The organism is Streptomyces sp. NPDC058525, from assembly GCF_042719495.1.
Taxonomy (GTDB): Bacteria; Actinomycetota; Actinomycetes; order Streptomycetales; family Streptomycetaceae; genus Streptomyces.
This window is the reverse complement of sequence record NZ_JBHXNP010000038.1, coordinates 1-57,420: the sequence shown is the minus strand read 5'-3', so window position 1 is coordinate 57,420 and position 57,420 is coordinate 1. Positions and strand designations below refer to the sequence as shown.

The 57,420-nt window shown below is 67.8% G+C and carries 51 protein-coding genes and 1 pseudogene; 24 read left to right on the top strand and 28 right to left on the bottom strand.

The genetic code is table 11. From position 1 onward, the window contains the following. Positions 1 to 512: 512 nt before the first annotated feature. From ACFWP3_RS19255 to ACFWP3_RS19245, 3 genes are all read right to left on the bottom strand, one after another. On the bottom strand, positions 513 to 737 hold the full coding sequence (locus tag ACFWP3_RS19255; protein ID WP_384222368.1) for a hypothetical protein: 225 nt from the start codon (positions 735 to 737) through the stop codon (positions 513 to 515). Positions 738 to 1,086: 349 nt separating this feature from the next. Continuing rightward, complete coding sequence (locus ACFWP3_RS19250) at positions 1,087 to 1,785, bottom strand: hypothetical protein (protein ID WP_384222366.1); 699 nt, start codon at positions 1,783 to 1,785, stop codon at positions 1,087 to 1,089. 43 nt (positions 1,786 to 1,828) lie between these two features. Further along, positions 1,829 to 2,908: a M23 family metallopeptidase gene (locus ACFWP3_RS19245; protein ID WP_384222364.1), complete on the bottom strand. Its 1,080-nt coding sequence runs from the start codon at positions 2,906 to 2,908 to the stop codon at positions 1,829 to 1,831. Positions 2,909 to 3,266: 358 nt separating this feature from the next. Here ACFWP3_RS19245 and ACFWP3_RS19240 point away from each other — a divergent pair, with 358 nt between their 5' ends. The 8 genes from ACFWP3_RS19240 to ACFWP3_RS19205 all read left to right on the top strand — a co-directional run bounded on the left by ACFWP3_RS19240 (position 3,267) and on the right by ACFWP3_RS19205 (position 11,717). Continuing rightward, entirely contained in the window at positions 3,267 to 3,578 is a 312-nt protein-coding gene (locus ACFWP3_RS19240) for a hypothetical protein (protein ID WP_384222362.1), read from the top strand. After that, positions 3,578 to 4,372, top strand: a complete 795-nt coding sequence (locus ACFWP3_RS19235; protein ID WP_384222360.1) for a hypothetical protein — start codon at positions 3,578 to 3,580, stop codon at positions 4,370 to 4,372. The genes ACFWP3_RS19240 and ACFWP3_RS19235 overlap by 1 nt, the downstream gene beginning before the upstream one ends. Beyond that, complete coding sequence (locus ACFWP3_RS19230) at positions 4,350 to 4,778, top strand: hypothetical protein (protein WP_384222358.1); 429 nt, start codon at positions 4,350 to 4,352, stop codon at positions 4,776 to 4,778. Before ACFWP3_RS19235 ends, ACFWP3_RS19230 begins: the two co-directional genes overlap by 23 nt. Before the next feature lie 3 nt (positions 4,779 to 4,781). After that, the gene (locus ACFWP3_RS19225) at positions 4,782 to 6,065 is read left to right on the top strand and encodes a hypothetical protein (RefSeq protein WP_384222356.1); all 1,284 of its coding nucleotides are present in this window, start codon (positions 4,782 to 4,784) and stop codon (positions 6,063 to 6,065) included. Positions 6,066 to 6,107: 42 nt separating this feature from the next. After that, entirely contained in the window at positions 6,108 to 7,598 is a 1,491-nt protein-coding gene (locus ACFWP3_RS19220) for an SCO6880 family protein (RefSeq protein ID WP_384222355.1), read from the top strand. A 5-nt stretch (positions 7,599 to 7,603) separates the two neighbouring features. Beyond that, positions 7,604 to 8,962: an ATP/GTP-binding protein gene (locus ACFWP3_RS19215; RefSeq protein WP_384222353.1), complete on the top strand. Its 1,359-nt coding sequence runs from the start codon at positions 7,604 to 7,606 to the stop codon at positions 8,960 to 8,962. A 106-nt stretch (positions 8,963 to 9,068) separates the two neighbouring features. After that, positions 9,069 to 10,931, top strand: a complete 1,863-nt coding sequence (locus ACFWP3_RS19210) for a type IV secretory system conjugative DNA transfer family protein (protein ID WP_384222350.1) — start codon at positions 9,069 to 9,071, stop codon at positions 10,929 to 10,931. Positions 10,932 to 11,126: 195 nt separating this feature from the next. Next, a complete protein-coding gene (locus tag ACFWP3_RS19205; RefSeq protein WP_384222348.1) occupies positions 11,127 to 11,717 on the top strand; it encodes a hypothetical protein in 591 nt (196 codons plus the stop codon). Between the two features lie 88 nt (positions 11,718 to 11,805). Here the strand turns inward: ACFWP3_RS19205 and ACFWP3_RS19200 are convergent, their stop codons facing one another. From ACFWP3_RS19200 to ACFWP3_RS19185, 4 genes are all read right to left on the bottom strand, one after another. Continuing rightward, positions 11,806 to 12,927, bottom strand: coding sequence for an XRE family transcriptional regulator (locus ACFWP3_RS19200; protein ID WP_384222345.1), 1,122 nt, complete (start codon positions 12,925 to 12,927; stop codon positions 11,806 to 11,808). Between the two features lie 491 nt (positions 12,928 to 13,418). Further along, positions 13,419 to 14,552, bottom strand: a complete 1,134-nt coding sequence (locus ACFWP3_RS19195; RefSeq protein WP_384222343.1) for a helix-turn-helix domain-containing protein — start codon at positions 14,550 to 14,552, stop codon at positions 13,419 to 13,421. 378 nt (positions 14,553 to 14,930) lie between these two features. Further along, positions 14,931 to 15,800 (bottom strand): SAM-dependent methyltransferase, encoded by an 870-nt coding sequence (locus tag ACFWP3_RS19190; protein ID WP_384222340.1) that lies wholly within the window; start codon positions 15,798 to 15,800, stop codon positions 14,931 to 14,933. A gap of 53 nt (positions 15,801 to 15,853) precedes the next feature. Next, a complete protein-coding gene (locus tag ACFWP3_RS19185; RefSeq protein ID WP_384222338.1) occupies positions 15,854 to 16,681 on the bottom strand; it encodes a helix-turn-helix domain-containing protein in 828 nt (275 codons plus the stop codon). Between the two features lie 726 nt (positions 16,682 to 17,407). On the opposite strand from ACFWP3_RS19185, the gene ACFWP3_RS19180 reads away from it, so the two are divergent. After that, positions 17,408 to 18,655: a cytochrome P450 gene (locus tag ACFWP3_RS19180; RefSeq protein ID WP_384222336.1), complete on the top strand. Its 1,248-nt coding sequence runs from the start codon at positions 17,408 to 17,410 to the stop codon at positions 18,653 to 18,655. Positions 18,656 to 18,768: 113 nt separating this feature from the next. Here ACFWP3_RS19180 and ACFWP3_RS19175 read toward each other — a convergent pair whose 3' ends face one another. From ACFWP3_RS19175 to ACFWP3_RS19155, 5 genes are all read right to left on the bottom strand, one after another. After that, positions 18,769 to 20,112, bottom strand: coding sequence for a cytochrome P450 (locus ACFWP3_RS19175; protein ID WP_384222406.1), 1,344 nt, complete (start codon positions 20,110 to 20,112; stop codon positions 18,769 to 18,771). A 21-nt stretch (positions 20,113 to 20,133) separates the two neighbouring features. Next, on the bottom strand, positions 20,134 to 21,255 hold the full coding sequence (locus tag ACFWP3_RS19170; RefSeq protein ID WP_384222334.1) for a selina-4(15),7(11)-diene synthase: 1,122 nt from the start codon (positions 21,253 to 21,255) through the stop codon (positions 20,134 to 20,136). Between the two features lie 344 nt (positions 21,256 to 21,599). After that, positions 21,600 to 23,009 carry a cytochrome P450 gene (locus ACFWP3_RS19165; RefSeq protein WP_384222403.1) on the bottom strand — a complete coding sequence of 470 codons (1,410 nt, stop codon included), beginning with the start codon at positions 23,007 to 23,009 and terminating at the stop codon, positions 21,600 to 21,602. A gap of 269 nt (positions 23,010 to 23,278) precedes the next feature. Beyond that, the gene (locus ACFWP3_RS19160) at positions 23,279 to 23,776 is read right to left on the bottom strand and encodes a hypothetical protein (RefSeq protein WP_384222332.1); all 498 of its coding nucleotides are present in this window, start codon (positions 23,774 to 23,776) and stop codon (positions 23,279 to 23,281) included. A 132-nt stretch (positions 23,777 to 23,908) separates the two neighbouring features. Continuing rightward, complete coding sequence (locus tag ACFWP3_RS19155; protein ID WP_384222409.1) at positions 23,909 to 25,081, bottom strand: hypothetical protein; 1,173 nt, start codon at positions 25,079 to 25,081, stop codon at positions 23,909 to 23,911. Here ACFWP3_RS19155 and ACFWP3_RS19150 point away from each other — a divergent pair. From ACFWP3_RS19150 to ACFWP3_RS19135, 4 genes and pseudogenes are all read left to right on the top strand, one after another. After that, positions 25,035 to 25,214, top strand: a pseudogene (locus ACFWP3_RS19150) (pentapeptide repeat-containing protein); the annotation flags it as partial. The gene ACFWP3_RS19155 and the pseudogene ACFWP3_RS19150 sit on opposite strands and share 47 nt — an antisense overlap. 645 nt (positions 25,215 to 25,859) lie before the next feature. Further along, positions 25,860 to 26,462, top strand: a complete 603-nt coding sequence (locus tag ACFWP3_RS19145; protein WP_384222330.1) for a phosphotransferase — start codon at positions 25,860 to 25,862, stop codon at positions 26,460 to 26,462. Between the two features lie 387 nt (positions 26,463 to 26,849). After that, positions 26,850 to 27,839 (top strand): hypothetical protein, encoded by a 990-nt coding sequence (locus ACFWP3_RS19140; protein WP_384222327.1) that lies wholly within the window; start codon positions 26,850 to 26,852, stop codon positions 27,837 to 27,839. 541 nt (positions 27,840 to 28,380) lie between these two features. Further along, complete coding sequence (locus tag ACFWP3_RS19135) at positions 28,381 to 29,862, top strand: hypothetical protein (RefSeq protein WP_384222325.1); 1,482 nt, start codon at positions 28,381 to 28,383, stop codon at positions 29,860 to 29,862. 14 nt (positions 29,863 to 29,876) lie between these two features. On the opposite strand, the gene ACFWP3_RS19130 is transcribed toward ACFWP3_RS19135, so the two are convergent. The 4 genes from ACFWP3_RS19130 to ACFWP3_RS19115 all read right to left on the bottom strand — a co-directional run bounded on the left by ACFWP3_RS19130 (position 29,877) and on the right by ACFWP3_RS19115 (position 33,879). Next, positions 29,877 to 30,224, bottom strand: coding sequence for a hypothetical protein (locus tag ACFWP3_RS19130; RefSeq protein ID WP_384222322.1), 348 nt, complete (start codon positions 30,222 to 30,224; stop codon positions 29,877 to 29,879). A 94-nt stretch (positions 30,225 to 30,318) separates the two neighbouring features. Continuing rightward, complete coding sequence (locus tag ACFWP3_RS19125; protein WP_384222320.1) at positions 30,319 to 30,675, bottom strand: hypothetical protein; 357 nt, start codon at positions 30,673 to 30,675, stop codon at positions 30,319 to 30,321. 262 nt (positions 30,676 to 30,937) lie between these two features. Then, entirely contained in the window at positions 30,938 to 33,445 is a 2,508-nt protein-coding gene (locus tag ACFWP3_RS19120) for a DEAD/DEAH box helicase (protein ID WP_384222317.1), read from the bottom strand. A gap of 227 nt (positions 33,446 to 33,672) precedes the next feature. Next, positions 33,673 to 33,879 (bottom strand): DUF6233 domain-containing protein, encoded by a 207-nt coding sequence (locus ACFWP3_RS19115; protein ID WP_384222402.1) that lies wholly within the window; start codon positions 33,877 to 33,879, stop codon positions 33,673 to 33,675. A 565-nt stretch (positions 33,880 to 34,444) separates the two neighbouring features. Between ACFWP3_RS19115 and ACFWP3_RS19110 the strand changes: the two genes are divergently transcribed. The 3 genes from ACFWP3_RS19110 (at position 34,445) to ACFWP3_RS19100 (ending at position 36,432) form a co-directional block, all read left to right on the top strand. Continuing rightward, positions 34,445 to 34,897: a DUF6228 family protein gene (locus tag ACFWP3_RS19110; protein WP_384222315.1), complete on the top strand. Its 453-nt coding sequence runs from the start codon at positions 34,445 to 34,447 to the stop codon at positions 34,895 to 34,897. Positions 34,898 to 35,088: 191 nt separating this feature from the next. Continuing rightward, entirely contained in the window at positions 35,089 to 35,739 is a 651-nt protein-coding gene (locus ACFWP3_RS19105) for an SMI1/KNR4 family protein (protein ID WP_384222313.1), read from the top strand. A 123-nt stretch (positions 35,740 to 35,862) separates the two neighbouring features. Continuing rightward, the gene (locus ACFWP3_RS19100; RefSeq protein WP_384222310.1) at positions 35,863 to 36,432 is read left to right on the top strand and encodes a hypothetical protein; all 570 of its coding nucleotides are present in this window, start codon (positions 35,863 to 35,865) and stop codon (positions 36,430 to 36,432) included. Between the two features lie 10 nt (positions 36,433 to 36,442). On the opposite strand, the gene ACFWP3_RS19095 is transcribed toward ACFWP3_RS19100, so the two are convergent. From ACFWP3_RS19095 to ACFWP3_RS19085, 3 genes are read right to left on the bottom strand one after another with little or no spacing between them, the layout of a single operon-like run. Continuing rightward, positions 36,443 to 37,978: a TniQ family protein gene (locus ACFWP3_RS19095; protein ID WP_384222307.1), complete on the bottom strand. Its 1,536-nt coding sequence runs from the start codon at positions 37,976 to 37,978 to the stop codon at positions 36,443 to 36,445. After that, positions 37,975 to 39,258, bottom strand: coding sequence for a TniB family NTP-binding protein (locus ACFWP3_RS19090; protein WP_384222305.1), 1,284 nt, complete (start codon positions 39,256 to 39,258; stop codon positions 37,975 to 37,977). Before ACFWP3_RS19090 ends, ACFWP3_RS19095 begins: the two co-directional genes overlap by 4 nt. After that, on the bottom strand, positions 39,255 to 40,304 hold the full coding sequence (locus tag ACFWP3_RS19085) for a hypothetical protein (RefSeq protein ID WP_384222302.1): 1,050 nt from the start codon (positions 40,302 to 40,304) through the stop codon (positions 39,255 to 39,257). Before ACFWP3_RS19085 ends, ACFWP3_RS19090 begins: the two co-directional genes overlap by 4 nt. A gap of 26 nt (positions 40,305 to 40,330) precedes the next feature. Between ACFWP3_RS19085 and ACFWP3_RS19080 the strand changes: the two genes are divergently transcribed. From ACFWP3_RS19080 to ACFWP3_RS19065, 4 genes are all read left to right on the top strand, one after another. After that, a complete protein-coding gene (locus ACFWP3_RS19080; RefSeq protein ID WP_384222300.1) occupies positions 40,331 to 40,600 on the top strand; it encodes a DUF5372 family protein in 270 nt (89 codons plus the stop codon). A gap of 175 nt (positions 40,601 to 40,775) precedes the next feature. Then, entirely contained in the window at positions 40,776 to 41,264 is a 489-nt protein-coding gene (locus tag ACFWP3_RS19075; protein ID WP_384222297.1) for a helix-turn-helix domain-containing protein, read from the top strand. 76 nt (positions 41,265 to 41,340) lie between these two features. Further along, the gene (locus tag ACFWP3_RS19070; RefSeq protein WP_384222295.1) at positions 41,341 to 41,508 is read left to right on the top strand and encodes a hypothetical protein; all 168 of its coding nucleotides are present in this window, start codon (positions 41,341 to 41,343) and stop codon (positions 41,506 to 41,508) included. Positions 41,509 to 41,538: 30 nt separating this feature from the next. Next, on the top strand, positions 41,539 to 43,638 hold the full coding sequence (locus ACFWP3_RS19065) for a recombinase family protein (RefSeq protein WP_384222293.1): 2,100 nt from the start codon (positions 41,539 to 41,541) through the stop codon (positions 43,636 to 43,638). Here ACFWP3_RS19065 and ACFWP3_RS19060 read toward each other — a convergent pair. From ACFWP3_RS19060 to ACFWP3_RS19045, 4 genes are all read right to left on the bottom strand, one after another. Further along, positions 43,615 to 44,892: a hypothetical protein gene (locus tag ACFWP3_RS19060; RefSeq protein WP_384222291.1), complete on the bottom strand. Its 1,278-nt coding sequence runs from the start codon at positions 44,890 to 44,892 to the stop codon at positions 43,615 to 43,617. The two genes, ACFWP3_RS19065 and ACFWP3_RS19060, sit on opposite strands and share 24 nt — an antisense overlap. Before the next feature lie 17 nt (positions 44,893 to 44,909). After that, positions 44,910 to 45,731: a TnsA-like heteromeric transposase endonuclease subunit gene (locus tag ACFWP3_RS19055; protein ID WP_384222288.1), complete on the bottom strand. Its 822-nt coding sequence runs from the start codon at positions 45,729 to 45,731 to the stop codon at positions 44,910 to 44,912. Positions 45,732 to 45,870: 139 nt separating this feature from the next. After that, a complete protein-coding gene (locus ACFWP3_RS19050; RefSeq protein ID WP_384222286.1) occupies positions 45,871 to 46,536 on the bottom strand; it encodes a hypothetical protein in 666 nt (221 codons plus the stop codon). After that, on the bottom strand, positions 46,533 to 47,540 hold the full coding sequence (locus ACFWP3_RS19045; RefSeq protein WP_384222284.1) for a hypothetical protein: 1,008 nt from the start codon (positions 47,538 to 47,540) through the stop codon (positions 46,533 to 46,535). The genes ACFWP3_RS19050 and ACFWP3_RS19045 overlap by 4 nt, the downstream gene beginning before the upstream one ends. Positions 47,541 to 47,811: 271 nt before the next feature. On the opposite strand from ACFWP3_RS19045, the gene ACFWP3_RS19040 reads away from it, so the two are divergent. Continuing rightward, complete coding sequence (locus ACFWP3_RS19040; RefSeq protein ID WP_384222282.1) at positions 47,812 to 48,831, top strand: hypothetical protein; 1,020 nt, start codon at positions 47,812 to 47,814, stop codon at positions 48,829 to 48,831. 634 nt (positions 48,832 to 49,465) lie between these two features. On the opposite strand, the gene ACFWP3_RS19035 is transcribed toward ACFWP3_RS19040, so the two are convergent. The 4 genes from ACFWP3_RS19035 to ACFWP3_RS19020 form a co-directional block, all read right to left on the bottom strand. Continuing rightward, the gene (locus ACFWP3_RS19035) at positions 49,466 to 49,843 is read right to left on the bottom strand and encodes a fic family toxin-antitoxin system, toxin component (RefSeq protein WP_384222280.1); all 378 of its coding nucleotides are present in this window, start codon (positions 49,841 to 49,843) and stop codon (positions 49,466 to 49,468) included. Continuing rightward, positions 49,840 to 50,145: a hypothetical protein gene (locus tag ACFWP3_RS19030; RefSeq protein WP_384222278.1), complete on the bottom strand. Its 306-nt coding sequence runs from the start codon at positions 50,143 to 50,145 to the stop codon at positions 49,840 to 49,842. Before ACFWP3_RS19030 ends, ACFWP3_RS19035 begins: the two co-directional genes overlap by 4 nt. Before the next feature lie 331 nt (positions 50,146 to 50,476). Next, positions 50,477 to 51,172, bottom strand: a complete 696-nt coding sequence (locus tag ACFWP3_RS19025) for a hypothetical protein (protein WP_384222275.1) — start codon at positions 51,170 to 51,172, stop codon at positions 50,477 to 50,479. Between the two features lie 407 nt (positions 51,173 to 51,579). After that, positions 51,580 to 52,461, bottom strand: a complete 882-nt coding sequence (locus tag ACFWP3_RS19020) for a hypothetical protein (RefSeq protein ID WP_384222273.1) — start codon at positions 52,459 to 52,461, stop codon at positions 51,580 to 51,582. Positions 52,462 to 54,963: 2,502 nt separating this feature from the next. Here ACFWP3_RS19020 and ACFWP3_RS19015 point away from each other — a divergent pair. After that, positions 54,964 to 55,596, top strand: coding sequence for a hypothetical protein (locus ACFWP3_RS19015; protein ID WP_384222271.1), 633 nt, complete (start codon positions 54,964 to 54,966; stop codon positions 55,594 to 55,596). Between the two features lie 249 nt (positions 55,597 to 55,845). Then, entirely contained in the window at positions 55,846 to 56,475 is a 630-nt protein-coding gene (locus ACFWP3_RS19010; protein WP_384222269.1) for an NUDIX hydrolase, read from the top strand. Between the two features lie 7 nt (positions 56,476 to 56,482). On the opposite strand, the gene ACFWP3_RS19005 is transcribed toward ACFWP3_RS19010, so the two are convergent. Continuing rightward, a complete protein-coding gene (locus ACFWP3_RS19005) occupies positions 56,483 to 56,689 on the bottom strand; it encodes a hypothetical protein (protein ID WP_384222267.1) in 207 nt (68 codons plus the stop codon). A gap of 480 nt (positions 56,690 to 57,169) precedes the next feature. Here ACFWP3_RS19005 and ACFWP3_RS19000 point away from each other — a divergent pair, with 480 nt between their 5' ends. Beyond that, positions 57,170 to 57,298 carry a hypothetical protein gene (locus tag ACFWP3_RS19000; RefSeq protein WP_384222265.1) on the top strand — a complete coding sequence of 43 codons (129 nt, stop codon included), beginning with the start codon at positions 57,170 to 57,172 and terminating at the stop codon, positions 57,296 to 57,298. Positions 57,299 to 57,420: the final 122 nt, after the last annotated feature.

Genomic DNA, 57,420 nt, shown 5'->3' with positions numbered 1-57,420 from the left:
GGCTCGGCCATGTCTGCTCCGTTCGCCGGCGGTAGGGGACTCCTTGAGGCTGCGGACTGAAGAGCGGTGTATCAAGCGAACGCGAGCGTGCGGTCCAAGGGGTGAGCGAAAGCCGCTCAGAAATCTCGCGGCTCGTCCCGGCTGACGGGATCAGGGGGTGGGTCGCCCGACGTTGCGCAGGCGGGGGTGGGCTACTGAGATGGGCTGTCGGCTTCAGAGGTTGACCGCAGGCCAGATCTGTGTGCTTAACTATTGGTGAGACCAATCATCTCCCAGGTCCAGCCGACGAGCTGGGCATTGAAATCCTGTGCCCTCGGGTACGGGTATGGCTGGTCTTTCTTCATTTCCGCAGGCTGGAGCTGCGGCATCGGCACGCCTGGCTGCGCCGGGCGGGATCTGTTCCTGGCGGGACCGTTCACATGTCTGCCGCGGGAACAGCCGCGGCCCGTTCCCGGACGGCGCCGTCGGGGAGCCCTTGTGCTGCTGTGGTGGCTGACGGCTCTATGCGCAGGTCAGCGGCGAGACCAGCGAGTCCAGCGGCCGGTCATGAGACGTTCGGTGATGAAGAGGAGTGCCAGGCAGCCGAGAAGTAGACCGAGCGCCTGGGCTAGCTCGGTGGACATGCCAGGGTGCTTGTAGGCCAGGAAGGCGCTCGTCAGCGCGAGCACGATGAACGCGAGGACGAGCACGACCTGCAGGAGCACCACCAGGGACCGCAGACCGTGATCCTTCAGCATGGCACCGCTCCTCCTGCTCCTCCTGTGGTCAACGCCCGTGCGGATCCGGCTGCGCGGTCGCATCGTTGGCGACTGTAGCAGCGGGAGTCGCGAGCTTGATCCGTTGGATGCAACCCCCTGGCCCCCGCCACGGCCGGATGCCCGGCCGGGCGCTGGGGAATGCACAGCGCCCGGCCGTTCAGTCCGGAAGGCTGGTCAGCGTGATCGGCCTGTCAGGCCAGGGCGCTTGGTGTTGGCAGTTCACGCGCCGACGGATGGTCGGCGCCGAAGCGGTGAACAGGTTGCTGCGGCTGATCACCGGTGCCCGGTGGAGTCAGAAGGGCCTGGATGTTGGCACCCGGCCCAACACCTATGCGGTGACCTGCCGGAGCCGGGTTTCGATCTGTGCGCGAATCGTCTGGGTTCGGTCAGGCGTTGTCACTTCGTTGAGCATGCTGAGCAGGTCGGGGGCTGACATCGTGGCCTCGGCCGGCGGCAGCTGCATCCACGACCAGGCGGCGTTGCCAGCAGCAACCTGTGTGAGGTGCTTGCCGGGGCCGAGGGTGTCGTACCAGGTCAGCGCGAGCCAGGTCCACGAAGCAGTTGCGTGCGGGTAGTCGCCCTCGAGAACGGCCAGGTCGGCGCGGAACTGAGCGGCCTTCAGAGTCCTGGGCGCGGTGTCGCCGAGCTCAGCGGCGAGATCTTGCAGGATGGCGTCTGCGGCAGGGATGGCAGTGTCGAAGTCATGTGCTCGACCGGCCTCATGCGCAGCTGCCAGGCGCAGTGCGAGGTCATCCGAGGTAGATGAAGCCGGTGCCTCGGCTGCGGTGGGGGTGCTGGGGGGCCGGGTCGTTCCGTCGGGCATGACCTCGAAGTCGAAGTCGGAGCCGTTCCGATCGTCGTGGACGTGCACCAGGAGCGGGGCCCCGCTCCCGGCCGCTTCGATGTACAGGACTTGCAGGACGACCTGGGAGGGGTCGACTCCGTCGGGGGTGACCGTGGGCTCGTCGTTGATGTGGAGCTGGCCGTTGCGCGCGATGTGGACCTCGTAGGACGGGCTGGTGTTCATGGGTGGTTGCCACCCGGGTGAGGGTGGCTTCCTCCTTCCTTGGTTAGAGCGAGAGGCCGTGGCCGCGCAGGTAGTCGACAGGGCTGATGTCGGATCCGTATGCGGGTCCGGTGCGGGTTTCGAAGTGCAGGTGGGGGCCGGTGACGTTGCCGGTCGCTCCGGATACGCCTATCTGCTGGCGTGCGGTAACGGCTTGTCCTTGGGTCACGGCTATGGAGGAGAGGTGGGCGTATTGGGTGTATTTGCCGTCCGACATCTTGATGACGACCTCGTTGCCGTACGCGCCGCCCCATCCGGCCTTCACGACGGTTCCCGTGCCTACGGCCTGGATGCGGGTGCCTGTGGGCACCGAGAAGTCGACTCCGGTGTGACTCCCTGAGGACCACATGCCGCCGCCGGCCTTGTAGGGCGTGGTGATGCGGGAGTTCTCGACGGGGAGGGCCCAGGCGCCGGTGCCTTTGCCGACCGCGTTCTGGGCAGGGTCGCAGCCCGACGTGGTGGTGAGTACGGCGTTGCCCCAGCTCTTGACGACGAGCTCCCCGGCGGACTGCTCCCACTTGGCGTAGGCGTCCGGAAACCCACTGCGCTGTACTGCCTGCGCGACTTTGGTCAGCGGCTTGGTCTGCCAGTCCTCGATCTTCTCAAGGCCCTTGTAGAAGGAGTTCGAGGCGTACACCGCATCGGTGACCTGCGCCGGCGTTCCCCATCCCTGCGATGGACGTTGCTGGAACAGGCCGAGGGAGTCACGGTCCCCGAAGTTGATGTTCTCCAGCGTGGATTCCTGCATGGCCGTGGCCACGCCGATGACGGCGGCGCGGGGCGGGAGCCCGCGGCTGCGGGCCACGTTGGTGATGATGCCCGCCCACCGCTGCTGGGAGGCGTTCCAGGAGGGGGTGTTCTGCTTCCCCTGAGGGTTGAGCGGAACGGTCACCTGCGCGCCGGGCGCAACGGGGGGAATCGTCTGTTTGTCCGCGGCGACCTCTATCGCGGTGTTGCCGGAGGAGCAGGCGTCGTCCCAGCCGCCTCCGTTGGGTTTGCCGGCGCCCAGCAGGAGTGGGATGCAAAGCGCCCCGGCGAACAGCGCGGCGAGGCCTCCCGCGCCGACGCGCATGCCTGTGCTCATTTTCGGTCCCCAGTCGTCGATGCGCGTCCCGCCACGAGGGACGGAAACCGCAATTCCCGTGCCATGGGGTGGACCCGATACGCCGGGCGTCCCAGGGCTGCGAATGCGCGACTGCGTAGCCGGTGAAGCGCGGCTAGCGTCTGCGCCGAGTGAAGGCAGCAGGGAATCGACAACTCGGTTGGAATTGTATGGCACTGGAAGGCGGATGCGTCAACGCATCTACCAGAGAGGCAGGCTGACAGCTTCTCAGTTCCAGAAACCCGTCTTCAATTCTCGCTCTTGATTCCTCGCTGTCGATGACTGGATGTCCAGGTCCTCACAGCGGACTCGGGCAGGCTTTCGCAGCCTGGGAGGATTCGTGCACGTAACGCAGCAGGTACTGGCCGCCGATATTGGCAGCCTCGTAGGTGGGATCAATCCCGACTGGGGTGTTTTCGGGGCCCTTGGGACCAAGGCCCGAATCATCATCGCCGCGATCATGGCGGGCGCCATTCTCTTCCTACTGGGAAGCGCGGTCGTCGGCGCCGTGCATATTCGCGTCGGAAATCAGCAGCACAACAGCATGGAGACCAAGAAGGGGCAGACCATGGTGGCCAGTTCCCTCCTCGGCCTCTTCACCGTCGCCTCCATGGCGACGCTCTTCACCATCGTCTACGGATTTGGAATCTGATGAACGGGAATCCGAGGAAGGCGGGTACGCGCAGCCTCACCCCGCAGACCACCCAGGGTCCGGGTTCGGACGGCCCCTCTCCCTGGCGCAGGGCGAAGATCGGCGCGATCGGCTTTGCCATCGTGCTCGTCATCGGCATTCTCTTGATGCTGACTGGCGGGGAAAAGGACAAGGAGTCCGTCGACACACCGGCTCCCAAGTCAACTGCGACCGGTCAGGCCGGCGGCTCAGGCCCTGGCGTTAAGGCCAAGTCCGTACAGGACGGAGTGCCGGTCGGCTACACGCAGACCAAGGAGGGTGCGGCCGCGGCCGCGGTCAACTACCAGACCGCACGCTCGAGCCCGACCTACTTCACTGACGAGGCGCTGCGCCACCAGGTGCTCAAGACGGTGATGACCTCGGCCGCTCTGCCGGTGCAGCAGCAGACGGACGATCAGACCGCCAAGGGCCTGATGGCTGCGCTCGGAGTGACAGCTCAGACGGCGCCCGAGATGGTCATGCGTGCCGCTCCGCTCGGCACCAGCGTGAGCGGTTTCTCCTCGGAGACGGCGACCGTCAAGGTCTGGATGACCGAGGTGGTCGGCGTGCCGAGGGAGAAGTCGGCCATGCCCGTGGCCGCGACCTGGTCCACGTACACCCTGATCCTGCAGTGGCAGAACGGGGATTGGAAGGTCGCCACGATCAGCCAGGCTGACGGCCCCACTCCCCTCGTGACCGGGGATTCGGCGCCGTCGGCGACGGCCGACATGCAACTGGCGAATAAGGAGTTCGATGCTCCGCGCTACGCAGGCTGACACGCTCCGCCGCCGGGCCGCACAGGCACTGGTCACCGCCATGCTGGCCGCCTCCGTCGTGGTCGCCGGCCCGGCCGTTCCGCAGGCTCGTGCCGTCGAAGTCCCGGGCTGGGTGAATCCGTGCAATGCCCCGGGCGGCAAGTACCTCTGCGATAAGGCCAAGAAGGGCGGCATATGGCTCTACGAGAACACCGGAGCCAAAGGCGTGGTCGACGGCGTGAGTTCCGCTGTCGACTTCGCCAGCGATCCCTTCGGCTATATCGAGGGAAAGGTCCGCAGCGGCACCAAGGGAATGTTCGACGCATTCGGTGAGGAACTCACCGGCAAGAAGCCATCCGCTCCGGCTGGCGGCAACAAGCCGAAGGACGGGAAGCCTAAGCCGGACGAGAAGGCCAAGGGGGACTAACTGATGATGGAAATCGACTGGGGAAACCCAGGCTTCCTGCGCCTCTACGGTCTCGTATTCGCGCTCTCTGCAGCATTCACCGCAGTGATGTGGCTGATATCGGTAGTGAAGCGGGCCGTGCGCGGCATACCGATCGGCCAGGCCATCATGGAGAACGTCGGCTACCTGCTGATGTCCGTGGTGGTTGCAGGCTTCTCGCCCCTGGTGGTGGCTCTCACAGTCGATTTCGTCGACACCGCAGCCGAAGAGATCCTCGGCGACTACATCGCTGAAGTGTTCGTCGGAGGGGCGGTCATCTTCACCGCCCTCGCTACAATCACGTTGCTGATGCCGGGCGTGGGTGTAGTCATCGCCCTTCCCATCGCAATATCGATCCTCTTGGCCGTGTTCGGCCTGTGGATCATGCTTGTGGTGCGAAATGCGCTGATCCTCATGGGCCTCATTTTCGGCCCGATCGTCTTCTCGGGCCTCGTCGACAGAGACCTTTGGGGCCACACAAAGAAGTACGTCGGAATTCTTGGCGGGATCATCGCCAGCAAGCTGGGCATATACCTCGCCCTAGCGCTGGCCGGGGCCCTGCTCGACGGCATGGCCGACAGCACGGACAGGATGACGATTCCGCAGGCCATCGGCACAAGCCTCACCTTCCTCGCCTTGCTCTTCATCGCCCTCTTCATGCCCTTCCAGATCTCCAAGTGGATCCCGTTCGTGGGCGATGAACTGCAGTCGATGCACCAGGTCAAGCAGGAAGCCGGGCAACGTGGCCGGGCTGCCCAGGCCAAGGGGAAGCAGAAGCAGAACGACATGGCTCAGCAGGCAAGCCAGAAGCAGGGCACGGCTGGAGCCGCCGCAGCAGGGCCGGCAGCGGCCGCGGTTGCGATCAAGCAGGCCGCAGACGACATGCGCGATCAGACCATGCAGGCCGCAAAGGACGGCGCCAACAACGCAGGAGGCGGCGGAGGCCAGTCGGGCGGTGGCAGCCCGTCCCCCGAAGGCGGCCAGAGCAACGCCCCCGGGCAAGGATCAGGCGGCGGCCAGGGAAGTGGTCGTGGCAGCAACAGCCGTGGCGGCAGCCGCGGCGGCGGCCAGGGAGGCGGCACCGGACGGCGGCAGGGCAGGGGTGGAGCTCCTTCCGGCGGCGTCCGTCCTCCCGCTCCCCCGCCTCCGCGGTCTGGCGGAGGCCGTCCCCCGTCACCGCCTCCGCCGCCCCCGCCTTCGTCGGGGGGCGGGCAGACACCGCCTCCACCGCCCTCTCCTGCCCCGCCCCCTCCCCCGCCGTCGGCGTAGCCGGCATCCCAACGCCCACAACGATTCACGGAAGGAGTCGCGATGGACCGCCTCTTCTCGTTCCCCCGACCGCGTCCACGCGGTCTGCTGGGGCGCCGCTTCGAGATGGACGAGCAGCTTGTTCTCCTCGGCGGGATCGCATTGTCGGTCGGGCTTCTGGCCGCACTGCCCGGCATCCCGCTGAAGATCATCGGAGCCCTGGGAGCCGGCGGAAGCTGCCTCTGGGCCACGATGGTGCCCTACAAGGGACGCACGTTCCTCAGATGGTTCGAAATCCGGCGCTCTTACCGGCGGCTGCTGCGCGACGGGAAGCTCCTGTACCGGTCGACCGCCCCGCTGGCGGGGCGGCGCCGGGACGGGACGCCCGAGCCCATTGCTCAGCCCGTCGGTGTCCCTGAGGCTCTTGAGTGGATCACGGCGAAGACGTCCTACGGGGACATCGCCGTCCTGCTCCAGCCCACCGAGTCGATGTTCGTGGCGTGCATCGAGGTAGAGGCCGCCAAGAACTTCGGCGGGCTGGACGGCGGGGACAAGGAAGCGCTGATCGGGGCGTACGAGTACCTCCTCAAGGAGACTGCCGAGTCCGGCGGCCGTATCCAGTACGTGCAGTGGCTGGCGCGGCTGCTGCCCACCGACCCCAACGCCCACGCCCACGACGCGGCCGCGCGAAGGGACCCCTCCGCCCCGGCCTGGCTGGACGACTCCTACAACCAACTCCTGGACGCGGTCGCGGTCTACGCCGAGGACCGCCGACTCTTCCTCGTCCTCGGCATCCCCTACACCCAGGAACTGGCAGCTGAGGCACTGCAGTACCGCACCCTGCACGACGGCTACGGCGAGGTACTGGGCAAGGAGGTCGACAACTTCATTCGCGGCCTGTCCGGCGCCCAGCTCCGGTGGGTGCGGAACATGGACGAGCCGGGACTTGCCTCCCTCATCCACCACAGCTACGCGCCCGACCACTGGATCAACGACACCCGCGGCATGGACCGGTCCAGCTGCTGGCCCGCCGAGATGGACGCCCAGGACCCCTCCCGGATGGCGGCCCGCAGCTGGGAGGGAGCCGACCCCTGGTACACCAGCACCGCCTGGGTCAAGCAATTCCCGGTACTGCCCGTCGGCGTGAACTTCCTCGCCCCCCTGCTGCTCTACGTCTCGGACGTGATCCTCACCGTGGGAATCACCATGCGGCTGGTTCCGGCAGACAAGGCCCTTGAGGACGCCATGGCCGACGTCACGAACGAGGCCGGCCAGGCCGACACGACCCCGGGAAAGATCACCGACCCCCGCGAGGAACGTGAGCTCGGCGCCTCGTCGGCGACCATGCACGACCTGGCCAACGGCGCAGCCGGCATCCGGCTCACCGGATGGGTCACGGTCACAGCTCCGGACCCTGAGCTGCTGGTCCAGCACCGCAACACCGTGCGGGCCGCCGCAGTGAAGTCCCAGCTGGCACTGGAGTGGTGCGACTCGGAGCAGCACCGTGCCTTCGCCAACACCCTGCCGCTGGTCACCGGACTGCTGAAGGACTGACACCCATGCTCGAGCTCATCCGTCCCCAGAGCCAGACCCGGCGCCGCGCTCTACGCACCACGACGGCCACCGCGTCCGGCCTGTATCCGGCCGTCGGCGCGCCCTCCTCCGACCCTCGCGGCGTGATCATCGGAAGGGAGATCTACTCCGGCAAGGCCTACATCTACGACCCGTTCGTCCTCTACGACCCCAGCGCGCGCGAGCGCCTGCCCAGCGGTCACGTGCTGGTGCTGGGCAAGTCCGGCTTCGGCAAGTCCAGCCTCGAAAAGTGCTACGTGCTGCGGCAGCTGCGCTTCCGGGACCGGTCCTTCTGCATCCTCGACGCCCAGGGCGAGGACGGCGTCGGCGAGTGGGACTCCATCGCGCGCGCCCTGGGCGTCACGCCGATCCGCCTGATCTACGGAGGCGAGGACGGAGAGGGCGTCCGTCTCAACCCCCTGGACCCGCGGATCCCCTCCCAGTACCAGTTCAAGATCCTCTGCTCGATGGTGGAGATCATCGGCGGACCCCTCACCTCCGAGAGCGAGTTCGCGCTCTCCATCGCCCACACCTCAGCCCAGGTCCGTGCCGGAAGCGAGAGCCGGGTGGCGGTGCTGTCGGACATCCACGACGCCCTGACGAACCCGGAACCCGCGATGCTCGGCAAGCGCCAGGTCGGCGTCGAGCAAATGGTGGCTTGGGGACAGCCGGCCAGCCTGGCCATGGACCAGCTGTGCAGCGAGACCCGCGACCTGGCGGGCCTGTTCAACGGCCCCACCACCCCGGGGATCGACCTGGACGCACGGCTGATCGTCTTCGACCTCACCCGCCTCCCCCGCGAGGGCGAGGCCATGCCCCTGCTGATGAGCGTCATCGGCCCCTGGCTGCGCTACGCCTGGATCAAGACCGGCGACAGCATCAAGCGCACCCTGATCGTCGAAGAGGCCTGGCACATCCTCAGCCACCGCCCAGTGGCCCGACTCTTCGAGGAATTCGTGCGGTACGGGCGCCGGCTGGGGTTGTCCTTCTGGGCCATCCTCCACCACCTCGGCGACCTGATGGTCGATGAGGCCCCAGAGGCCGCCGCCATCCTCAAACTCACCGCGACCCGCGTGCTCTACCACATGGACAAGGCCGAGGCGGATCTGACAGCCGACTACCTGCAGCTGCCCGACTGGGCCCGCGAAGCACTCATGGACGGCGCCAGCCGGTGCTCCCCCGGCCGTGCCGTCTGGCAGGTAGGCAACCGGATGCACCTCGTCGAGCACATCCGCAGCGCTACGGAAAGCTCCCTGACCAACACCAACCGGAAGATGACCGAGGTCGCCACGGACGCCCAGGCACCCGATGCGCCGCTCATGACCATGCGAAAGGGTGCCGCCTGATGCCTACAGCACTCCACCCGCACCCGGCCGTCCCTCCTCGGCATCGCGGACACCCGGGAACCATCGGGCCGGCGGCATGGCGTAACGTCCGCGGAGGTGTTCGCTAGTGGCCAAGGTCGTCACCCCTCACTCGGGCAGTCGCCTCCACGTCTACAAAGACGCCTGGTGGATCGCGCTGTGCATAGCCGCGGTCGCACTCACCGTGTGGGCATGGTTCGCGGCGGTCATCTCGGGGCTCCTCGCCCACCTCTCCCCGGCGCTGGTCTCCTGGAACGAGACCGCCGCAGCTATCCCGCACCTGCTCATGGCCCCCCACCGGCCCCAGGACGCCTTCCCGCAGGAAGCCGGTGTCGGCGGACCGTTCGCCTTCTACCCGCCGTTCCTTGTCACCGCGTTCGTCACCTGCTGGGGCGCCCGGGCCGGCTGGCGCCGGTGGCGCAGCATGCGCGACGAAGGCACCGATGGTCTGGCCACCGGCGCACAGCTGGAAGAAGCGATGGGCGAGGCCAAAGCCCTCTCTCGACTCGGAGCTCTACGCCCCAGCCTGACCACCCCCCGCCCGTCGCTGCAGAAAGGATCCGCCTCGCGAAGCCTGCTTCCCTGGAAGGGCGGCGCGGCCAAGCCTCAGGTCACTGACGTGCCTGTGAGTGAGGTCGCCGTCTTCTGCGGGACCTCGATCCCGACGGGCGTGAAGCTGTACATCCCTTTCGAGGAGACCGTCCTCATCGTGGCCCCGCCCCGAGAGGGCAAGACCTCGCAGCTCATCATGCCGTGGATCCTCGACTTCCCCGGCTCTGTGCTGGCCACGTCCTCCAAGACGGACGTCCTCTACGCAACGGCGAAGGCGCGGGAGAAGCACGGGCCCGTCATGGTCCTGGACCCCACGGGCCTCTCGAACTGGCCGTTGCAGCTCCAGTGGAGTCTCGTCGACGGCTGCGAGGACTTCACCGTCGCCCGGAAGCGCGCGGAAACCCTCACGGGCACCGCGAAGTCGGACGAGGGGACGAAGAACGGCGGCTACTTCGTGATGAACGCCCAGATGCTGATGACCTGCTGGCTTCACGCGGCCGCCGTGGAAGGACTCAGCGCCATGGACATCCTTCGGTGGGCCACCGCCCCCACGGAGCGGCAGCCGGTTGACATCCTGGCTCGCCACGGCCAGGAGAACCTCGCCCGCGCCCTGGCAGCCCAGCACGCGGCCGCGCCGGAGGAGCGCTCGGCGAGCTGGCGAACCGCCGAGCAGAGCATCCTGGCTCTGTACGACACCAAGGTCGCGGCCATCTTCGGCAAGTCGGCCCGCAACGAGAAGAACTTCAGCATCTCGAAATGGCTCACCGAGGGCGGCACCGTGTTCCTCATCGGTGAGGAGGACGAAGGCAGCTCCCTGGCGCCGATCCTGGCGGCCTTCTCCAGGGCCATTCTGGACACCGCCAAGGTGATTGCCGCGAGGATGCCGAACGGCCGGCTCGATCCCCCGCTGGGCGTACTCGGCGACGAGCTCGCCAACGTCGCACCGCTTCCCCAGATCCCGTCGTTGATGTCGGTCTCCGGGTCTCAGAACATCTTCATGGTGGCCGTGTTGCAGTCCTTGGCGCAGGCTCACGAGCGCTGGGGTGAGCTGGGCGTTCGCAAGATGTTCGCGGCCGCCACCATCAAGGTGATCCTCGGTGGCGTCTCCGACGAGCAGGAACTCAAGAACTACAGCACGTTGGCCGGCGAGTTCGAGGAGGACACCGAGTCGGTGTCCGACAGCGGCGACAGCACCTCCGTCAGCATCTCCACACGGCGCAGGGCGGTCCTGGAGCCGGGCGACATCCGGCAGATCAAGGAACGCGAGGGCCTGGTCGTGCACCGGCGCACCCCAGTAACCCGCGTGCGCTTCGAGCGCATCCACGAAGGTCCGCGCGCCAAGGAGATCGCCGAGGCGACGAAGGAAGCACTGAAGAAGGTGAACAGCCATGCGAGCTGAACCGGTCGTCGCGGCCACTGAATCGACACGGGGGCAGTTTCTCCCTCACTCCGGGGGCGCCTCGCCGCTACGAGCCGCTCTCAGCCCCAGCGGAGCTGGAGGCGGTCTTCGTACCTGTCCATCGCCCGCGACCGCACAGGCTGTCCCCGACGCTGCGCGCGGCCCGGTCGCGGCGCTCACGCAAGGAGGCTGCTGATGCCTGATCCGCTCGCGCCACTGTTCGAGGCGCTGGAGTCCATCAACAACGAGCTCACGACCTTCCATGCCCGGGTCGCGCGGCTCGAGGACTCAGGGTCTGTCCGCGGCGGGTCCAAGCAGGGCGGTGGTGACGGTGGGGGCACGGGTGAGGGCGACAGGGTTCCCGGTGCCCCGGTGGTGTGGCACCGGATCGAAGACGAGGAGGTGCGAGCTGCCCTGTGGGGGGAGTTCACCTCCTGGGTGATCCGGATGGCCGACACCTACGAGCTCACCACGGAGCAGCTGCCCCACGCCTGCTGGTGGCAGCACGGTTCCGTGGTCGCGGAGCTGACCGCGCTGTGGACGGGGTGGGAGTCCTCGTACGGCAATGAGGAGGACGCCGCGGCCCGGCCGTATCTGTGGCACGACGCCTGGTCCCGGGCGGTGGAACGGGTCAGCCGCATGTGGCTCGGTGAGTGCACCAACGGGTACCACCAGCAGAAGTCCCGGACCACGTGGGGCACGGACCCTGCGTACCGGAAGAAGATCCTGGAGGCGGGTGCGCCCGGCGGTGGTGGTGGATCGGCTCCGAAACCCGAGGCCGCCTAGGTCGGCGAGCAGCTCGTCACTACGTGGCTTCCGTGGTTCTGAGCGGGGGCTGGAGGGGGCGGCTCGAGCCCGCTGGGGAGGAGTCCTCCTAGACGAGCTCGCGCCAGGCGTATCGCAGTGCCGACTTTTCCCAGCACAGGCCATCCTTCGAGCCGTAGACGGTGATCGACCGGACCGCCGAAGTGAGGATGCCTCTGCGTTGGGTGTCGGTCATCGACCGGGTCCACTGGTGGAGAGCGTGCTTCCCGGTGACCGGAACGTTCAGGTTCATGTCGAAGCCGTCGGCGGTGAGCGATTCCTGCGCGGCGGCCAGCTGGCGGCACTCATCCGGTCCGAACGCGCGAGGAACTACTACCTCGGCGACGCGGGCTTCGAGGGCGCCGGCGGGAATGGGGGGAAGGCAGCCGGTGGCGCAGTGATAGGTCTCGGGCGCTCCGCCACCTGTCAGAAGAAGGCCACATATGCCACAGCTGAGCAGGTCTAGGAGCAGCGGCCCGTTCCAAGGCTGGCTGGGTTTGGCGTTCAGCAGTGGATGACCGGGCTGCGTGCCCCGAGGGATCAGGGTGACCTGCCTGAGGTCGGGTCGGCCGGTGGGTACGCTGATGAGGCAGGCTGTGGCCGGGAACGGGCCGGTTGCGGTGCGCCAGGTCAGCAGGTGGCCGCCCGAGTTTCCGTCGTGATGTGAATCGGAGCCGGAGGAGTGCTGACGAGCTGCTCGGAAAAGGTCATGGAGTTCTGGGTTGTCCAGGCCGGCGGCGAACTCGTCGCGGACCAGGTCTGTGACGACGTGAGCGACTTGGTGCCAGTTGCCAAGACGCTCTCGCGCCTCGTCGCTGTGGAGGATCCACCGCGGCATGCTCCAGCCGGGCCGGGCCGAGCCTGGGAGCAGACGCTGGGCATAGCAGTTGGCTTCGACGGTGCGCCACTCGCTGTCCACGATGAGGGCAGGGATGTCGTAGCCGTGCAGGATCTGACTGAGGTACAGGTCCAGGGGCGAGTCAGCCGGCCGTTGGTGCAGCCGATTGTCGTGGGGGATCTTCAGCACGTCGATGACGGCCTGTACTGCGGCGCTCCCCGGCCATGCGGTTCCGAGCTCCAGCGCGCGGTACTGTGCTTCGGTGATTCCCGCCATGGCGGCGACGCGGGCAGGGGCGAGCGCCAGGCGTGCTCGGTAGTCCGCGACGACCTCGCCGAGGGTAGCGATCACCATGCACGGCTCCTTGGCTCCGGTCTCACTTGCCTATTCGGCGCCGGACAGTGACCGGCTCCCCACCTCTGCTCCGACGTACGGTGTCAGGGTACGGATGCGTGCGGCTTGAAGCTACACGCGGTTTTGGCTTGAGTCCTATCTGTATTCCGCATGAAAGCCAAACAGGCAACCGAACAGGCGCTCGAACATCGCCCTCGAAAAGCCCTTGCGGCTGGCAAGAAGGTTAGCTTCGGCAAGCCCTGTTCGGGGCGCAACGCGGCAATCAACTGTGCGGCATGGAGAGTTCACCAGACCTGTCCGCCGGGTGCGACTTGCCCAACTGCAAACAAACGGCTGCCCGTATGGCAAGACTCATGCCGCGGCCAGATCTCTGCAGTACAGTGAGTGTCTGGAACTAGCCTCCGGGCTGGCCTGCCCACGGCCCGGGCCTAGCCCCTCCGTTCGCCGCCCTTGCCGAAGTGGCGCCCTACGTCTGACCGATCGGGCCGGTGCTACGCGGCGCGAAAGTGCTGGTGCTCCGCAGCCGCTTCCTCGTCGGCGTGCGTGAGGACCAGGGTGATCCGCGTGAGGCCGAGAGCCTGCAGCGGCCGGGGGGTCTCCTCGATGAAGCGGCAGCCCCGAAGCCCCAGGCCCGGGTCGGGATGCCGCAGCAGCAGGATGTTGTCTCCGTGATGGAGCAGGTCGGCCCCGGGCCCGTAGGTCCAGGCCGGCATGTCCTGGAGGTACATCTCCCTCAGTGCGGAGTCGAGGTAGACCTCGCGCCGCATCGCCTGGAGCACGGAGTCGTCGTCGTAGCGCTCGAGACTGGCTGCCAACTGCGCCAGCATCGACAGCTTCCACGCCACGTGCCCCTCGAAGATCCGGCACGCGTCCGGGTGGAATAGCCCGAAGCGGAGGAAGTTGTCGGCGGGCATGACACTCGGGTGCTGGTGCACGTCGCGGAAGAGCTCACGAAAGGCGCTGTTGGCCATCCGGACGTTCCACCGGTGGTCGATCAGGAAGGCGGGAAGGGACAGCGCATTGATCATCACGCTGTAGTCCTCAAGGAACGCCATGGTCGAGGCGTCCTGCTGTGGCTGCCGGACCGGGCTGCGAAGTTCGGGCTGGGGTGCCCGGTCCACGGCAAGCCAGAAGAGCCGCTCGGTCTGGAACGAAGTCATCTCCAGGGCTCCGGCCAGCAAGTAGAGCTTGTGGTCGGTCCACTCCTTAACAACACCTCGTTCCCAGTTTCCGTACGCGCGTGTACTCATCTCTAGGCGTGCAGCAACGGCTTCCTGACTCAGTTTGAGGAACTCGCGCCGACCCTGCACGAGCTTCTGCAGCTGCCGGGGACGGCTTGCCGCAGGGTCGTCCGCGGCTTCTGGCCGGTCCCTACTATCATTGTGCGGCCGGGCACCGGGGAGCCCCCCGCTCTCACGGAGCGTGCGCCTGGGCGAGCGGGAACTCTGTGCCTGCGCGGCGGGGACACCACCGCCCGAACCGACCCCCAAATCCCCTGTGAAGACCGGCACTCTACTCACTTTCCCCCCTGTACTGAAGGCGATCGGCTGCACGACGGCGGCGCAAAGAATGCCAACAGTCGCGCAACATGCCCCCTTAAAGGGGCATCTGTCCGCATGAGCCATGTGAGAGACATGGCGGTGAGCGCCCCCCACAAGGACCGCTCTCGGGTATGACCTCGAGAGGCTGCCGGAACACGCCAGAGGGCGTGTGCCAGCAGCAACGCAACAAAGACGAAGGCGATCGCATCGGTCATTGGCTACTCCTGCCAAGGGGTAGGGAGGGACTCGGCGCGGTAACGGACCCCTTCGTCACCCGACCCTCGGAGAGCGGCTGTCGTAGTCGGGCTGCTGAATGACATCGGCAACGGTCTCCGCCCGCGCCTCGTTGTAGGTTCGGCCTTGATGGCGAGAGGCTTTCGCGGATTACGCGGCGAGCAGCCTCCGAACGAGGGCGGCCGGGAGCGCGGGTCGACTCTTTTGACGATTTCCCCCGGTGGGGGATCACGGCTTCATGGCTACAAGGGCGTACTTCGAATCCTCGACGTCAGAAATCCGGGAAGAGTCGACCACCGGCATGGATCCGTCACCCAGATTCGGCACCATTACGTCAGGTCGCCATCGGTGACATAGCGTCAGTCCCGGCTCGACCAATTCCAGACCGTCCACGAACCGAAGAATGTCGTCACGACCGCGGAGTCGAAGAATTCCATCGTCGGAGTTCGCGTTGTATGTGCGTTCGATATCACCCATGTCCTGGAAGTCGGCCGTCGGATGGGTGAGTGTGACATAGCTGCCGGGGCAGAGCGCATCGATCAGCTCGGCAACCTTCTCGTGCGGGTTGGCACTGTCGGGGACGAAGCAGAGCATGTTGTTGAGGCACAGGCCGACAGGTTGCGAGAGGTCCAGCAGTTTCCGGAACTCCGGCGCGCCGAGGATCGAATCAGGTTGGGTCAGGTCGCCGTACACGTAGGCGGTCTGCTCCTGTGGTGAGCCGTGAAGACGTGCCTCGCAGTAGCGCAGGGCGATCGGATCGTTGTCGACCGAGAGTACTCTCGCGCCAGGCTGTGCATGCTGGGCGATTTGCGGCAGGTTGGGCTCGATGGGGGTACCGCAGCCGACGTCCAGGAACTGCTCGACTCCGCGCTCGGCGGCGAGCCACCAGGTGCTGCGATGCATGAAGTGACGAGCCGCCCACGTTGAAGCACGGGCGTCCAAGCCGGCTTGCCTGTACGTCTCAATGATGCCGTTGGCCACCTCCTCGTCGGCGGGGTACTTGGTCTTCCCGCCGAGGAGAGCTTGGTACACCCCAGAGGGGTGCTGAGGCCTCGCATCATTACCGTGCGCGGAAGAACCGCGATTATCCCTGTTCATATGCCTTACTCCGCCCCTCGTCTACTCTCAGTCCTAAGCTCGAACCCGACTGCTCATAAGGCCCACACGGTCGTACCGATATGACGTAGGAAGTCGGGGGTGTCCCGCAGGGCCGCAGCAAGGACGCTCATCCGGTCCAAACCTGCCAGGTAGGCGCTCGTTCCCTGGTAGAGGTATTCGTCGCCGTCGAGGTTGGCGCGGTGCACCACATCAGGCAGCTCCGGGGCTACAAAGCGGAAGAGCTGGAAGGGCTCGCCCATGCCCGGATACGGCCCAGCTTCGTGCGGCATGATCTGCAGCTGGATATGGGGCAGCTTCGCGGACTGGATGAGGTGCTCGATCTGGGGGCCCATGATGGCCGGCCCACCAACTGAGCGGCGAAGGGCTGTCTCGTCCAGGATCGTCCACAACGTGGCGGGTCCGGGTTTGGCAGCCAGGTAGTGCTCTTGCCGCTCGATGGTCAAGGCGACCCGACGCTCGATCTCCTCGTTGGACGCCTCGCCGTATCGGGCACGCAGCAGCGCCCGGGCGTAGTCCTCGGTCTGGAGCAAATCCGGAACCGACTGCGGCTCATACAACCTGAGCAGGCTCGCTGCCCCTTCAAGGCTTACGAAGAGTGCGAACGACTGGGGCAGTACATCGCGGAAGGCAGTCCACCATCCCGGTCGGTTTGCTGCCGCCACCTCGTCAAGGAACACTGCGATCTCGGCGTGGGGAACGCCGTAGAGGGTGAGGAGTTCCTTCACCAGAATCGGCTTGAGAGCGACCTCGAAGTTTTCCATGCGCCGGATCGCAGTGTCGTGCATGCCGAGCGCCTCGGCGGCCTGCTTGAACCCGACGCCTGCCCGCTCGCGCCTGGCCTTCAGCTTGTTGGCGAGCACGATCTGCGCTGCCGTGGCTTGCCTAGCTCCTGCCACAGTCCCTCCCCCCTTTGATCACTTAAGGCCGCAGTCTGCCACAGGAGGAACTGCGAATGCCAGAATGCGAATCGCATCGCGATACTTGCCGATCGCACTCGCCAGCGTAGATAGTTGATCTTCAGCCACTGCGCACGACGGAGATGGCTCAAATCCGCCCATGTGTCTGTCACTCAAGGGGAGTTGCACACTCAAGTCCGCGCTGCCCACACCACCTGATCCGAATGGAGCCATCGCCGTGTCAACTACGCCCGAGGGCACGCCAGGCCATCGCCCCGCACCCCTGCCGGGGAAGTGACCCCTCGCCACTGCCGCCCACGATGCGGGGTCTTGCCCAGCTCCTCGCCGAGACCGCCACGGAGCGGATCGTTTCCGGGCTTCGGGATGTATACCTGCGGGTGCCGGCACAGGAGCTGCTCTGGCGGCCGGATCCCATCGCGAAGTACCCCGAATCTCTTCCCGTGCTGTTCACCCCCGTCAGAGCCCCCATCACCGGGGATGTGGATATGCCCTGGCTTCCCGAACCCATCTTCACGACGCCGCCCCCGGCCGACCGCCGCGGCTGCAATCCCTAGCCCCAACAGGCACCGCGACCTCACCCACAGCGTCCAGGTGTACCCAGGTGACACGACCACCGGTTTGAGAACACAAACTGACGGCCCGATGGCCGTCCCACCTCAGGAGTTACTTATGAGCTTCAAGGACGCCCAGCTGTTCCCGCTCGACCCCCACACGCTCGACCTGGACGCCGAATCGGCCGAGCTACGCAAGCGGGGCCCCCTGGTGCCCATCGAGCTGCCCGGCGGTGTAGCCGCCTGGGTCACCACCGACTACGAGTCCGCCAGGACCGCCCTCAGCCACCCGCAACTGGGGAAGGCCATGACCCACTGGCGGGCCTGGATGGAAGGGGAGATCCCCAAGGACTGGCCCTTCTTGGGACTCGTCCGCGGCACGGGGATGCTGCACTCCGACGGTGACGACCACCGCCGGATACGCAAACTGGTGGCTCCCGCCTTTACCGGCGAGCGCATCGAAGCTCTGCAGCCGAAGATCGTCGGGGTAGCCGAGCGGCTCGTTGCAGACCTGGCTGCCACCGGCGCCGGTGAGATCGTCGACCTGCGCGAGCGCTTCGCCTACCCGCTCCCGATGCGAGTCATCTGCGAGTACATGGGCGTCGACGACAACAGCTCCGCGCGCCTGCGCCAGCCCTTCGACCGGCTGCTGATGGTCAGCACCCCCGAGGAAGCGGTCGCCGCGGAGGAGAGCATTCAGGTCGTCCTCCGCGAGCTCATCAGGTTCAAGCGTGCGAACCCGGGAACCGACCTGGGCACCGCTCTGATCCAGGCCCGCGACAACGATGACCGGCTCGATGAACAGGAGCTGGTGGACAATCTGCGCCTGGTCATCAGCGCCGGCCACGAGACCACAGTCAACCTGATCGCCTCCACCGTGAAGGCCCTGCTCGAAAACCCCGGCCAGCTCGCCCTCCTCCGGGACGGCACCTACCCCTGGTCCAGGGCCGTCGAGGAGGGTCTGCGGTACGCGGGCCCAGTGCGGTACGCCCTCATGCGCTACGCCGTCGAGGACACCACTATCGCGGGCGTCGTGATCCCCAAGGGGGACCCCGTGGTCGTCGCCCTGGCCGCCGCCGGCCGGGACCCGGGCAAGTGCCCGGCCGGGGAGGCGTCAATGGACAGCTTCGACATCACGCGGGCCCAGTCGCCGCACCTGGCTTTCGGCCACGGCGCCCATCACTGCCCCGGTACGGCTCTCGCCCGGGCCGAGGCTGAAGTGGCCCTGTCCACCCTGTTCGGGCGGTTCCCGGACCTGGCACTGGCCGATACCGACATTGCGCCGCTGCAGTCCATCGCACTTCAGGGCATCGGCAACCTGCCGGTCCACCTCAACGGCCGCCACGGCGGTTCCCCCACCGCGTAGGACTACGTTGCGGACCAGCACGGCCTTCGGGGCTGTCCAGTGGTCATCCACTGGACAGCCCCCGAGCACTGTGTACGATCAAGCGCCGTGGCCTTGGGCTTTGACCGGGAAGGTCAGCAGGTTCGGCAGCGGGAGACGACTTCCATCGGCACATGGTCCGGATGAGCCATGGCGGAGGCCGCTTCCCGAGGGGTGTGCCCCGGTACGGGCCGCAACTGCCAACGGGCCAGAACTGTCGCCAGGACGATCGTGGCCTCCGTCCAGGCGAAAGCGTCTCCGATGCATCGCCGGTTTCCAGAACCGAAGGGCACGAACGCGTCGCGAGGCAGGTCTGCGCGCCGCTCGGGCAGCCAGCGGTCCGGGTCGAACCGGCCGGGATTCTCGTACAGCGCCGGATCGCGATGCAGCGCGTACAGACTGAACGCGACCTCGGTTCCGGGGGGAATGGTGAATCCGCCGAGCTCTACCGGCTCGGTCGTCCGCCGCATCAGCAGCGTGACCCCGTGAAGGCGGATCACCTCGTCCAGCACCCGCCGGATTCCGGCCAGGCGAGGGACGTCCTCCATGGTCACGGGACGGGCTCCGACGACCTCGTCGACCTCGGCCATGAGCTGCTTCTCGACCTCGGGGTGGCTGGCGATCTCGTGAAAGGCCCAGGACAGCGTGGACGCTGTGGTTTCGGTGCCGGCGAAAAGGATCGTGACGAGCTCGTCCCGCACCTCGTCGTCGGTCAGCGCCTCACCCGTATCGGCGTCCCGCGCGGCCAGCAGCACGGACAGCAGGTCTGCCTGGTCAGGCTGCCCGGCCCGGCGGGTACTCGCGATGACGTCGTCGATGACCTGACGCATGCTCTGCGCGGCTGCGTCGAAGGCCCTGTTGGGAGGAATGGGCAGCCGGTCCAGCAGCTTGGGCGAGGCCGCCCGAAGCAGCATGTTCTTCAGGATTACAGGCAGGTCCCTGCGTACCGCTTCCACAGCCGGCCGGCCGATGTCGCTGGCGAACATCGTCTCGGCGACGATCTCGATGGCGAGTTCCCCCATCACCTGCTCTACGGCGATGCGCTGGCCGTGGTCCCAGGAGTCAGCAAGTGCGAGCGCGCGGCGGCTCATCGTGTCCGCGTAGCCGACGATGCGAGAGTGGTGAAAGTTCGGCTGAATCAGCCTGCGGTGCCTGCGGTGGACTTCGCCACCGGCCGTCGCCAGACCGTTGCCCACCAGGGTCCTTACCCGGTCGTACAGGCGGCCCTTCTCGAAGGCGCGAGCCTGCGTGACCGTGACATTGCGGACAAGGTCGGCGCTGGTAACGACATAGACCGGCAACGTGCCAAGGTCTACCCGGACCAGATCACCCACGTTCCGCAGCGACCGCAGGAACTCCAATGGCTGGCGCCCCAGCTTCCAGGCGTGCCCCAGCAGCGGCATCCCTCCAGGTGCGCGCGGGACAGCCTTCAACGGCAGTGACACGCCGAATCCTTTCTTCTACGCCGAGGTATGCGCGAACAGGGGGCGCATCGGGGTGAGGCGGTGCACGCTCGGGTGCGGGTCGGCGGGCAGCAGATCCCACCACCACGAGATGGCGGGGATGTCCAGAGGCTCAGGGCTGTCGTCACTCGGCGAGTCCACGAAGTATGTGGGCAGGCAGGCCGGATCCTCGGGGGTGGTGTAGCGCAGTGAGGAAATGCCCCAGTCCTGGGATCCGCGAATGAACGAGGCAAGGCTCTGCAGGTACTGCCGAAGCTGCGGGCTCGCCCCGTCCAGCAATGCATCCCACAGTCTCATGAAGGCGCACATCACCCGATCCCGCTGTGCGATCGCCACGGTCAGGGCACCGTCGGGGCTGATCCTGTACTCGCGTTCCAGTACGCGTAGGACGTTGAGGTAATAGCCGGTTGCCCGGCTCTCCTTGTGGTGGGAGACGATGTCGTTGTCCCAGGTGATGATGAATGAGGCCATCTCGGCGGCAGCCCGCACAGCTGGCTGGTCTCGCTCGTACGGCTGCAGTTCGTAGCCGTGCCCCATTTCCAGCAGGGGGAGCACCACCGTGGTCGCACCGTCGTAGAGACGCATCAGCGTGTAGTCGCTGAGCGAGGGAACGGTGCCCTCGCTTCGGTGGGATGCCTCCCACACCACGGAGAAGAAGTATTCCCTCAAGCTGTCGACCCAGCGCGTTGCCTGTCCCGCCGTGCCGTACCGCGAGACCCGGCGCCTAAGGTCGCGCAGGCCGCGGGCGAGGGGGTCATCGAGCAGCATCGGAGCTTCCGGGTTCTGTGCCACCCGCAGCAGCCGGTGCAGGACAGCGGTCAACTCTCCCGGTCTTCGCCCCAGTGAGCCTTCTTCGCAGAATCCGTCGTCCACTCCGAAAAGCCAGAAGACGAAGTCGGAGAGCAGGGCGACGACCTCTTCGTGGCCTGCGGGCAGGATCCGGGCCGAGAACGTGCCGATGTCGTGCATGACGAGCCTGCCCCGCAGTTCCTCGGAGCCGATCCCGAAAGCCTGAGCCCAGTCGACGGTCTGGGCGTCGATAGCCGCGTGACGCGGATGGATGGCCGGCGGAATGGGGGCATACGTTGGCGGAACTATGAGCTCGGGTCCTTGCCTCACTCTTGAGCACCTCTCAGCCGTCCAACCGAAACACCCCTGGCCCACACAAAGGCGGCGTGGAGTGTGCCTGAGGCACCGCACCACGCCTTGCAAGAGTGATCAACATCCCGGCGCATGCTACCCACCGGAATCGGCCCATCCAATAGGGCCTTTCCGTGGTACGCCGCGGCGGGGGCCGCACGACGATGCGGCGAGCCTCCCACGTGCAGCGAGACTCAAGGCCCGGCCCCGGCCGGACAGTTCATTCCGGGGTAAGCGGAGACAGCGACGGGTCCTCTCCTGCAGCCGTCTGCTGATCAGGAGAGGACCCGCTGGCCCTCACATGTCCGAGGGCGATGGGACGGCTAGCGCCACGGAAGCAGGGACTTCCACCAGGAGCGACGCACGGGCTGCTGTCCGCCCGCGACAGGCGACCCGTCGGGGGTGGCTGTGGCAGCGACGGGCGGCCGGACCTGGGACTGTGCGGCAGCGCTTTCGGATGCTGGTGCGCGCCGGGCCTGGAACGTGACGGGCAGCGTGTCGACACGCTGAGAGACCCAGGAGGTGCTTGAGCTGAGCTCTTCCTCAGGGACCCGGAGCGCCAGACCGGGCAGCTCCGTCAGGAGGGTGTCGATCGCCTCAGCCGCGATTGCCCGGCCGACGTCCTGGCCAGGGCATTCGTGAGGGCCGCTGCTGAATGCCAGATGGGACCGATTCCCGTGAACCGGGGCGGAGAGGTTGGGGCGAACCTCCTTGTCAACGTTGCCGGCCGCCACACCGAGTAGCAGCATGTCGCCCTTCTTGATCTCCTGGCCGCCGAGGGTCGTGTCGCCCGTGGCCCAGCGGCCGGGTACGACGGAGAGGGGCGGCGCGTCCCACAGAACCTGCTCCAGTGCGTCAGCCAGCGTCATGTGGCCGCCGGCCAAGTTCGCGCGGAATCGGGGGTCGGTCAGCACCATCCGGAGGGTGTTGGCGATCAGGTTGACCGTGGTCTCGTTCGAGGCGACCAGAACGAGCCGCAGGTGCTCCATGACCTCGTCGTCAGTCAGACCGGACTCGTGACTTATCAGCCAGCTGGCGAGGTCTCGGCCTGGTGCGGCCTTCTTGCGCTTGACCAGGTCGCGCAGCGTGTCGACAAGGAAGTCGTTGCTGGCGAGCGCGGTCTCGGTGCCCTTCATCAGGTCCAGGCACGCGCTCACAAGGCGAGGGCCGTTCTCCTCAGGCATTCCGAGGAGCTGTGTCATCACGAGCATGGGGAGCTGTTCGGCGTACTGCGGTATCAGGTCGGCCTCGCCGGATGCGGCGAACTCAGCCACCAGCTGCTTTGTGTGGCGAACCACGTAGCGGCGAACCCCGCGTCGGTCGAACTTTTCCAGGCTGTCGGTGACTGCGCCACGCAGTCGCGCGTGCTCTGCCCCGTCAGCAAACACGCAGAGCGGCTGCCACGCGAGTGTCGGGCCTAGCGGAGAGTCAGGGGCGACTCGCCCTTCCAGGAACATGTTCCATCGGCGCGAGTCGCGGGAGTAGAGCGAGGAGGTGCGCATCACGTCGAGGTTCTCACGGTGCCCCAGCACCAGCCACGCAGGAAGGTCCCCGTGCAGCAGCACTGGCGCCACAGGGCCGTGCTGCTCGCGAAGCCGCTCGTAGAGCGCCGCCGGGTTCTTCTCCGCCTCGGGTCCATAAAGGCGGTGTATGCCTGAAGCGCCCTGGCCATGTGCAGGACAGCCCGGGGGCGGCACGAGTCGGGCACCGTCGCTGGGGTGTTCTGGGCGCATGGTAGTCACAAGGCCTCCGAAGCCGTGGTCAACAAGAAAAGGGGCGCTAGAACGCAGCCAGATGGTCCGGCGGTCGTATATGCCCCTGAGCCGCACGCAGCATATCTCTGGAAAAAATCAGCCAGACAGGGGGATGGTTTGAGACGCGGCTCGTAACTGTGCTACCACGCTGGAGAGTTGTGACATCAGCGCCGCTTCTCCGCCTCCCCGCTGCGTCGGGACAGTGAGGGCCCGCCGCCAGCGGCCTGACCGTCACTTCCCGTCGCATGTCAGGCAGCTGGAGGTGAAGGAGGTGTCTGAGCAGCGGGGGAATGCAAGGCAGCCAGCTCTAGGAGGATGTCGCGCGCAGCATCATGGTCGCCAGGCTCTCCTCGCCGCAGCTGCGACAGAACCCGGGCCTGCCCTTCAGCGTCAACGCGTTGCACCGCGTTAAGAAACGCGGCCACCAGCTCAAAGACGACGTCGCCGCGGGAGGTGCCAGACGCTCGCCTTTGGGTCGGCGAAATGATTCGCTCGCGCATAGCTTCAAACTGGGCTGGCGTGAAGGCGGTGTCGGCCGTCACCCTTGCGAAGGCGTTTCGGGCATTGCTCCCAGCGTTCTCGACAATGTCCTCAGCCAGCAGGAACAGTACGTGGTCCGCGCCCAGGCTCCCCCATCGGGAGACGACGGTCCGATGAAACAGCTCTGCGACACGCCTATCGTTGCAGCCCACCATGTCCTGCACGACGGACTGAATCTTGGTGCGGTCGTACCAGCCGAGTTCCATCGGGAGGACCTCCTACCTCGGAGTTGGGGGGCCTGCGTCAACGCGGCCCGAGGCACGCGTGATCTGTTCGGTCAGATTACATTCCGGTACCTGCTCCGATGAGACGAGGTCGCGGCTCGGCTCCGTGGCCTGTCAGTGCTCAACCTCCCAGCCGAGGGCTTCTGCTACGACCTGGAAGCCGAGCCCCAGCGTGAAACAGACGCCGAGATGGTTGGAGGAAAGCCGACTGCCGATCTCTTCGAGATGGTCTCTCAGGGTTCCCGGTTCGAAACACTCGGGCACGCCACGCCAGGGCACGCGGTGCCCTGGGCGCTCTAGCCTCTGGGTCACGAACGTGACGGCATAAGCGATCACCGACACCCAAATTTCCTCGACGAAGTACTCATCGTCGGAGGCCACACCGAAGGGAGCGCCCGATTCCAGATCTGCCGCCAGTCGGGTGGCGTATGTCTCGCGCAGGTCGGGGTGAGCTCTTTCGACCGCCTGGACCACCGCGTGGAGGCTGGCTCCGGGACCGAGCTCCGCGAGTGCGGCCGGCCGCGAGTGCAGCGGCAGCCAGATCCAGAACTGTCCGGGATCTACCCAGCCCGCGGAGGGAGGGCGGGAGGCATCAACGTCTCCCAAGCGGGCGGCGAAGGCCTCACCCCCCGCGCACGCCAGTAGCGCTGCCACTGCTGTCCAGGCGGCTGGGGCCGACAGGTCCTCAACAAGAAGGCGGTCAATTCCGAAGGCCAGCTCGGCAGACTCCACCGGTGCGAAGAGTTCTTCTTCGAAGACGCAGGCCGGGCATACCTTCAACGCGTCGCAGTCGGTAGGCGCGAGGAGGTGCCGAGCTGGGTAGGAGTCGGCGCATAAGGCACACCGAGCGTCTCCCGGGGTCTCGGCCATCTTCCGTGCTCGTGCCGAGGCGAGGGCTGCGGCGGGCGCTTGAGTCTCTGCGTGGGGCACGGAGGGCGTCCCGGTCGTCTTGTCTGGCATCGTCTGACTGTGATCCGGGCGGGGGGTGGAGTTTCGATCGTACAAGGGTTTGCGGCCGGCCGTCCGCAACGATCTACCCCGCGAGCCCGACAGCGCATGCTGAGCGAGGGCACCGGCGCTCCACAGGGCTTCGCGGAGGTCGATGCCGAAGCCGGTGAGGGCGCTGGCGGTTGCGAGGGCCTCGTAGGCACTGGCCAGAAGGCGGGTGCGGCGGGCGAGGTCGTCGAGGCTGGTGTACGGGCGGCCGGTCACGACCTGCTGAGCGGTTTCGGTGGTGAGGAGGTTCACTAGCAAGCGGTTCGGCAAGGCCCTGAGTATCACGCTCAACTCGGTGGTGTTCCGCTCCAGCGGACAGGACCTGACCACCGCCGGCACCTACATCGAAATGACCTCCCGCCTCCTCGAACCCACCCTCCTTGCCCTGGCTGCCCTTGCCGTACGCGGACGCATCAAACGCTGACCACCCCTGGCAGGTGTTCAGCGAGTCGAACACACAACGGCTACTCGTTCGAACCGGCGATCCCCGAGGGCCCTCATGCCCAGATGACCCGACCGCGACAGCATGCACACGACGCCGACAGCATGAAGACGAAGCCTCACCCCGGAGAGCGAACGGAACCAGCCTCTTCGTACGCATCCTGGACGTCGCCGCCGTGCTCATCCTGAGTGTCCGGCAACACCCCTTATGCCAACCCGAGATCCCGCTCGGGCTGCCGAAGTGGCCCACCCCTGTACGTGGCCGTCCGCAGTGGAGGTACGTTCGACGGTGGGGGTGTGGTCCTGGCCACCAGAGGCCGCGACGGGGGCCGCACCCCTGCGCCCCGCCTCGGAGATCCTGCTGTCGGCTCCCTACTCGGCCCTTCCTGTCCCCGCAGGTCTGCAATGCTGATCCCATGGCGACTGCCCGCCTTCACTGGACTGATCTTCCGCAGCCCCTCCAGGCAGGGATCGAGGCGAGAACCGGCCCGATCCGGCGGGCCGACACCGTCGCGGGCGGCTTCAACAGCGAGATCGCCGTCCGGCTGGATCCGAGAGCGGATCCGTCTTTGTGAAGGGTCTGCGCGACGACCATCCCCGGGCTTGGACTCAAGCCCGTGAAGCAGCCGTGGCCCCGCACACCAGGTCACTCTCCCCAGCCCTTCTGTGGCGCCTGGAATCCGATGGTTGGGACCTCCTCGGTTTCGACTTCGTCGACGATGGGCGTCACGCGGACTACACGGCGGGCTCACCCGACCTGCCGCTGCTGGCCGACGCGCTCACCGTGCTCGCCGAGATCCCTGCGCCCGCGGTCAATTTGAAGCGCGCCGAGGACCGGTGGGCGGCCTACATCCCCGAACCCGCCCACCGTGCTGCCCTGGCCGGCGGGCAACTCGCGCACACGGACTTCAACCCGGAGAACGTGATCATCACGCCAGGTCGCAAGGCCGTGCTGGTCGACTGGGCCTGGAGCACCACCGCTGCCCCCTGGCTTGATCCGGCCCTGGGGTGCATCTGGTTAATCGCCACCGGCCGCCAGCACCCCGCTGAGGCCGAACAGTGGGCGTCGCGGATACCGTCATGGCTCACTGTACCCCCCGACGCGCTGACCGCGTTCGCGCGGGCCAATGCCCGGCTGTGGACCGAGATCGCGAAGAACAACCCCGGTAGCTGGTCGAACTCCCTGCGTGACGCGGCGAATCGGTACGCGGTGTTCCGCGGCGGCGTCTGATAGTGAGCGGCATGCACGGTCCCCCACCACCCCATACCGATCCCGATTCGGACCACCGGCTGTGCGGAATCTGACCCGCCCTACACTGCCCGCGCAATGGATTCGTCGTGTACGACCGGCCATGCCGCGAGGCTCCATTCGATCCACGCGACGGACACCGGTACGCCCTCGACGGGAAGCCGGCCTGCGTCCATGCGCACAAGATCGGCCTGCCGCCCGACCGAACCGCAGCCCTGCACGTGCCCGCGCCTGCCGACGCCACGCCGTCCCCTGGTCCCCGCTGGTGGCGGTGGTGGCGCTGATTGCCGCTGAGGGTGCTGGGCAGGTATGTCTCTCTCACGGGAATGGACAGCCTGACCAGCCGTACGGCCGCGCGAGGGAACACAGATGCGCGCCGCCACCGTCCCGTTCGCGCCGGGGAACGAGTTGGCTATGACACCCCTCACTCTGCCGCTCCCCCTGGCCCTGTGCAAGCCAGTCGATCACGTGCGCAGCTCGCCGAATCACGTCATGGAGCCGAAACTGGACGGGTGGCGCTGTCAGGTCCATGCTGGCGCCGGGCGTCTGTGGAGCCGGCACGGCACGGACCTCACAGACCGCTTCAGCGATATCGCTCGGGCTACACGTGAACTTCCCGACTGTGTCCTGGACGGCGAGCTCGTCGCGGTCTTGAAGACCGGTGAAGTCGACTTCACCCGCCTCCAGACACGTTCCTCCCGTGGCCCTCGCCCAGGCGCCGACTTCTCCGTCCACCTCGCGCTGTTCGACGCCCTGGCCATTGGCGACACCGATCTCCGCCCGCGCTCCTACCGCGAGCGACGCGCGCAGTTGCTGGACCTCCTGGAGGACGGGCCGCCATCGATCCGACCCGTGCCGGTCACCAGGGACGTAGATGCGGCCCTCGCCTGGGTCGGCGGCCCGCTCGCAGTTGAAGGCGTAGTGATGAAGCCCGACCGCGCCTACGCGGCTGGCCATGCCTCGGGGTGGGAGAAGTGGCGTCGAATGCACACGAGTGAGGCCGTCGTCCTCGGAGTCAGCGGCCGCACTCCCGGTACGCAGTGTCTGGTCCTCGGGCTCCCTGGCATCGGCGGGCGCCTGCGCGCGGTCGGGGTCAGCCTCCCCCTTGCCCAGAGCGTGCGCCGGGATCTCGTCGCGCAGTTGCACCCGACGGGCGAAGCGGAGACGCAGCTGCCCGGAACGGTCGGGGGCCTGCCCGGCGCGGATCCCGTCCGGTATCTCCCGGTGGTGGCTGACGTCGTGGTGGAGATCGAGGCGGATCAGCTCCGCCCCCGTGAGTACGGTCGCTTCCGGCACCGGCCGCGTGTTCTTCGCATAAGAGGTGACCTGGCGGTCGACGACCTACCGACCCCGCTGTAGGTCCTGCTGGCTGACAAGCTGGTGCACCGCGCAGGTCGCATGGGTGCGGGCAGGTCGGCGCCATCGAGGACCTGCGCCGCACCCCTATGGACCTGGCGACCGCCCAGGGCGACCGGGCGTGTTATGGACGACGTCACTGCCGCAGTCGTCCGACTCGAGGTTACGAGCCGGCTTCAACCATCCGGTTGTGCGCGGCGAGGACCGCCGCGTCGTCAAGGAGTAGCTCGCGCGCCGACCGCGCGGCGGAACCGCGGTCCGCCGGACCCCTTGCACCCGTTCCGCAGGGCGGGAGACCTTTGGGGGTTGCGCGACGGGTTCTCCCGCCAGGCGGGACCTCCGCCGCCTCGCAGTCCCGCGGAGGCTACGGCCGCGCGTAGATGGGATGGCCCCTCGCCGCCGATCCGTGTGGAGCCAGAACCGTGATCACACACCCAGCCCCGAACCGCTCCTCCCAAGGCAGCTCCGCCAACGGTGCCCAAGCCGACGAGCTGACCGTGGCTGAACCCGGCCCCAGCTCCCCGTGAAGGAGGCGGGCGCGTCCATGCGGCGCCATGAAGGTCTTCTCCTTGCCTACGACAGCGGCACCAACGCCATCGTGCGGATCACCGATCAGGAACCCGACTACTGGACCACACGGGCCTACAGCGGCACCCAGCAGATCATCTGCCTGCTGTGCGCCTACGGCTACGACATCCCCGAGCAGCTGAGAGTCCCGCTGGTCCACAAGGGCAAGATCGGCGGGCAAGTGCGGCGGCATTGGGCGCACCCGCCCGGCAGCGGGCCCGAGAGCGGGCACTCCCCGGAGTCGGTGTGGCACCTGCACGCCAAGCTCCTCGCCGCCCAGTGGGCAAGGACGCTGCCGAACGTTGCCGAGGCAGCGCTGGAGATACCCACCGCCGACAGGACCAGACGCAGCGATGTCCTGGTCACCCTCACCAGCGGCGCGCGCCTCGCTCTGGAGCCGCACTGCTATGAGCGAACCGACCGCGAGTGGCAGCAATGGCTCTCCGACCACGCGACCGCAGGGATCACGCCAGTGCTACTGCTGCACCCGGACCTGGCGCCGGCACACGTGCTCTGGGCCAAGGGACACGCCCAGGTATGGCAGCTGCACCTGATGATCACCGAGGCCGGAGACTTTGCGAAGCTCGCGGCGTTCATGGGCGGCGGGCACACGAGGACCGGCACATGGTGGGAGGGCTCTCTCGCTTCTTACGCGCCCCACTGGCCTCCGTGCCCGGGCGACACGGTGACCGTGACCGACGGGTTTCCGTTGTCCAGGTTGGGGCTGTACGAGGATGGCATCCGCTCCGCGGATCTGGACGGGCTGATCGCGCAGGGGCGGGCTCTCATCAAGGGAGAGGCCGCGGCCGTGCGCAGGCGTGTCGAGTCGGAGATCCGCGGTGAACGGCGTCAGCTGAAGCGCCTGGAGCGGAGGATCCGGCCGCTGCTGGCGGTTGAGGTGATGAGTAGGGTCCAGTACCAGCAGACTGTGGCCCTGGTCTGGGAGTGGCTCAGTGCGCACGGCCTGCCGGTGCGCAAGGAACCTCCGCGCTGGGCAGGGGATATGGCGCCGCTGTGCGAGCGGGCGTCTGGACATGTCGGCCAGCTCGGGCCGTTCAGCCAGCCGGTGGCGGAACAGGTGTGCCGTCACACGGCACGAGGCGGCCGGGCGCTGTCGGCTGATGCCTCGGACAGGCGGGTCCGTCTGGCGGCGACAGTCAACCTGCAGGCCGCTCTCACTGTCATCGCGCTCCACCAGGGTCTGGAACAGGTTGGCCAGCTTCAGGTGGCAGCGCCCGACGAGGCACATGCGCGTGCCCGCTCCGCGCCTGTTGTCGCGCCCGGGCCAGCAGGTGTGTGCGGATGCGGCGATCCGCGGCTGACCGCACGCATCGAGGAGCGGGAGTACCTGGCCATGCCCAGCGCACAGTTCGGCCCCGTATCAGCGCTGTACAGAGCGTGGTGCCGATCGTGCGGCGGTGCCTACAACCAGCCCTGGCGGCGTGTCCTCGGTGCTTAACCGGCCCCTGGACATCAGCCTCGGGGGCACAGTCGGCGGACCCGCCCGCTGCGGCGCAGGGCCGACGGCCGCCGCAGGCTGACGTGTCCGGTGGCGCAGCGAATGAGGTGCGGGGCGTGGACACCGAGCCAGCCGGACTCGAGGAGAACTGCGCCGGCGTTCGATAAGTGTTCCAGGAAGGCGGCCGACGAGGCGGCCGGGTCCTTGCGCGCGCTGGTTCGGCACAGGCCCTGCCCCTGCTGGATGTTGGACGGGCGTGGGGTGCACAGGTGACCGGCCGGGCAGCGGACACGGTGAGGGGTGGAGTTGCCGAGCCAGGGCCGGTTCGAGGAACTGCGCGCCAGCTTCGGCAAGACGGGCACGGAAGGCCGCTTCCGCGCGTAAGGAGTGGGCGGGGCTGTGGTGCACGGGGATCCCCCGGGGCGATCCTGCTGACGAGCAGATTCGAGACCTCGGTCATTTCACCGGAATCCGCACCCCGGCCGCCACTGCCGCCCGTCGGCATCCTGCCCGAACCCCGACCAACTCGGCCCTCACATCCGCACCGGTGGACGCGCCAACGGCCACGGTGGCCTGGACGGAGGCCTCGCGGAGCTCGTGGCGGGCGGTGTCGGCGTCGCCTGACAAACCGGTGCAGTCGGCAGCATCAGCAACGGCTTCCAAGAGCAGCGCGACCTCGCGCGGGCCGTGCGGCCGGTCGCGTACGTGCACGCCGAGAAGCCGGGGTGCCCACGCCGCCAGCTGGGCCCGGATGTCCTCACAGAGCCGGGCAACGCCGTCCGTGGACGCCGCCCAGACGACGACGTCGTCCATACCCACCATGGTGGCCGCCGCCACCGACAACGCGTGGTCCTCTGGGCGTCAACCGGCCGCGTCGCGCGCCAGTCACGGGATGCTGACGCAGATGTTTCGCCCGCCGGCTGCGGCCTGGGCAAGGCGGGGGCAGCGCGCCGGGTAAGCCCGTCAGTTCGAGGCGGGCCCCCGCCCCGTCGGAACGAGAATGCCCGACCCTCGTGAAGGGCCGGGCGTTGCCGTCTCGATACTTCAGGCCGCCGGAGCGCGCGAGACCGAGCCCTTACGGGCGGACGGGGTCTGCGGTCACCGCCTCCTTCACGTAAGAAGGCAGCACCAGGCTGGTGCGCAGGGCCTGCGCGACCACGGCGAGCAGATCCTCCCCCTCGACCCCGGCTGGTGCGGCGCCGCGGATCTGGGTCCAGGCCTGTGTCGCCCGCACGGCGAGCGCGAGGATCGTCTCCGGAGAGACGAGATAGAGGTGTGTTTCTGCGGCGGGGACCGCCAGGTCGGAGACGATGCCCTTCGGTGAGGCGATGACGCTGATGCTGTCGGTCGGCGGCTCATCGACATGCTGGTCCGCTGCAAGCTGCCGCAGATGGCTGTTGGTCTGCCGGATGTCGTTCAGGCTGATCCCGCCCTCGGACTTCTGCTCGCTCTTGGCCTCGACGGTCAGCCAACAGGAGGGCCACAGCCACGCCGCGTCCTCGCGGCCCTGGCCCGTCGGCTTGAACGAGCGAGCCCCCAGCAGTTCCCCAAGGGAGGCGAGGCCCTGCTCGTACTTGGTCGACTTCTGGTTGCCGAGGTTGGCCAGCATCTCGTTGGCGAAAGCATCGAACTTGGCGGCCGTCCTCAGCTTCGGTGACGACCGGTAGGCCTGGGCGACGGCGGCCACGGCCTCGCTGTCCAGGACGCCGAGCTCGGGCTCGGCGTCCGCGTGGCCCTCGATCTCCCGCAGCCACGTGGTACCGATGGCGGCCTTTCGGGCTCGTCCCAGCAGTTGCTCGGCGCGCGCGGGCGCCGCGGGCGCACCGGTGGCCAGTCGGGCCCACGCGGAGCCGAGGTAGGCCCACATCGCTTGGTAGGGGCGCAGTTCTTCGCCGGTCAGGAGGTTGAGGGCCTGTACCGCGCTCTGGGAGGCGGCATCCCAGTCCTCCAGCCAGGCGGCTTGCCAGGCCTTGACCTCGTGCTCGGCGCTGTCGGCCAGCTTGTCCACGTAGGCGGGGTCCTGTTTGGTGCACTCGGAGCGGCGCTCGACGATGTCCGGTTCGGCGTCCTCCTGCCAGATCTGGTCGCGGTTCAGGGCGCTGTGCGCCAGGGCGACGAGTTCCGACGGGGTGACCTGGCTGTTGTCACGGCCGAAGGCGATTTCGGCCTGGAGCTCGGGAGGGAGGCCTTCCCGGACGTCGAGGCGGGAGAGGAAGCGCTGGAGTTCGCGCCCGGTGACGATGACCAGGGCGAAGTCACGCGGTCCGCGGGTGCAGCGGCCAGCGCCCTGGATGATGCGGGTGCGGACCCGCTCCAGCGCGACACGGCCAGCGCGCAGCCGGGTCTGGAGGAACTGGTCTTGGAGGTGGAGGGCGTTGGGGAGGCCGTGCATCAGGATGACGCTGCACGACTCGTCGGGGAGGTCCATGCCGTCGAATCGGCTCGGGGCGAGCAGCATGCCGCGGTCGGCGTCCTTGAACGGCTGGAGCCCGTCCACGGTGTCCCCGGGCTGGAACCGCTCGGTGGGGGGAGCACCCAGGGTGTCGGCGATCATGGTGGCCGATTTCCTGTCAGGCGTCAGCACCACGCTCTTGCCACGCAGGCCGATCAGCCGGCCCACCAGGCCGCCCTTGGTCTCGGGGGCGGCGGGCGACTCGGCGGGAGCCGGCTGATCGGCGTCAGCGGCGTGCAGACCGGCGGGGCCGAAGGGGTCCTCGGTCGATTCGGCCAGGTCAGGGAAGACGAAGAAGCGGCGGCCGCTGCCGATGTTCTCCCACTCAGGGGGCGCCGGAATCCTGCTGATCTTCAGCCGGCCGAAGGCCCGCTCCAGTTCACCGCCTTCACCGAGGGTCGCTGAGAGGTAGATCCGCTGCTGGGGGCCGGTGAATGGGTCGTGGGCGAAGGTCGGGGGGATCATCGGCCGGATGTACCAGCCCTGCGGGCTGACGTAGAACAGGCAGGCGCGCAGGTGCGAGCGGATCATCTTGAACCGGTACGAGGCGTTGCCGGACAGGGTCGACAGGACCCTGTCCAGGTCGGAGGCGTGCTTGGCCACCGCCGTCGTCGGCACCAGCCGTACCTCCGTGCCGCTGTTCCGGTCGGTCAGCCGGGTCACCAGGTGGGGGTCGAGGTCGTCGCCGAAGACGTCCAGCAGCGAGGTGAACTGGTCAACCGTGGCAGGGATCTCCACCGCCCAGGCGTCTGCGACGTAGTTCTCGGCGGCGTGCGCGTCGTCGAACAGCAGGCTCTGTGCGTCGGGGAAGGCCGGGTTGGTGTTGAACACGTGGCTGTAGACGGTGACGGCCACCACGTCAGCGCCCTCGTAGCGGGCCAGGTCCTGGTCGGAGAAGTGGGAGCGCCCGCCGATGAACAGGGCGGCGGGTACGCCCTGGGCGCGGGCGGCCGTCCAGACCTGGTGGGCGAGCTGCTTGGTCGGGCAGGCGTACACCGAGCGGTGCTTGAAGTGGCGCCGCCTCCAGTCGGCGAGCAGCAGTCCGACCAGCGTCTTGCCCGAGCCGGTCGGGAGCTCCAGGGCGACGTCCGGCTTGTTCAGGACCTGGGGCGAGACGTAGGCGCGCAGCATGTCGGCCTGGTGAGACCACAGCGCGCCGTGGCTGGTTGTCGTCCGCGGGAGTGTACCGAACAGTGCCTCCGGTGTTGGCGGCGCTGTCACCTGCTTCGCCCGTTGCCGGAACCGGACTGGCTGCTTGCTGTCGTCCACGCTGACCCCCTCGGCGCCGGATGGCCGACGCGCACGTACTGCTCGACGCAGTGATCGTAGTCCCGTCTCTCTCGGCCGTCGGCGAAACATCAGATGACGGGAGTCTCGGGCAGCTCAGGGCTCAGTGACGCCGAGTTCTCGGGCGGCAGGCAGATCGAGCAGGCTTCGACCTGGGGCTGGCGGAGGGCGTCGAGCGCCTGCTCCTGGGTGGTGGGCCGCGTGCGGCCTGATGCGAGGCGGCAGTCCGCGGTGTGGAGGAGCATGCGCGACTGCCCTTTGCCGATGGGGTACTCCAGCTTCCACGTGAGCGGGGTGACGATCGGTCCCGTCCGGGCGGCTTCGGTGACGCGGTCCCGTCGCTCGATCTCCGCGATGCGGCCGCGGATCAGCTCCAGCAGTACCAGGCACCACCGCTCCAGCGTCCGCAGGCGCTCGACGTCGGGCGGGAGCAGCAGTTGAGGTCGCGGTCGGCGGACATGCTCTACGCCTCCCTGGGTGGCTGGAGGCGGCCTGCGGAGGTGCCGGTCGTCCTGGCCGACGGCTCCGTGCGGCCCGGCGGTGGGCGGCCGGGAGGGCAGGGCCGGGGCAGGGGTCGGTAGATCACCTCAGTATCGTACTGTGACCGAGGGCCATTGTTGGCGGATCATGCTCACCCTGGTGCAGGTCAGCGACATACGGAGGAAGCGGGTTGGCGGATCTTGAGGGCGATAGTTGGCGGATCATGCCACCGCAACCTCAGAGGACGAGCGCATCACCGCAGGTGGGTGCCTTGGCCGTCGACCGAGTATCAAGATCGGCCATCACTCCGCCGGCGATGAATCCGAGTGACGGCAAACGTGGTCCTGACCTAGCGTTCTGCCCATGACCTCTTTCGACGACGGCACTGACGTCAGGTCCCGCGTGACCATCCGCTGCCAGGACAGCGCGTCCATCGGCGTGACGTTCTGCGACCGGTTCAGCTTCGACGCAGACTCAGTTCACTATGCCGTCGAGCTGGAGGCCCCGGGTCTGACCGCACGTGTCAACGAGGTCGTCGCCTGGATCTGGGACAGGGATCTCGCCCCGTTCCTGGAAGGGCTCGCCGACGACTACCGAGGATGGGACGGCGAACGGAGCTGGCAGACCGACGACCGGGACTTAGCGGTGTCGGCCGTCTTCCGCTCCGGCGGGTACGTCGGACTAACCTGGACCCTGCGCCCCTGGCCGAAGGCCGCGGGCGGCTGGGGCGCATCAGTGACCACCTGGCTGGAGGCGGGCGAGCAGATGGCTTCCTTGGCTTCCGACATCCGGCAATTCCTCGCCGGAGAGCAGTAGTGACATCCGGCTCGGGGAACCGCATCAGCTGGACGCTGGGGAACACGGATGGGCCGACATCTGGTGGGCGACTCTCTGTACGAGCACGTATGTGAAGGCTCGCGGTGTTCTTGGTGGACATGAGTGTTGATCTTGGTGGGCAGTCTGAGTGGTCAGTGCTCGGGTCCCTCGTGGGGTGCGATGATCGGTCCGTGTCTGAGGAAATATCGCGCTGGTATCGGGGCCGTTTGGTCGTGGGGCCGTTCAGGTCGTTCGAAGTCGATGAGCTGGGGCGTCTCGAGCAGGAGGTTGGGTTGCCTCTGCCGGCGTCATATCGGTCGTTCCTGGAGGCCGCGGGCGGTAAGAGCCTCACCTATTCGGTCCGCCTGCCGGATTGTGAACCGGAGCCGTTGCAGCGTTTCGACGATCTCCACCAACTTGGCCGCGACCGCGATGGAGACTACGGCTGGGGCACGTTGCTCGGCGAATACCGCCGCAGTCGTGAAGGGTGGCTCGCCGATGAAGTCTCGCTCACGGGCCTTCTGCCGATTGCCCGCAACGGCGGTAGCGACACCCTGTTCCTGGACCTGAATCCCGCTACCCACGGTCAGCTTCACGCCTTCGTACATGGCATCTCTTGGCCCGGATACCTGTCGAAAGGCGTCTTCACCAAGGTTGCTGACGGCTTCGACGCCTACCTCGACAGTCTGGTCATCGATCCGGAGTTGGCGGCGGACGCGTGGGCTGATATCGCCGACAGCGACTCTACCGACCCGTGGCGGCGGACCGTCGAGGAGTGGCTGGACAAGGACTTGCCGGATTGGCGTGCCGAATTCGGGACCGCGGCCCCTCCAGGCATGTGAGGTCACCCGGACTTTAGGCCAGTGATCGGGCGATCCGAGCATGATCACCGGTCCATTTGCAGAGGGTCCGTCTGATCGTTGCAGGGGCCGGGCGGAGGTGAAGGTGCTGTCGGGGACTCGGACGTGCTGCTGGTGGAGCGGCAGCTCCGGCATGGCCGACATAGGCGTGGCCTCGCCGTCTTCATCGCAGAACGCGGGTTCGGGGACGTACAGCCGGAAACGCAACCGCTCAAGCTGCTTGGAGGTTCCGTGGGATCCAGAGACGCCGACATTGACTTCACCTTCACGCGACCGACCACCGTGCGCGCGCTTCTGGACGCCCTGATCGCAACGGGTTGGTCCGCCGTGGTACCGGTCGGCCACGTTGCATACATGCTCAACGACGGGGACGACTCGTACGAGTGGTACGACAGCAAACCCGAGCTCATCGACGAGGCGCTGGCGGTGCTCGACGCGACAGCCAACCTGCCGTACACCGTGGCCCTCAACGTCTACCACGCGGAGGCGAAGACGGGTGGCATGCTCATGTTCCACCCCGGTCGAACGGATGTCTCCTTCGTGCCCAGCATTGAACGTCGGCTCGTTCCCTCGGCACCGCAATTCACCGACCTTGCCTGGTACCTGCACGCGCTCGTCCCTGCCCTCATTACAGCGGGACTCAGGGGGTACGAGGCGCGCGAGGTGCGCTACTGAAGGTGTCGGCTCAGCCGGTGTCCGCAGTGGTGAGCCTCGTGGAGGAAGGCGCCTCGATTCCGGTTGCGGAGGCGGCGATCTCGGCGATGCGTTGAAGTGCGTCTTGGTACGCGGCCGCGTTGCCTGGCACCTTCTGCCAGGCGCGGATGGTGACGGTCGCGGACTGTAGGGCGCCGGGGCTGATGCCGAGGTAGCGGGCGGCTGCGGCGCGGGATCCGCCGCGGGCCATCTGGACGAGGCGGATCGCAGCGTCTCGGCGCAGTTGTCTTGCGGGCGCGTCCAGTTCGTCGAGTGGCCAGGCCCAGGCATACGGCATGATCTGCGGGATCTTCTTCGGGTCGAGCAGGCCATGGTGGGTCGGGGGCTGGGGGAAGAGCGAGGGCGGACCGACACCGGTTCCGTGGCGCAGGTGGCTACTCTCGCCAATGGCGGCGTTCATGCCTGGTGAGCAGTGTGGGGCGAGGCGTTTCAATCGTCGGTATCCGGCACGGCTGGAGGGAAGCCGAGACAGAACGTGGGCGAGGACTTTCTGGCCGCCCGGGTCGTCGAGGATCTGGACGACGAGGGCCATCAGGGCAGCCGCCCGCAACGGATCGCCAGGTGGATGGTCAACGGAGCGAGCCAGCCAGCCGTCCCCTTGAGGTCCGGCTCGCTCGGCAGGTGCTCGGTTCAGGGTCTCGGCGTGAGCGGCGACCGCATCCAAGTGTCCAGCACCGGTGAAGACTTCCGCTGTGGCCGGCCAGGTGCTGCAGATGGCGAGCGTCGTGGCACGGATGTCGTTGAGGAACCGCTGGGGTGAAGTAGGGCGGCCCAGGCTTTCGGCATCCTGGCCAGCCCCGGAGCGGGCGGCCGCGGCCAGCCGGTGTTGAGCGTGCACCATTGCCTCGGTCGGGCCTTCGCCGGTGGCGGATGGATGGTCGAGCCGGTGGGCGCATGCCGGGTCCCGCCCGGTCCCGGGACGATAGCGGCATTGCGCCGGGTGCAGGTGGCTGTGCGGTGACGGGATGAGTTGGGTGGGCCGCCATCTTCCGTCGGCGCGATAGCCGTTGGAGAAGGCGGGGGCCTGACAGGCCGGGCACCGCCAGTCGAGAAGGCGGTGGTGGCGTGTGCAGACGAAGGTGTGCGGGAGTCGCCACGAGCCTTGCCAGACCGAACCGCCAGGAAGATCGGCGGTGTCGGCGAGGCAGTCGGGGCAGTAGCGGCTGAAGGAGGTGAAAACCCAGCCGTCGTTGGCCATGTCGATATGGCTTTGGTGTCGCCCCAGGTATACGAGGTGCAGAGGGGGATAGCTGGGGGCCTGCGTCGCGAGTGTGAGCGCGTGGACCTCGGGCAGGCCGAGCCTGCAGACGGTGGCGGTTTGCTGGGCTCGGGTGTCGTCGACGCGGATGATGTGGCGGGTGGGGAACGTCGTCCCGGCGGTGAGTCCGCACCGATGCGCGAGGTCGAGCGGGGGGATGCCGATCCGGTGGGCGAGACGCAGAAGGTAGCCCGCCAGCAGTTCACCCGAGGCGGGATCCAAACTTCTGGGCAGCGGTGTGTTCGTCATCCGGTGTCCGAGGCTGCGGGGCCGTGGTCGTCGAAAACGGAGTTTCGTCGCCTTTTCACCTGTCGGGGCTTCTTGTCGACGGCTGGTGGGTCGATTGGGATCACGGGCTCGTCCGGCGGCTGCTCGGGCTCGTCACGACGGAGCACGATCTCGTCCAGCAGGCTCTCGTCGATCAGTTCTTTCCCGGACTCCATGGCCTCCTGGGTTCCGTCCTCGAGTAGGCGCCCCAAGAGACCGACGACGCCGCCGGTGCGACGCATCAAGTACTCCGGCATGGTGCCGCCGGTGAGCATGCCCTGCTTTGCGTTCAGCAGCCGCATGTGCTGCTCGATTCCTTCCAGGTGGTTGATGAAGGCCTGGATCTGCCGGGGTGTGGTGTAGCGGAAGCGGTCGATCTCGATGAGCTCGAAGCGGTGCTCTGTCTGTGTGATCTCCAGGCCGTGGATGCGGGTCGACTCCAGTGGTGGCATCTCCCATTGCCGGGTCTTCTTGTTCCACTTCGCCTCTCGCAGGAGCCCGATGCCGGGGATGTTGACGCCGGTCAGGATCAGGGTGACGTCCAGGCTCATGAAGGCCCGCATCAGGTCGAGGACGTCCTGGTCGTCGGCTCTGTGCATGCGCAGTCGGCTGATGTCGTCCAGGATCAGCGCTTTGACGCCGTGGTCGTGGAGGGAGTCGGAGACCTGGCGAACGAGTTCCGGCAGTGTGGCCGTCTTTCGGGTGGGGGCACGGAAGAAACCCAGGATCGACGCGCAAAGGCTCTTTGGCGTCGCTGTCACCGGGGTCGAGACATAGACGACCGGCGCGTGGAGATCGCGCGCGCCCGGCAGAGCCCCGGGGTTGAGGTAACTGTGCAGTTCCAGCCACTGGCTCTCGAAGACGGCCCCGGCTGAGCAGACAGATGCAGTCTTGCCGTAGTTGCCCCAGCCGCTGATCATGATGCCGGCGCGCGTTGGATCGTCCTGTTTCATCGTATTGCCGCGCATCCGGCGCCGGATCAGCTTGCCGACCTGGCCGTGCATGGGTGTGTTCTGCAGCGGGAGGTTTGCGTTCGTCAGCTGTCGGTAGAGGTCGTAGTCGGCCTTGCGGCTCTCGGGGATCATCGGCCACCGCTGCAGCGAGATCACCGGGCCGGGGACGAGCAGGCCGTAGTGGCTGCGGTAGTGCTGCCAGCCGACGTAGGTGTCGCGGGGCGGTTGGCCGCCCAGGATCAACTCGGCGATTCTGGCTCGTGAGGGCAGGCCCTCCAGCGGATCGTCGGGGGAGAGGACTTGGGTCATTCGTCGTCCTCCTGGACCCTCGTGTGGGCTTCTGAACCGTCACGAGGCGGCGGCAGGAACATGGGCCGCCGACTCAGGGCCTCGTGCAGTGTCGGCGGAGCGACGGGCCTGGTTCCGGCAAGTGCTTCTTCGCGTCGCCGGCGGCGGTCGGCGTCGACCGCGTGGTCGATCGTGCGGGCGTGCTCTGCCCAGGCCACAGGCATCTCGGCCGGAGTTGACTCGCCTGAGAGGGCCGGTGCGGCGGGGCGGTCGGCCGCCGCAGCCTGTGCGCGAGTGATCTCGCGGGCCTGGGCGACGCGCTGCTTCTTCCCGGCCTTCTTCTTGGTCTGGCTGGGCCATTGGTCGACGGGGGTGACCGAGCCGAGGATCTCCAGCAGATGTTCCAAGAGTTCGCTCTCGGTATGGATCCTGATGTTGTTCGCCTTCACGCGCGCCAGGAGAGCGTCGGCGGTCTTGTCCGAGAAAGCGGGGACCTCGCCCTCGGGCGGTAGCCCTCGCCAGCGCAGGGTGTGCCAGGTCTCGTGGTCGGCCGGGTCCTGGAAGAACACCTGCCGGCGGTCCCTGCGGTCGCTGCGGACCACCCACTGGCCCGCGTGCTTGCCGCCTCGAGAAGAGGGCTGGCCGAAGCGCGGCTCATCGAGGACCGCGTCGTGATACCAGAGCCCGAGGATCTTCACTCCACGTCGCGGATGGATTTTCACGTGGTGCTTGCGCAGGACCTTGTAGTAGAAGCTCGGTTCGGGAAAATCCAGGTCGAAGCCGCCCTGTTCCATCGCCGCGGCGAACAGGGTGTTGGGGCTATGGTCCTCGCCCGGCGCCCAGCTCGGGGCGTATTCGCCTAGTTTGCGGTTCTGCCAGATCTGGACGATCCAGGTCGCGATGACGTGTTCGGCCTGCGCGAGTGTCAGGCGCGCGTCGCGCTCGGGGTCGGCCCCGCGGTCCGCGACGTCGCCGCCGGTGAAGCCCAGCAGGTGCTCGAAGAGCATGGTCTGGATAGTGAGGAATTGGCGCTCGACCGCGAATTTGCCGCACGTCGTCAACTGCACCCGATCAGGACTCTCGGCCCGGGTTTGTGAAGGTCACGCATCGGTTCCACCCGTGGTTCGGGCGGGAGTTCGCGTTCGTTGACCGACGTCTGGCCTGGGACGAGGACAGGGTCTCGTTCATCGGCCCGGATGGGGATGTGGCCTCGCTGCCTGCGGCGTGGACCGACATCGACCCCATCGATCCGTTCGTGGTGATGGCGGCGGGCCGCTGCCCGTTCCGGATCGCGGATCTGCTGGCCGTCGCGGACCAGCTGGACGCCCTCAAGATCCGGGGTGTCGGCGGATCGGCGCCGTGAGCGTCGTGTGATCCACGCCGCCAGCGGTGCCGACGGGTGGTGAGGCGTGTGGGGGCGAGCCGACGGGAGTGCGTTTCACCTGCTGGTTTGCTCCCGCGCGCCCCCAGAGCGGCCTTGGCCGGAGCCGTCGTCGGCGCGAACCTGAGGACAAGGATTCCGGCAGGGAGGTGACCTGGTGGCGACAGCGATGGCGGACCCGAAGGTGGCGGCGCTGGTGGCGACCAGGTCGCTGAACCCGCACCCGGAGAAGGTCACCGACACCGTGTTCCTGGCCTCGCGGTTCTGCGACGCCAGGGACGTGGTGCAGGTCAAGTACGAGATGGTGCGCCGAGTACGGGTCGACGGGGTGCCCGTCACGCAGGCGGCCCGCGCGTTCGGCTACTGCCGCCAGGCGTTCTACGAGGTCGCCGCCGCTCTGGACGCTGGCGGGCCGAGCGCCCTGGCCGCGGGCAAGCCCGGCCCCAAGGGCCCGGTCAAGCTGACCGACCCGGTCATGGACCAGGTCGAGGGCTGGCTGGCCGCCGCCCCCGGCCTGCGGTCCCGCGACCTGGCCGCCCGGGTGCTGGAGGTGTTCGGGTTCCCGGTCCATCCCCGCTCGGTCGAACGCGCCCTGGCCCGTCGCCGCGAGGCCCGCGACCCCCAGGAGCCCATAGCCCGGCCCTGAACAGGGATCCGAGGCCGGTGTTGAGCATTACGAGCGCCTGCACCAAGGGGCCGACGGTCCGCAGCACGGCCTCGCGGTGCTGACCGCCAAGGGTCTGGTCGCGTTCCTGCGCGTGACCGCGGCTCTGGTCCCCGCCGCCCGGTGGCGGCCCCCGTCGCCGGCCGCGCCGCAGAGCCAGGCAGGGCCGGTGGACCCGGAGATCATTCGCGTCTGGTCCCGGATGGTCCTCGCCCATGCCCCTTGACCTGCACGAACCATCGACTGGGAGTAGGAGATGGACCAGCAGTTGTTCGGCCCCGCGCTCAAGGTGACCGCCGATCACCTCGCCCGCGACGCCTACCTCTATGTCAGGCAAAGTTCGATCAAGCAGGTTCTAAACAACACCGAGTCGACGGTGCGTCAGTACGGACTCCGCAGCAGAGCGGCCGCGCTGGGCTGGCCGGCCGACCGAATCATCGTCATCGACACCGACCAGGGGCAGTCCGGCGCGAGCGCCACCGACCGAGAGGGCTTCCAGCGTCTGGTCACCGAGGTCGGCATGGGCCGCGCAGGGATCGTGCTCGGCCTGGAGGTGTCCCGGCTGGCGCGCAACAACACCGACTGGCACAGACTCCTCGAAATCTGCGCGATGTCCGGCACCCTGATCCTGGACGAGGACGGTCTCTACGACCCCTGCGATTTCAATGATCGACTCCTCCTCGGGCTCAAAGGGACGATGTCGGAAGCGGAGTTGCACCTGCTCAAGGCCCGTCTTCGTGGCGGGCAGTTGTCCAAAGCGCGGCGCGGGGAACTGATCAGCCCGGTGCCGATCGGCCTGGTCTACGACCCGTCCGGGAAGGTCGTCCTGGACCCCGACGTCGCGATCGTGGCCGCCCTGCGCGCGGTCTTCGACCTGTTCGACACCGTCGGCTCGGCCACCGCGGTGGTCAAGGCGTTCAACCACGACGGCCTGCGACTACCCCGCCGACTGCCCCACGGCCCGGACAAGGGAAAGATCGTCTGGGCACCGGCCACGCACTCGCGCATCCTGCAGATGCTGCACAACCCTCGTTATGCCGGCGCGTTCTTCTACGGCCGTTTCCAGCACAAACCCACACCCGGCACCGGCAAGTCCGGGCCCAGGTTGCAGCCGCGCGAGCAGTGGATCGCGCTGTTCCCCGACCACCACCCCGGATACATCACCTTCGAGAAGTACGAGGCCAACCAGGTCAAACTCACCGCCAACGCGCGCGCCCACGGCAAGGACCGCCACGCCGGCCCACCACGCGAGGGCCCGGCGCTGCTGCAGGGCATCGCCGTCTGCGGGATCTGCGGCAAGCGCATGACCGTGCGCTACCACCAGCGCAAAGTCCGACTCGAGCCCGAGTACGTCTGCCAGGCGAAGGGCATCCAGCACGGCAACCCGATCTGCCAGCGCGTCCACGGCGCCGGCGTCGACGACGCCGTGGGACATCTGCTGGTCCAGGCCCTGACCCCGCTTGCCCTGGAGGCCGCCCTGGCCGTGGCCGAGGAACTGGCCACCCGCGCGGATGACGCCGACCGGCTGCGGGCCGCCGCCGTCGAGCGCGCCCGCTACCAGTCCGACCTGGCCCGACGCCGCTATCTCGCGGTCGACCCCGACAACCGCCTGGTCGCCACCAGCCTGGAAGCCGACTGGAACGCCTCCCTGCGCGAACTCGCCGAGGCCACCGACACCTACGAGAAGACGAAAGCCGAAGGCGCCGGCACCCTGAACGACACCCAACGCGCCCGGATCACCGCCCTGGCCAGCGACTTCCCGAGGTTGTGGAACGACCCTGCCACCCCGGTGCGCGAGCGCAAACGCCTGGTCAGGCTCCTGGTCGCCGACGTCACCATGCACCGTGCCGAACAGATCACCGCCCACGTCCGCCTGCGTGGCGGCCAGGAACACACCCTGGTCCTGCCGGTCCCGCTGGCCTCCTGGCAGATCCGTCAGACCCCCTCCGATGTCGTCGCCGCCATCGACGAGCTCCTTGAGGACCACACCGACGGCCAGATCGCCGCGATCCTCACCACACGTGGTCACGTCAGCGGCAGCGGCCGGCCCATCCACGCCCGGATCGTCCGCCAGATCCGCGACGCCTACCACCTGCGCAGCCACCCCCAGCGGCTGGCGGACCTCGGCATGGTCAGCCTGCGCGAGATCTCCCGCCGACTCGGCGTCAACCAGGTCACCGTCAAGCACTGGCGCGACCGCGGGCTGCTGACCGGACGCGTCGCCAACGACAAGGGCGAGTACTTCTACTACCCGCCCCCACCCGACTTCGTCAGGCCCCGACTCGGCCGACCGTCGCCCTACAGACTCGCTGACGACTCAACAACAACCGCATCAACCGAAAGAGGCGCAGTATGAAGCACGAGGTTTGTCGGTCTGCCGCAGCACCCGGGCGGGCAGGATCCGGCAGCCGATCTCCCGTTCGGCCTCCACAAGGTCGTGGTTCTTGTAGGGGCCGCCGTGGTCGGTGGTGACCGTCTCCGGGGCGAAGAACGGCAGAGCGGCGACCCGGTGCCCGCTGAACTCGGCGATCACGTCGGCCGGGACTCCGGCGTACGGCCACTCCATATCCTCGCCCCAGCCCTCCCGCATCGGAAGCGGCAGCATCACGTCCCGCAGCAGCATCGCGATGTCGACCGAGGTGTCGGACTGCAGCGTGAGCCGGAAAGCCGGCAGCCCGTGCGTGTAGAGATCGAGCGCGAGGGTCAGGGTCGCTGTGACCGCGTCGCCGAACACGGTCTCGCGCAGCTTCACCGGCATCGGAGTCGAGTCCAGCACCAGGACCTGGCCCGGCCGGTGGACCACCATCCGGCCCGAGACGCCGGCCTCCGCGGCGGCCTGGGCCGTCCGCCCGTAGCGTGGCCGAGCGCCACCTGGCCCGAACCACTCCTTCCAGACGTCCGCAAACGTCCAACGGGAAGGGATCTTCTCGGCCGGAAACGCCGGAAACCGCTCGCGGATGTATTGGTGCATCAACCGGTGCCTGGCGGCCAGACTCAGGCGGGCGCGTTCCCCGCATTCGGCCTTGACCGCGAAGATCGCCTCACGGACCTCCTCGGTGACGCTGCGATGGCCACTGCGTCGCCGGGTCCAGCGCCCGTCCGCGCAGGCCAGCAGGAGACTGTCGCCCGCGAGTCCCGACAGACGCTCCAAAGTCCGGAAGCTGAGGTGCTGCAGACCGAGCCGGACCGCCTCCGGACGGGGCATCGCCTTCATCTCCGCCGCCTTCGCGTTGCGTCGCTGGGTCAGCGTCGTGCGGTGCGGGTCGTAGCCCGGCCGGGGCTCACCCGGCAGTGCCCGAGCCGGGTGCCCCTCCCGGAACCCCGTCTCGGCTTCCAGCACATGCGCAGCCCGCAACCGGGCCCGCTCCACCTGGTCCTCGGTCAGGTCGGCCAGTGTCCTCGGCTGCCGTGAGACCGGTGCCGGGCGCCCCGGCACTTCGGCTACCGGCAGGAGCCGCAGGTCGGCGTGGTTGATGAGCCAGCGGAACGAGCGGGTCTCAGCATGGCCACCGCCATCCACGAGCACGAGCCGACCGAGCTGGCCATGGACATCCTCAACCGTCCACTCGACGCCGTTGAGCGCAACCCGCCTGCCCCGCGCGACCTGCAAAACCCCCCTCGCCGCCATCACACCCCCCAGATCAGCGAGCTGTCGCGCAAGGGACTGCCCAGATCAACGCCGAGCTCGCGCTGCCAGAGCAGCCGGACGATGTTGGCCCGGCCAACGGAAGGCACACTGGTCGCGTCCGCCAACATGGAGAACGTCATTACGCGCCCCTCCCGGCCGCCGATGATCGTCAGCAGCTGATCCCGCATGCCCAGCAGATCCCTCACCGGCCGACGACGCGACGACAGGTGGTCAAGCACGCTCCAGACATGCGGGCGCCAGCCCGCGACCACCGAGTACCGCCAGCCACAAGCCGCCGCCGTCTCCCTGGCCGCCGCGAACTTCAGCGCGTCCTCGTCCTTGACCAGCTCCATCGGGCGGACATCCATCAGCCACATCCCGCCACCGATCACCACCAAGTAGTCCGGGATGTGCCAGGACGACCCGCCCCCGTGCTCGAAGTCCAGGCGGAACGGCTGAGACAGCACCTCCGACGCCCCCACAAAGTCCAGCGCGACCAGCAGCCGCATCTCCTCCAGCGACTCGAAGCCGTGCCCTCTGCCCGTGGACGCCATCACCTCCAGGCCGGGACGATGCCGCTGCTTCGCCCGCCAAGTGAACCCCCGCACCGGCCGGGACGACAGCACCGGAACATGAGCCATGTCGCGAACCGGCCAGCAGCCCTCGCCGGCACCCACCCGCCACGTCGAACTCCAACGACATATCCAGCCATCCGTGAGATCGAGTTGATCCCGAAACGCGGCATCCCCGCTGTACGCCGCGACAAGCTCGTCGAGGCGACTCGTGTCCGACCGGATCCTCGCCCTGGCTATCTCGCTCACTCACTCACAGCATCACCACCCGCGTAGCGACAAGGCCCGATCTTCGGAACTGACCACAACTGTGACTTAGCGCTGTAAGTTGGCCCTTGTTGCAACCCGAACGCTCAGCGGCGGGACCGAGGGGCTCGGCCTTCGGGAGTCAGGTGCCGACCAGGCCCCATGCATCGAGCCCGCCGTAGATATGGGCCCTCAGGCAATGGGGGGCGCTGAAGCCTGAGGCTTCGCCGCGGTAGATGGCGATGAGCGAGTCCTTGCCCCGCCACCAGGTGTCAGCGAGTCCCTGGACTTCGGGTACCGGCTCGAATCCGTCGAGGTTGAGGTCCTCGACGGCGCTGCCTTTGATCTTCGTGATGGTCTCGGCCCAGTAGCCCGCGTGGCTGGCCAGCGCCAGGGCTTCCACCCATCCCTCTGTGCTGGCGTGCAGCGGCGTCCAGTGGTCAGCGTCGATCCCGAACTCACCTCCTGGCCCGATCATGAACCCGTGGGCCATGGAGACGCGACAGCCGCCGGCCGGGAACCGCCATCCGTTCGCGGCCGAGCCCTCGGGGGCATCGGCTTCCAGAACGCGCGGGCCGCCCTCGTATTCGGGGGCCGGGGGCAGGGCGAGGCCGCCCCAGAGCTCTTGAAAGGCGACAGCCCGGTCGATCTCGGCATCGGGAATCCCTTGCTTGAGCCATGCCTCCCGAAAGAGCTTGAGGTCGCGGTGTGGAACACGCAGCCCGTGTCCCTCGACGAAGTACCGAGCTCGCCGGCTCAAGCCTTCAGGCGCCTGAGGAGTCAGCGGCACTCGGGGGTCTGCCGTCACGGTTGCTGCCTCTCGTATGGAGAGGTTGGTACGGCCGGGTGCGGCGGTGCCGACGGCTGCGGAGCGCTGGACCAACGGACGGGGTCGCCGCCGGGGCCGCCGGTGAGCCAGGAACCGTCGCCCAGGGGCACCAGCTCGTACGGGTTGCTCGCCTCGACGGTGAACTCGCCGCTGAGGGTGCCCGTGCGTACGTCGACCAGGTGGTAACGGAACCACTCCTCCTCGTCCTGACTCTCACCGCCCAGGGTGACGATGGCCGTGTCCTCGGTCACGTAGCCGCCGCTCCATTCCACGAAGGACTCCTCCGGGTCGTACCCGAAGGCTTCGACGGGGAGGGTGAAGAGCACGTCCCCGTTGGGGTGGTCGTGGAAGCTGACGTCCGCCTGTCCGTGGTCCACGGTCATGAACTGGTGCCCGGACGGAGCCAGGTCGATCAGGCAACGGTCCTGCCACGGGTACGTCACGAACTCCGGCTCGCTGTCCGCCCCGCCCGTGCCCCGGAGAATGACGGAGCCGTCCTGGCCCTCACCGATGTCGATGTAGATGCTGCCGTCCACGGGATGCAGGTGGTGGAAGGCGCCGTGCCCGACCGTCTCCAGTTCCCGGCGGGCGACAACCACACCGCTGTCGGCGTCGTGCACGACCCACTGGTCCCCGCCCCCGCGTCCCGCCATCGCGTCCGGCCGGTAGACCCACACCGTCCGGCCGTCCAGAGACAGCGCACAGCCAGGCTGGTGGCCATGGCGTACGTCAGAGTGCGGTTCGAAGTCCGAGGCCCACATGAGGTCGCCGGCGCGCGTGAGGCAGACGACTCCGTTCAGCGTCGTGTACACGACCCGCTCCAAATCCTGCCGGACCACCGACGCTACGACCTCCTCGCCATCCCGCGGCTGGAAGACCGCTGCGGGCTCCAGCGTCCCGTAGACGCCGGCGCCCACGACGTAGGCGTGGATCCGCCCGTCGCGGAGACGCGTGATGACCTTCGGTGGCGGCTCAGGAATCATCCGCTGAGGCTAACGCCCAGCTCAGGAACCTCAAGAGCCGGGGCGGTGTGCGCCCGAGCTGGATAGGCACGGGCTAGCTGCAACGCTCAAGGGCCAACGAGAGCACTAAGTCTCAACAACACAGCGTTACGGAAGCAAGATCCGCCAAGTACTGCGCTCGTCCGCCAAGTAAAAATCTCGGTCACACGTACCTCTGTTCGAATCTCCCGTTCCGCTTCCCGGGTGCCTGTTCGAATATGTTCTCGATACGGTTGTTGTGGGAGGTGTCGCCGTGGACGACGAACAGACCGATCAGGTGGGCGTCGGCTCCCCGATCCTGCACCTGCGCTGCCCCATGGACGTGGACCCGGTTCTGTACCGGCTGCTTCTTGGCCTGGTGGCGGACGTGACACCGGTGGTGCAGGCCGTACCGCCGTCGGTCCTGGTGGCGGACGTGTCAGGCAGCGTCCGATTCTTCGACCGGGATCCTGCCGAGCTGGGCCGGATGGTACGGGCGCGGGCGATGGCGCTGTACGGGCTGCCGGTGGCGGTCGGCGTCGGGCCGACGTGGTCGGTGGCCGCGATGGCATCCCGGGACGCCGCGGGGCGCGGCGTGGTCGCCGTCGGATCCGCGCCGGAGCAGGTGGCCGCCTTCCTGCACCACCGGCCTGTCGGGGAGCTCTACGGCATCGGCCGCGCCCAGGAACAGCGGCTGGTCCGGTTCGGGGTGCACACGATCGGTCTGTTGGCGCAGCTGCCGGAGGCGACCGTGCAGCGGGTGCTCGGAGGGCGGGCGGGCCGGCAACTGCGCGAGGTGGCCCGCGGCGTCGACCGCAGGGTGGTGGTGCCGACGGAGCTTCCGCACAGCACGGCCGGGCAGCGGCGGTTCGCCGTCGACACCCTGTCCCCCGAGGCGGTCCGTGCTGCTCTGCTGTCGCTGGCGGTCGAGCTCGGTGACCGGCTGCGGACGCGACGGCAGGCGGCCAAGGCGATCACGATGACCGTCACCCTGGCCGACCGCTCCCAGGTCCATCGCAGCCGCCAGCTGCCCGGAGGCCCGACCGCGCACACCGATGACCTCCGCGACATCGCGTACGAGATGTACCAGGCGCTGGGCTTCCAGCGGGCCCGGGTCCGAGGCATCGCGTTGCGCTGCGAGCAGCTAGTCGACGCGGCCGCCGTCGCCGAGCAGCTCTCCTTCGACCCGGGCCGGGAGCGTCGGCTGCGGGCGGAGAAGGCCATCGACCTGCTCAACGCCCGGTTCGGTTCCGGCACGGTAGGGCCGGCAGCCAGCTACCGGCAAGCCGGCTGACGTTCAAGGGAGCTCACGAGGCGGTTCTGGTTCCTGTTCCGATGGTGCGGGGCCGAGGTGCCCGACGATTTCGCAGATGGTGCCGTAGATCCCTGTGGCCTCCCGCACGGTCTGGCCGTACGCCGAAAGGGCACGTCGCACTGCGCGCCGCGCAGTGGGGTGATCGGGGTCCACCTGGAGCGCTTCGACGACTGCCCGCTCGAGTTCGTGTGATCGCTGGGTCTGTTGCCCAGTGGGGCGCTCGCTCACAGTGAACGGGCCGTTTCTGAGGGCAGTCGGAGCGCCAGAAGGGAGGGCCGTGAAGCTCGCGAGGAACGCCAACGGATCTGGGTTACCTTGATCATCCCGGCAGTGGGCGGGCCATGCCCTGACGGCTGCGAGGACCACGAGCGCGGATAGGTCCAGGACGGCACTGGGACCATACCCCATACCGAGGAGCCGACTCAGAGCCGCGGTGCTGGCAGAGTGCGCGTTGCCGTTCCGGCCAGTACTGACCAGGTCGTTGGCGATCTCCAGCAGGACCGTCCAGTAGCCGTCGCTCCTGACAGCAGGCCGGCTTGCCTTGGCTCTCATCGGCTGGACCAGGTGACAATTGGCCGAGGGCTCGCCACTCGGGTCCGGTGCAGTCGTCCGTTCACGGAGCCGGGATGGTCCAGGCGCGCAGCTGGCGGGAGACCTCGCGCAGGTCGACGCCCTTGTGCTTGGTTCGCAGCACGAGGGCGAGGGCGTCCTCGGGTGCGTAGGTCATGTGGACCTCGTTCGTCGCCAGGAAGGTTTCGGCGCAGAGCCATGCGAAGAGGTGGTTCTTCGTCTCCAGCGGCTCGTGAAGCACGATCGTCTCCAGCATTGCTGCTGCCTTGAGCCAGAGGGAGCCGTAGACGTCCTGGCGCATGTGGTGGGCCCGCGCTCGGGCACAGGCAGCGTCGAGGATTCCCAGGTCGCGGCATTCCGGGTCACCGGGAAGCCTCTGGGCGACCTGCAGGAGCTCTGGCGGGGTGAGGAACCGGGTCACGCGGCGTGACTCTGGTGTGCCTGGCCGAGGTCGCGGCTGCCGAGCGGCGGCGCATCCGGGAAGGAGGCGCCGACTGCCACCGGGGGCCGAGGCTCCTCGCTGTGCTCCGCGAAGACCGGCGCGAGGCGTGTGACGCTCTCACGGGCGTGCGTCAGGGCGTCGAGGAACGGGTCGTCGGCGGCGTGCAGGGCCGCGTCGCGCACGAATGCCTCGGGTGACTTGCCGGCCACGCGTGCCGCCTTCGCCACTCGGTCGTACTCGTCCGGGCTGAATCCTGTAGGCAGTCCGTCGTTCTGCTCCATAGGAGCGACGGTACCAGCGTGATCATGATCCCGGCGAGCGATCTGCCTGAATGCCGCAGACTCGCCGGCTGTGGCCGCATGTCGAGTTTGCGTCGATTCACCGTCACCCGTCGTACGTAAGGTAGGCGTCCCATGCAAGGAAGTTGTTCGGTGCTGCGCCCGGCGTGAAAGCGAGAACGCGGCGGCCGGAGAAGGTCAAGTGATCGGCCACTACCGCTAGTCCGGACATCACCATGGCGTGGTGAACGTCGCGCAGGGATGCGGCGATGGCATCTTCCCCCTCGGGGCGCTGACCAGGTGTTGGCCGTAGGAACCCTGCTTCCAGGCGGAGTCACGCGTATGCCTTCGAGGTCAATGTGCAGGGTCTGGCCAGGCATGTTCTCCAGGTCATCCCTCTTAATGGGGAGGTGACGTGCCCGTCTGGGCGCGTCTCCCAGCGGCTGACCGGCCGCCGCATAGGCCGCGCTGCCGTAGGTGAGCCAGAGGACAACGGCGCCGTTGCCGTCGGGTCTCCGGTCCTCGTCCTGTGGCACGTACGGGTCAGGTCGGTGAGGGGGTACACCTGGGCAGAACGGTAGCTGTACCACTCATCGACCTCGTGAATGGCCAGGGTGGCGAGGGCATAGTGCGCCATCGCCAGGGCCAGGGCCAGGATCTCTTCGTCGCGAGCCCCCTTGGCGCAGGCCGCGATGAGCTGGTCGTCCTCCCAGTAGGCGAACCCTCGGAACAGGTGGAGCGGGCCTTCGGGGTTGTGGACGTCGGGCATCAGGAAGTCGACCCGGGGGGTGAAGGCGGAGGCATAGCCGCTGGCTTCTGTCCAGGTCAGGCGGACGCCGCGGTGGTCGTAACAGATGGTGCTGAGGAGCCGGGTGAGACGTTGGCCGTGGGTGGCCACAGCGAGTTCGCGGCAGGGCCTGCACATGGACTCTTCGCATGTGGGGCCGGAGTCGCCGCACGGGCAGTGTTCGGAGTCGCGGGCCAGCGGCGGGGTGTAGGGGATGAGTTGCGGCAGCATCTCCGTCGTCACGGCAGGTCTACCGTCGCGCCCAATTCTGGTGCTGGTTTCGCAGTACGCAGAGTTCCGTGCGACGACCGACCGCTCGGTGGTGGGATGGCCGTCGCTGGGGGTGAAGAGCGCCCGAACGACGCCGGTGGACTGAGCCACGGTGCTGCTCCTCGCTGTTTTGGCTGTGGTGTGGGGCTGGGCTGCCCGGGCGGGCATGAAGCCTGCGGTGGGTTTGCACGGCCGGAAGGCGCTCGTCTAACACCCACCGTGCATTGAAGGTGTGGTCGTGGAGTGCACGGCCCGGCTGTTGTACACCGTTGTGGATGGTGGGGTTAGTCCTGCAACCCCACCGTTTGTTTCTGCAGGGTGGAGTTCTTCTGATCCATCCCGGCCAAGCCGGCCGCCCACAGCACACCCTGCCCCAGCGTTCACGCGGCACTCGAACCGGGTCGGTGCATCCTTGCGCGAACTCGCGCCGCCCCCAGTCGGTAAGGGTCGGGCTCCTCACTCTGTGGTGTCTCCCGCCGGCGCTCCCGACCGTCCGCCAGCGCTGCGGCCACGAGGTGCTCGGCAGCCCGCTTCCGCGCCGCCTGGGCCGCGGCCCGCGCGGCCCGGCGGGCGTCGTCGGTCGACGGGTGGAGGTGGGTACGCCGCATCTCCGTCTCGAAGGCGGCCGTCGCTTCCGCGTCCGCCCGCGCGTCTTGTGCCAGTGGCGCGAGGGCCGACTGCTGTCGCTCCCACGCGGTCAGCTCTGCGGCGAGTTTGGCCATACAGGCGGAAGTTTCCTCGGTGGCACCCTGCGCGCGGCCTCGGTTGGCAGCCTGTTCCGCCTCGGTCCTGACCTCAGCCGCTGCCTGGTCGGCCGCCCATTCTCGCGCTGCCGGAGCGGTGGGCACCGTCCAGGTAGCGCGCACAAGGTCTCCGGTCTCGGCAGCGGCCATCTCCACAGCCTTCCAGCAGATGCAGATGCCGCACACGTCGGCCTCCATCCGTCGGCCGCATTCCTGGCAGGGCGCTTCCCTCCGTGCGGCCGCCGCAGCCTCCACCTGCGCCTGGCGAGCCGCAACCGCGGCGTCCCGCGCAGCCCGCTCCTCGGCGGCCCGCTCACGGAGTACGGCGCGGCGAGCCTCCTGCGCTGTGAACTCCTGCTTCAACAGCGCCTCGAACATCCCCTTGCGGGTGTCTCCCGGCCCAGCCGGGGCGGCCAGGCCCGTGGAGTGCGTGGAGAGTCTCGCCGCGACGTCACGGCGCAGTGCCCGGCGGTCGGCAATCAGCTCCTCGCAGGCGCGGCAGACCTCTCCGGTGTCCATGCGCCTCCCCTCGTCGCATCGGTCGTCGTAGCAGCTGCTGCGCCGGGGTAGAGCGCGGGCGATAAGCCAGCCCGCCGGGTCAGCGATGGGCACCTGGTCTCGACGCTGATCGGACAGACGCCGGCTCAGCCGAGCAGCGAGTACGCGCTCCGCCCTGTCCGGCCCGACAACGCCTTGCACGAGCTTGAGCTCACGAGCCGCTGCCGCCCCCACCATGGTCCGGGTCGCCGCTCGGCTCACCTGGCTGTAGACCACCTCGACCGGCGCCAAGGCAGACCGAAGCTTCGGGGGCAGCGGTTTCCGGCCCTGCGGGAGAGCAGTCGACTGCCCTCGCCACAAGGCAACCGCGTGCCGCGACGCATCCGTGCAACTCACACCGCCGACGACACCCTGCTGTTCCCCGCGGAGCGGGTCACGGACGACCAAGGTCTCCTGCTGCAACGCCGAAGCGTCCTCGCGCGGGCACGCGCGGCCCGGCTGACTTCCGTAGCGCCCACTGGCTCCGCCGGAAAAGCAATACTCAGCGGCACTCTTCTTCGGTAGAGCAACCACTAGAGAGTGGGTGGTGTGGAGGTGTGCAGCATCGGCGCGTACGGCTGGAGCAGGGCGCATTGCCGGGGATAGGCGCCCGTTCCCTGGTGGGGTCGGGTAGGGCAGGGCATCCCCTGGTTCAAGATCACCGAGTGCAGTTTCTGTCGCTCGGGATGCGAGCTGACCATCTGCCAGAACTGCGGCGCACGCCCTACCGCGGTGGTCCTGCCGCGGCTTCCACAGAAGGTCGGACGTGAGCTTCAACAGCGATGCGTCAGCAGTCGCGTTGCGGACGCTGGCAGTACGCGCGGCGCTGCTGGGACGAATGCTGGTGAGGGAGGTCGGGGAGGTGGCCGGGCGGGCCCCGACGGCGGCTATGGCAGGGAGGACCACCTGGCTTTTCCCGGCCATGCCTGTTCTTGCCAGCCTCTGGATGATGGTCACCACGCCGTGTGCCGCGAGCCGCGCCAGAACCTTGGCTCCGGCGGCCGGCGTCGCCGCAAGCATGCGTGCCACCGTGGCGGCCGGTCGTCCGCGCCGCTCGTCCACGGTGCCGGGACAGAGCCGTAAGCGCCCGTGCTTCGTACTGTTGAGGGCCATCAGCACGAGAGCCAGACGGTCGGTGGCAGCGCCTCGACCGGTGCGATCGGCAAGTAGCCCAGGAGGCGTTACAGGCTTGGACGGGTCAGTGGGCCGCCAGCCCGGACCCACCACGGCCTCCATGAACCGCAGGAAAGTGGCCAGCTCGGGCTGTGTGAGGGCCATCGGATGAGCGACGGTCCCCAGCCCGCGGGCCCTCCACATGGGCATCACCACGCACTCGAGTCCTCGGACTCGACCTGCGGCATCTGTGGTGGGACGGGTGGCCAGCAGGCCGGAAGCCCTGAGGTGCGGCAGTACGTCGTGGGCGACCGTTGACTGGCCCACGCCGAGCCAGCGCCCGAGTTCGGCTGCCCAGATCCGGGCGCGTCCGTCCTGGGCGGAGGTCTTGGCCATGAGAACGAGCAGCCCGAGGATGGCCGCATCAGAGGCGCCCGTCACTCGGGCTGCCTCGACGGCAAAGAGGACTGCTGCGCGGAGCCGACTTTGAGTAGCAGCGCTGAGGTCGAGTGGACTCGCGGGAGCGTTGGGGTGGGCCCGCCGCGCTCTCGGAACCCGGGCGGGCTCCACGCTCGGGATGGTGCTGCGTGACGGATCACGCGGTCGCTGACTACGCATCGCGACGGCTCGCGCGCGTCGTCGAGTTACCGGGGGCGGGGCGCGCTCTTGGGGGTGCTCCAGGGCCGCGTCTCCCGGACCAGAACCATGTCTCATTTGCCGCATACTCCGTCTTCCGGACAGACCGGGGCTGACAGAGGGCAGCGTGATGCTGCACCATGTGCTTTGTCCTTGAATATCAGGCTGAGGGCACAAGGAAGCCCGCCAAGGCTTCCAAGATCCTTTGTGGGATCGATTCACCCCTCGCCGGTGCTCGCACCGAGCGGAGGGCCTTCGCTCGGGTTCCTGCCGAGCGGTTGCGTGAGGTCGGATCCGGTGCGCCAACACCGCTTCTGACCGTGACGGCAGAGACCCGGTAGAGCCGGCTCCGCCTCAGGTGCTACGCCATTGCGCCCCCTCTCCTTCGGGAGAGGGCTTCGCGCGCACGGGGATCGTCGAGCGCGGACATCGGAGCAGGCACGCCGAAGAGCAGCAGAGCAAGTTGACGTGCCGCTGCTGTCCGTGCAGACGCAGGGGTAACCTGTGTCATGTCGACGCCTTCCACGCGAAGGTCGTAGGCCGCGCCCCGGAGTCCTACCTCGCGGGGCACAGTACTGATCTGGGGATCTTCTCCGGTGCTACCTTACCGCCGCAAGTGCGCCCGATGGAGAAGGTATGGCTATCGTTTCCGCTGCCAGGACAAGGTAGTTGACGGGGCATCGGTGTCTGCCGCCTCGTCCCCTCAACCGAGATGGGGAGCTGTACCGAGGGATGATGGGCGCCAAGAAGACTGACGATGCGGTTGCTGATCCGGGAAGCTACGCTCCTCCACGGCAGCGGATCCGCTTCGTACGTGCCATGGCTCACCTCGCGAAGCAGCGAGCCTTGGGCGAGCCCGCATCGGTCTACATCAGCGTCCCGCCCGGAATCTCTCAGTCCCGGCAGTGGCCGCAGTGGCGAGCTCGTATCCAAGGGGACCTCCCCGATGGCACCCAGCTGCTCACCTACGAGGACGCATTCGGCGGCCGAGAGTACGAATGGGACGCTTTCGCCGATTCTCTTGACGGGCTGATCGTGGTCGGCAAGCAGAAGCGCGCTGGAAGCCGGGTGTTCATCCTTGGGCCGGTGGCCCGGCTGGAGCTGCGCTCCCTGGTCGCACAGCGCCCAGTTCTGCTCTATGCCCATGATCTTGGGCTGGTTCCGGTGGTCGACTGCAAGCCGGCCCCGCTCCCTCACGAGCACAAGGGCACCAGGCTCAAACTGACGGTGCCTCGACGATGGACGCGGACCTCGGAGACACTGACCAGTGCGCTGGCAGCCCTTCAGCCACCCCCAGAGGAGACCCCCCGCACCGCAGACCATCTGCTCCACCCTTTCGACGCTCCTCAGGAGTACTCCAGCACGTGAGGGCCTACGGCAGAAGTGGCACCGCGGTCTCCTGATCTTGTCCGTGGAGCCCCAGCATCCATCGCGGCGTCCGGGCGTGGGTAGTCCACCTGGGATACCCACGGTGGCCAATCAGGCTCGGGATTCGAAATCCTTGTGGTCGACTTGGGGCTGCCAGCTCGGCCGACCGCGGTCCACCTCCATGCAGGGGGCCACTCCTGCGTCGCGGCGGCGCCCGTAGCCTGTGACCGCGACAGAAGAAGGAGCCACGTGTCTCAGATCGACCGCCATGATCACGGCAGCGCCTCGGAGTCCCCGGCGATAGACGACGCACAGGCAGGCGGCACCGAGGAGGACGATCGGATCACGGCCTGGCTGGCCCACGGAGAGCGACCCATCTACGAGAACCGCTGGGTCACCGTGACCATGGTGGATGTCCAGACGCCCGACGGTGAGCGGTTCGAGCACCACAAGGTGTACCTGCCGGCGGCGGCCATCGTAGCGATGGTCGACGAGCAAGACCGCGTGTACATGATGTGGCGCCACCGCTTCGTGCCGGACCTGTGGAACTGGGAGCTGCCCGGCGGCCTGGTGGATGCGGGCGAGAACCCTGCCGAAACCATCGCCCGCGAGGCGCTGGAGGAGACCGGGTACGCGCTGACCAGCGCCCCTGAACACGTGGTCATGTACGAGCCGATGATCGGGACGGTGACCAGTCCTCACCACATCTACATCGCCCGCGGCGTGGTCAAGGTCGCCGAGCCGACTGAGAAGAACGAGGCCCAGCGCACGGCGTGGGTGCCGCTGGACGAGATCCCTGCACTCATCGCGGCTGGCCAGATCGCCAACTCGGGAACCCTGATCGCAGTCCAGCATCTGCTGATCACGCGCTCACGGTAGGAGCTGGTCACACGTGCTGCAGCACCCTTTCGATGCGCCGCCTCTGTCGCAGCGAATGGGTGTCGGTGGCCAGGTCCTGGGCGCGGAGGGCCTGCCGCCTCGCTTCGTCGATCTCGCCGCGGCGCATCAGCACTACGGCTAGATCGCACCGGACGCCTGCTTCGGCCCGGTTGAATCCGTCCATCGCACCGAGGGCGCGGGTCAGGTCCCGCAAGGCTTCATCTGCTCCCAGGGTGGCGAGGCAGTTTCCCCTCCATCGGTCCAGGTGTGCCCCTGCTAGGAAGAGAAACGGCAGGGTGGGATCGGTCGGATCCGCTGGGCGGCTCCGCTCGGCTGCGTCGAGGGAGCGTCGGCAGGCGTCAGCGTTCCCGGCTGCGGCATGGGCCTCCGCCTCGGCAGCATGGAGCCAGGCATCGAGCAGAGCGGGGGTGCGGCCCGCCGCGAGAGCGCGTGCATGCTGTACCTGCTCAACGGCGGCTGCCGGCCTGCCGAGGTCGAGTAGCACGTATGCCTGCTGCGCAGTGGCATGGGCGAGGAGGGCAACCGATTGTGACTGTTGGGCTGCCGACCTGGCGTGCTCGTGGAGCTGCCAGGACTCCCGATACCGACCAAGGTCCAGGGCCTGCCAGCCGGCGAGCGTCGCGGCCTGGGTCAATGCTGCAGCGATTGGTTCGCGGCCGCCAGGAGCTGTGGTGTGACTCAGCAGGCCTTCCATCTGCTCGATCTGGCTGCGCAGCTGTGGGAGCAGTGGCTCTGCACCAAGCCGTCGATCGAGGCGCCGAATCATGTCGACCTGGCTGGCGAAGAGGTCTGCGAGGTCTGAATCGGCGCTTGACGGCGGTCAGTAGATACGGCTCTGATCCACTTCTTGTGGTCGTATGACGTTGCGTTACGGCGCTCTGATCGGTTGACCGTTCGTGTGACTACAGCGTGCTCTCGACAGCC

Coding starts and splice junctions, on each gene's coding strand:
- ACFWP3_RS19255 (WP_384222368.1), bottom strand. CDS start 737: ATGCTGAAGGATCACGGTCTGCGGTCCCTGGTGGTGCTCCTGCAGGTC.
- ACFWP3_RS19250 (WP_384222366.1), bottom strand. CDS start 1,785: ATGAACACCAGCCCGTCCTACGAGGTCCACATCGCGCGCAACGGCCAG.
- ACFWP3_RS19245 (WP_384222364.1), bottom strand. CDS start 2,908: ATGAGCACAGGCATGCGCGTCGGCGCGGGAGGCCTCGCCGCGCTGTTC.
- ACFWP3_RS19235 (WP_384222360.1), top strand. CDS start 3,578: ATGAACGGGAATCCGAGGAAGGCGGGTACGCGCAGCCTCACCCCGCAG.
- ACFWP3_RS19230 (WP_384222358.1), top strand. CDS start 4,350: ATGCTCCGCGCTACGCAGGCTGACACGCTCCGCCGCCGGGCCGCACAG.
- ACFWP3_RS19225 (WP_384222356.1), top strand. CDS start 4,782: ATGATGGAAATCGACTGGGGAAACCCAGGCTTCCTGCGCCTCTACGGT.
- ACFWP3_RS19220 (WP_384222355.1), top strand. CDS start 6,108: ATGGACCGCCTCTTCTCGTTCCCCCGACCGCGTCCACGCGGTCTGCTG.
- ACFWP3_RS19215 (WP_384222353.1), top strand. CDS start 7,604: ATGCTCGAGCTCATCCGTCCCCAGAGCCAGACCCGGCGCCGCGCTCTA.
- ACFWP3_RS19205 (WP_384222348.1), top strand. CDS start 11,127: ATGCCTGATCCGCTCGCGCCACTGTTCGAGGCGCTGGAGTCCATCAAC.
- ACFWP3_RS19200 (WP_384222345.1), bottom strand. CDS start 12,927: ATGGTGATCGCTACCCTCGGCGAGGTCGTCGCGGACTACCGAGCACGC.
- ACFWP3_RS19195 (WP_384222343.1), bottom strand. CDS start 14,552: ATGGCTCATGCGGACAGATGCCCCTTTAAGGGGGCATGTTGCGCGACT.
- ACFWP3_RS19190 (WP_384222340.1), bottom strand. CDS start 15,800: ATGAACAGGGATAATCGCGGTTCTTCCGCGCACGGTAATGATGCGAGG.
- ACFWP3_RS19180 (WP_384222336.1), top strand. CDS start 17,408: ATGAGCTTCAAGGACGCCCAGCTGTTCCCGCTCGACCCCCACACGCTC.
- ACFWP3_RS19165 (WP_384222403.1), bottom strand. CDS start 23,009: ATGCGCCCAGAACACCCCAGCGACGGTGCCCGACTCGTGCCGCCCCCG.
- ACFWP3_RS19160 (WP_384222332.1), bottom strand. CDS start 23,776: ATGGAACTCGGCTGGTACGACCGCACCAAGATTCAGTCCGTCGTGCAG.
- ACFWP3_RS19140 (WP_384222327.1), top strand. CDS start 26,850: ATGCGCGCCGCCACCGTCCCGTTCGCGCCGGGGAACGAGTTGGCTATG.
- ACFWP3_RS19135 (WP_384222325.1), top strand. CDS start 28,381: ATGCGGCGCCATGAAGGTCTTCTCCTTGCCTACGACAGCGGCACCAAC.
- ACFWP3_RS19125 (WP_384222320.1), bottom strand. CDS start 30,675: ATGGACGACGTCGTCGTCTGGGCGGCGTCCACGGACGGCGTTGCCCGG.
- ACFWP3_RS19120 (WP_384222317.1), bottom strand. CDS start 33,445: ATGCTGCGCGCCTACGTCTCGCCCCAGGTCCTGAACAAGCCGGACGTC.
- ACFWP3_RS19110 (WP_384222315.1), top strand. CDS start 34,445: ATGACCTCTTTCGACGACGGCACTGACGTCAGGTCCCGCGTGACCATC.
- ACFWP3_RS19095 (WP_384222307.1), bottom strand. CDS start 37,978: ATGACGAACACACCGCTGCCCAGAAGTTTGGATCCCGCCTCGGGTGAA.
- ACFWP3_RS19090 (WP_384222305.1), bottom strand. CDS start 39,258: ATGACCCAAGTCCTCTCCCCCGACGATCCGCTGGAGGGCCTGCCCTCA.
- ACFWP3_RS19065 (WP_384222293.1), top strand. CDS start 41,539: ATGGACCAGCAGTTGTTCGGCCCCGCGCTCAAGGTGACCGCCGATCAC.
- ACFWP3_RS19045 (WP_384222284.1), bottom strand. CDS start 47,540: ATGATTCCTGAGCCGCCACCGAAGGTCATCACGCGTCTCCGCGACGGG.
- ACFWP3_RS19030 (WP_384222278.1), bottom strand. CDS start 50,145: ATGGAGCAGAACGACGGACTGCCTACAGGATTCAGCCCGGACGAGTAC.
- ACFWP3_RS19020 (WP_384222273.1), bottom strand. CDS start 52,461: ATGGACACCGGAGAGGTCTGCCGCGCCTGCGAGGAGCTGATTGCCGAC.
- ACFWP3_RS19015 (WP_384222271.1), top strand. CDS start 54,964: ATGGGCGCCAAGAAGACTGACGATGCGGTTGCTGATCCGGGAAGCTAC.